The sequence below is a fragment of the Rhodoferax sp. genome, assembly GCF_023701345.1.
In the GTDB taxonomy this organism is placed as follows: Bacteria; Pseudomonadota; Gammaproteobacteria; order Burkholderiales; family Burkholderiaceae_C; genus Rhodoferax.
Genome location: NZ_JAMPXE010000005.1, coordinates 1 through 47,449, shown reverse-complemented (window position 1 = coordinate 47,449; position 47,449 = coordinate 1). Strand labels below are relative to the sequence as shown.

The following is a 47,449-nucleotide window of genomic DNA, read 5'->3' as shown; positions in this document are numbered from 1 at the left end:
TTTTCCAGACAGCCAGGTCATCGGTGGCCAGCGCGCGGTCGGGGCGGAAGCTGGGCACCATCACGGGTTCACCCGCTTGACGCACTGCGGCGTAGGCGATATGGTGCGCAAGCGTATCAGCCGGGTCGTCGGTGGTGCCGACAGCGCGCACGTTCATGCGCATCAGCAGCGAGCGGGCACCGAATTCTGGTGTGACGATCTGGGTGTTGCAGGCCTCCCAGATGGCCGGGGCGGTTCTTTCCGACAGGGCGTCGTGAATGCCGAAGTAGCGCTGCAGCTCCAGGTGCGTCCAGTGGTAGAGCGGGTTACCGACCAGGCGCGGCACGGTTCTGGCCCAGGCCAGAAAGGTGTCGTAGTCGGGTTCGTGGCCGGTGATGTCGGCCTCGGGCACGCCATTGGAGCGCATGGCGCGCCATTTGTAGTGGTCGCCACCCAGCCAGGCATGGGCCATGTTGCTGAAGGTGGCGTTGCTGGCGATGTCTGCAGGTGGCAGGTGGCAGTGGTAGTCAAGGATCGGCATCTGGGCCGCGTACTCGTGGAACAACCGCCTGGAGCAGTCGTCCGGCAAGAGGAAATCGGCGTTCATAAATGGCTTCATGGGGGGCTGCTCCGTCTCTTTTGTGTGGCTGTCACCGGGATGAGCGACAGTCGATGTGATCGATAGGTGCGGACTCTACACCAATTTGAAACTGATTTCAATAAAAATTAAAACAATGTTTTGATTATTTGGAATGCAGCATTCACAACGCAACTCGATAGGTCAGGTCGTGACCAAACTTGTAGAGTGCGCCGTCGGTTGTTTCGTCAAAGCCGGGCACATCGGTTTTCTGTTCCTGCACCGCCTTCTGGGTCTTGGGTAACGCAAACGGCATCTTTTGAATTTGCCCGAGAGCACGTCCATCATGGCCACATCGGTGACACCGACGGTCACCAGGATCGCGCCGGCCTTCTTCAGACCGCTGGCGTCGTCCATGACAAACGGTGCGCGGAAGTAGACGCGCGGGACCACCTTCTTCGGGTCGCCGCCGAAGAGGGTGCCGGGGCCAGTGACACCGTTGTCGAATCAGCAGACCGACCCCAATTGCTACCGGTCTGGCCAAGAAAAAATATCACGATGTGCGTTCATGCATGTCTCCTTTTGAACGCGGTTATAAAAGCTAAAACTCAATCAGGTTGTAGGTTGCAGGCGGAAGACTATTGCCAGCATCGCGGCAATGGCCCGGGCTTGGCGACCGCTCGGCACACCAGTTTTCGCCGGTGCGTCGAGCCAGCCAGATCACCTTTTAGTAGCTCAAACCGAAGCCGAACGGATACAGCGTGTCCTTCGCCGGATAGCCCGGAACGTCAGGCTGGTTGTCGACAATGGCCTTCGAGTTGTTGGCCAGGGCGAACGGCAACTTGCCTTGCGGTTTGAACGCCGCGCCCGTGGCCAGCACCTTGCCGCTCAGCACGTCCAACAGTGCGGTGTTGCTCACGCCGAAGCCGGCCACGATGGCGCCGGCATTCTTCAGCCCGCTGGCATCGTCAAGAACATAGGGCTGGCGGAAGTAGATGCTGAGCACGACCTTTTTCGGGTCACCCACTTCCTGCATGACCTTCTGGATGTCGGCCAGCGATGGCGAGATTTTCCACGACTGCGCAGCGGCCATCTCGGTGAACGACATCATGCCGTTTTCCCATGGGAAGGAGCCGCCGAATCCGAGACCGTTATCCAGACAGGCCTTGGTGGAATCCTCGACCGAGTAATCAGCTTTGGCAACGCAACGGTCTTCGGAACCCCAGGACTTGCCGGTGGCCGGGTTGATGCGGCCGCCGGTCGCAGGATCATCACTCTTGTAGGTGCTGGTGTACCTGGTGTTGGTGCCCGGCACTAGCTTGTTGTTCGACACTTCCACCCGGATCACCGCATAGTCGCTGCCGACGGCGCTCGGGCGTCCGACGACGTCACCGGTGGTGGCATCCGTAGGCAAGGACGCTCCGGTGGCGGCATTCTTTTCCCCGTCGGTCACGGTGTAGCCGTACTTCTCGACATCGGCTTTGGCCAGGCCCATGGTGTAGACCTTGGCGCCGGCTTGCAGTGGCAGGGTCTTGCCGCCGGCAGCCTGATCCTGGTTCTGCAGCAACGCGATCGATTTACGCTGAATGTCCATGCCCACGACGCGGTTCGCATCGCTGCCGATGATGCCGGCCGCCTTGCTTGAATCGACGTACGCGTTCTCGAACAGGCCCAGTTGGAACTGCTCTTTCAGCAGGCGCTTTGCGGCTTCGGTGACCCGGGCTTCAGTGACCAAACCGGCCGTGACCAGATCCATGATGGTCTTGTTCGTGCTGAACCCCGACAGTGTTTCCGTACCGCCATTGAGTGCTGCAGCAACGCGTTCCGCAACGGTATTCTTTTCCAGACCCCAGGCACGGTCGTTGATGATGCCGGTGTCGGAATTCACATAGCCCTTGAAGCCGAGTTTGCCGCGCAGCAGGTCGGTGACAATTTGCTTCGAAAAAGCCATGCCGGTCTGGTCGTAGGTGACGCCTTCATAGGTCACGTTGATTGGCACGCCGTAGTACGGCATGACTGCCGAGACGCCGGCTTCCATGGCTGCCATGAACGGCTTGAGGTGATAACCGAAATTGCCGCCTGGATAAACCTGATTCTTGCCGTGAGCGTAGTGCGGATCGAAGCCGCCCTCTTGCGGGCCGCCACCGGGGAAATGCTTCAATGTCAGCGCGACGGCAGAGTTCGGATTGACCGAGGTGCCATCCTTGACCGTGGGGCCCTGCAGGGTTTGCACCAGCGTCTTCATGATGCTGGCGTTCAGGTCGGCATCCTCGGTGAAGGTTTCGTGGACGCGGTACCAGCGCGGCTCGGTCGAGAGGTCGGCCATGTAGCCGTACATGCCGCGCAGGCCAATGGATTTCCACTCATCGCCCATGACCGTGGCAAAGTTTTTCATCAGTGACATGTCGCCCGCGCCCAGCGACGCCGAGGCCAGGCCCGCTTCCTTCGGGAATTCGGTGAAGGCGCCCGCCGCCTCGCTGATGCCGAAGCGCGGGTCTTTCTCGTAATGGTTGCGGGCGTTCGACTTGAACACCGCCGGAATGCCCAGGCGCGTGGCTTCGGTCATCGCCTGGACGGCGTTCGTGAACTTTGCCGCCTGCTCAGGGGTGACCTGTCCCGCTGTGGGCGTCGCCGTCACCACGTTGCGAAACACAAAGCGGCTCATCTTTTGCTTGTTGATGTAGTCGAACGCCGTTTGGGAAACCGCGCCGCCCGCATCAGAGTTCAGCGTGTTGATCAGCATCAGGCCGACTTTTTCCTCAAGCGTCATTTTGCCCACCAGGTCGTCAACGCGCTGGTCGACGCTGCGGCGCCAATCTTCATATTTGTCCAGCTGGCCATTGCCGTTCGAGTCCTTGAACTGCTTGCCTTCAACCGTCAGAACGCTCTTGACCTGCACATTGATCACCGGTTGGGCAATGCTGTTGTCGATCCCCGTGTCGACCACCTCACCGCCGCCGCCGCAGGCGCCAAGTATCAAGGTCGCGCCAACCGCAATGGCCACTGCCGTTTTTCTGGTTCTTAACATCTGATGCATTTCTCGTCTCCAAATTTTGTAATAGATTGGTCGTCTTGCGCACCGGGTTGGCTTGTGCCACCTGGCTCGCCTGACGGGGTTTTGACAAGAGGGAAGAGGCCCGACCGTTGAGGTCAGGCTGGTTTTCACCGCTATGTCGAAAAAAATTCTAGGTGGCGGTGCTTGCTGCAGTCCAATGTTGTTAGGGCATGTGTCGATACCCTGAAGGTATCGGATGCTGGCACTTGAAGTCACGGATACACGCCAGCAAGGCCGCCAGCAGCGGCGATTTTTCGTCCTTGCGGTAAACGCAGTGCAGGTCCACCGTGGATGCGATGTCAGGCGCCAGGGGCCGAAACACCACCTCGGGCAACTTCAGGTTGAGCACCGACTCCGGCACCAGCGCACTGCCAAACCCCCCTGACACCATGACCACGGCCGAAATCATGTCGGCCGCCTTGTGAACGATCAAGGGGCTGAAGTTTTGCAGCCGGAACAACTCCTGACTGGCAAAGAAGACACTTTGGTCCTGCTCGCCGATGAGTGGCTCGGCTTTCAGGTCCGCCAAAGTGATGCTGGCCTTTTGCACCAGAGGATTGCGCTGGTTCAATGCAATCCACAACGGCTCCTGGCTGATCAGCTCCGACTGCAGTTCTGGCATCGGGCGGAAATAGCGGTCAAAGGCAATCATGATCCGCCCTTGCTGCAAGGCTTCGAGTTGACGGTTTTTGGGCGCGTTATGCAGCACCACGTTGACATGCGGGCATGCCAGAGAAAATGAACTCAGGATTCGGGGGATGACATCGAGCATGGCCGAGCCAAAAATGCCGATGTCGATCCGCCCTTCCTTGCCCGCTGCCACGCGCTTGATCTGCTCGATTGCCAGTTCGACGTGGGCGCTGATGTTTTGGGCGTGCGTCAGCAGCGCCATGCCGGCCTGGGTGAGTTCCACTCCTGAGCTCGTGCGTCTGAACAACTGCACCCCAAGCTCATCTTCGAGCGACTGGATGTGCCGGGTCAGGGGGGGCTGCGTGATGTGAAGGCGCTCTGCCGCCCGGCCGATATTGCGCTCTTCAGCGGTCACGATAAAAAACTTGAGTCGACGAATATCCACGCTGCACCTCTGCTTGAAATAATTTGTCGCAATGAACTGTGGCGGCCATCGTATGCGGATCGGCACCTGGATTTTTTACCGACATGGTAACCAACACGGGCTGGACCGAAGTTGTCAGAATAACGTCCATACTCAAAAAATGAAAATATGTTTCAAAAAATATTGAGTGCTGTTCACTTTTGTCGTATATTCGCCCAACTTGCTGCTGACCTGCCTGGGTTCGTGCCCACCGCTTTGAGGAAAATGACATGGCCCAATCTCCTTTCATCCGTTTACACGCCAACGACGACGTGCTGATCGCCACCCAACAATTGTTGCCTGGCACGACGCTTGGCGCTGAAAACCTGGTGGTGGCGGACATGGTGCCGCCGGGCCACAAGCTGGCGGCGCATCAGATCAAGTCGGGTGATGCCGTGCGCCGCTACAACCAGATCATCGGCTTCGCCACGACTGACATCGGCGCAGGTCAACACGTCCATTCCCACAACCTGGGCATGGGCGAGTTCGAGCGCGACTACGGTATTGGGCAAGGGGTTTGCGAGTTGCCCAAGGTGGAACACCCGGCCACTTTCATGGGCTACAAACGCCCGAACGGCAAGGTCGGCACGCGTAACTACATCGCGGTGATTGCCTCGGTCAACTGCTCGGCCACCGTGGTGCGCGCCATTGCCAACCACTTCAATCCGGAACGGTTGGCGGCCTATCCCAACATCGACGGGGTCGTTGCGTTGCCACACCCGTTGGGCTGCGGCATGGGTGTGGTCAGTGAAGGCATGGACATTTTGCGTCGCACGCTGGTGGGCTATGCCCGCCACCCGAACTTTGCCGGCGTGTTGTTTGTGGGCCTGGGCTGCGAGCAAAACCAGATTGCGCCCTTGGTGGAACGGGTCGGCGCCCACGAGCCCGGCATGTTGCAACAGGTGGTGATGCAGGCCGAAGGCGGGACTGCGGCGGCGATCAAAAAAGGCATCGCCCAGATCACCGCCATGCTGGCGCGCGCCAACACCTACCAGCGCGAGCCGGTGTCAGTCAGCCACCTCATTGTGGGCATGAACTGCGGCGGCTCCGATGGTTATTCCGGCATCACCGCCAACCCGGCACTGGGCGGCGCGTCCGACCTGCTGGTGGCGCAGGGAGGTACCACCATCCTGTCAGAAACGCCAGAGATCTACGGCGCCGAACACCTGCTGACACGCCGAGCGGCGAGCGCCGACATTGCACACAAATTGATCAGCCGCATCGCGTGGTGGAAGGACTACACCGCGCGCAATGGCAATCAGATGGACAACAACCCCTCGGTGGGCAACAAGGCGGGCGGCTTGACCACCATCCTGGAGAAATCCCTGGGCGCCGTGGCCAAAGGCGGCACCAGCACCCTCAATGGCGTCTATCTGTATGCCGAGCAGGTGGATGCCAAAGGCTTTGTCTACATGGACACGCCAGGCTACGACCCGGTGTCGGCCACCGGCCAGGCGGCCGGTGGTGCCCAGATCATCTGTTTCACCACCGGGCGCGGCTCGGCCTTTGGCTGTGCCGGTGTGCCCACCATCAAGCTGGCCACCAACAACGCCCTGTTCGAGCGCATGGGTGACGACATGGACGTGAACTGTGGCGACCTCATCACCGGCACCGCCATGCCCGTCATCAGCCAGCGCATCTTCGACGCGATCATCCGCCACGCCTCTGGCGAGAAAGTGCGCAGCGAAGTGCTGGGTTATGGCAATGACGAGTTTTTGCCGTGGCAAGTGGGCGCGGTGATGTGAGCTTGCGGGGCGGCGTGAGTGGCACCGGGTAGAGCCACACCGCAAGCGGTTTGATCCGGTCCGTCGGGGTCAGCGCACCAGGCTTGGGCGCTTGTTGTCAAACTTCCAGCCGGGAATCAAATATTGCATGGCGATGGCATCGTCGCGCGCACCCAGGCCGTGCTGCAGGTACAGCTGGTGCGCCTTTTCAACCTCGGCCATGTCCAGCTCCACCCCCAGGCCGGGCGTGGTCGGCACGGTGATGCTGCCGTCCACAATCTGCAGCGGCGCCTTGGTCAGGCGCTGGCCGTCCTGCCAGATCCAGTGGGTGTCGATGGCCGTCACCTTGCCGGGTGCCGCCGCTGCCACATGGGTGAACATGGCCAGCGAGATGTCAAAGTGGTTGTTGGAATGGGAGCCCCAGGTCAGCCCGTTCATCTGGCACAACTGCGCCACACGCACCGAGCCCTGCATGGTCCAGAAATGTGGGTCGGCCAGCGGAATGTCCACGCTGTGCAGGGCGACCGAGTGCGCCATTTCGCGCCAGTCGGTGGCAATCATGTTGGTGGCGGTCAGCAGGCCGGTTTCGCGGCGGAACTCGGCCATCACCTCGCGGCCCGAGAACACACCTTCGGCACCACAGGGGTCTTCGGCGTAAGCCAAAGCATCGCGGTGGTCGCGGCACAGGCGGATCGCGTCTTTCAGCAGCCAGCCACCATTCGGGTCCAACGTGATGCGGGCCTCGGGAAAGCGCGCGTGCAAAGCTTCAACGGCTTCCATTTCGTCCTCACCGCGCAACACGCCGCCCTTGAGCTTGAAGTCCTTGAAGCCATAACGGGAGTAAGCGGCTTCGGCCAGTTTCACCACCGCTGCTGCGTCCATGGCTTTTTCGTGGCGCAGGCGCAGCCAATCGTCAGCCTGATCTGGCTCGCTGACATAGGGCAGGTCCGTCTGGGTGCGGTCGCCCACGTAAAACAGGTAGCCCAGCACCGCCACGCTGGCGCGTTGCTGGCCTTCACCCAACAGCGCTGCGACTGGCACGCCCAAGTGCTGGCCCAGCAAATCCAGCAGGGCACTTTCCACCGCGGTCACCGCGTGGATGGCAATGCGCAGGTCAAAGGTTTGCAAGCCACGGCCACCACTGTCGCGGTCGGCAAAAGCCACGCGCAGGCTGTTGAGCACGCTATTCCAGTTGCCCAGCGACTGGCCGACGATCAGGTTTTGCGCGGCTTCCAGCGTTTGCCGGATTTTTTCGCCACCCGGCACCTCCCCCACGCCGGTGTTGCCCGCGCTGTCCGTCAATATGACGAGGTTACGGGTGAAAAACGGCCCGTGTGCGCCGCTCAGGTTGAGCAACATGCCGTCATGCCCGGCAACCGGGACAACGCGCATGTGGGTGATGGTGGGGGTGTGCTTGGGTGCAGAAACGGTCATGGCAAGACTCTTTCAAGTTGAAGTGGTTGACGCAGTAGCTTACTTAACAGACATCGTACAACTATATAATAACTTTTGCAATGGGGGAAATTCTGACTGAAGCCATCCGCACCTAGCGGCTGGCTTCTTTGCGTCAGCGGGAAGCCTCAAGTTGCAACTACTGCACTTGACTGAGCTGCGCACGGCGCAGCCGCTCTCGGCTGTTGCTCAGGTGGGTGCGCATGGCGGCGCGTGCGCCGTCCGAGTCGTGGTTGCGGATGGCGTTAAAAATGTTCTCATGATCACCGTGTGCCTGCAACAGGTATTTCAGCCGACCCTCCGGCGCGCTATTGGACGTATCAATCCGGGTGCGCGGGATGATCACGGTGCCCAGGTAGGTCATCAGATCGGCAAAATGCCGGTTGCCGGTTGCGCGCGACACCTCCATATGAAAGGCATAGTCCGACGATACAGCTTCAGAATCTAGCTCAATCGCATCAGCAAACCCCTTCAGCGCGGCCTCCATGGCGGCCAGATTGGCGTCGGTGCGGCGTTGTGCGGCCAAGCCGGCGGCCTCGGTTTCCAGGCTGATGCGCAGTTCCAGCAAGGCAATCACATCGGCCAGGGTCGAGAAGTCGCAGCCCGAAATCTTGAAGTTGCTGGTGTCAGGCAGGCTCAAAGCAAAGGTGCCAATGCCGTGGCGTGTCTCCACCAAGCCGCTGGCTTGCAGCTTGGACAGGGCCTCGCGCACCACGGTGCGGCTGACCTCAAAGCGGGCCATGATTTCCGACTCGGTGGGCAACTTGTCGCCGGGCTTGATCACACCGTCCCGAATGCTGGCCGTCAGGCTGTTGACGATTTCCTGCACCAGCCCACGCGGCCGCCGCTGACGGGTTGCTGGTGCACTAGGGGTTTTCCATGATTCCATAAAAAAACTGTTGACTCGCTGATTGAAGAGGATCACAATTTAACTCATCAGACAACATACAACTGATAAGTTAAAGTTGAATGAACTGTAAAGCGTCAGAACTATTTAGTCCAGTGATCGGAAAAATATCCTTAAATGAGCGAGACATGACTCTAAAAGTGCAACACATCCTGCTCTTCATCGCCGCCGCCTGGGTGGCTGAGGGTTTCTAATCTCGCTACACCTGGCTGCTGTCTGACGCGCTGTTTTCCCCTGTACCTTCCCCTTTCTTTCCCCTGCTATCAATCCGTTTTATCAAGGAGATCATCATGAAGTTTCGTAGAACATTCCTCGCCGCTGCCGTGGCTGCTGTCGGTCTGACCACCGCTCTCACCAGCGCATTTGCTACTGAAGCGACCAAATGGCCCACCCGGCCGGTGCAAGTGTTCGTGCCTGCCGGCGCAGGGGGCGACACCGACTTCAACGCCCGCCAGATGGCACGTTATTTTGAAAAGGTCACTGGAAAACCGATGGTGGTGACCAACGTTAATGGCGGCGGCGGCACCATAGGCATGGCTCAGGTCAGGGACGCAAAACCCGATGGCAATACGATCCTGTTTGCCCATACCGGTATCATGATCGCCACTGAGGTTTCGGGACTAACGGATTCAAGCTACGATTCATTCGACATCTCGTGCATCCCTGCAGTGGATAAGGGCACGGTCCTCGTGTCCGGCAAAGCATCCGGCCTGAAGTCGGTCGCAGATGTCGTGGCCAAGGCCAAGGCCAGCCCTGGCAAAGTCATCTACGGGACCGAGATGGGCAACTTCTCGCATCTGCAGGGTCTAATCTTTGCCAAGAAAACAGGCATCGACCTAAAGTTTGTCGACTCCGGGACGGTCTCAGACAAGATTCCAGCGTTGCTGGGTGGCCGGATGGACTTTTCGTCGATCTCGTACGGTTCGGTACAGGACTACGGCAAAACTGGTGACATGAACATGATCGCGCAGTACAGCGGTGTGGCGAACCCGCTGATTCCCGGTGTCAAAACCTTTAAGGAACAGGGCGTGAGCTTCGACATGGACAAGCCCTACATCTTCGCGTTCCCCAAGGGCACTGACCCGGCCATCGTCCAGAAAATGGCGGAAATCGCCAAGAAGATCACCGAGATGCCCGAATACGCCAAGGCGTTGCAAGACGGCTTCAAGCAGCCCGTGAGCTTTTATGACACCAACGCAGCCAAGGTGTTGCTGCAACAGACCCGTACTGAATACATGCAGTACAAAGATCTGCTGCGTCAGAAGAAGTAAGCAAGGTCAATTGTTGCTATCGAAAAGGCGTGCCTTGGCACGCCTTTTCCGAAGGCCTCCATCACTTGTCAAAAGGATTCACCATGGGTAATAGAAAGAAGCAGGAGTACGCCGTTGGCGCGTTCTTCCTCCTGGTTGGTCTCGGGTACCTGTACCTGACCACGGCCATACCACGCAAGCAGTTCATCGACGCGGCTTTTGTACCGTACGTGCTGGCCAGCGTGATGTGCCTGCTGGGCGTGCTGCAACTGCGCGGTGCCGCCAAACTGGCTGACAGTGCCACGCAAATTTCTGACAGTGCTGACTACCGCACAGTCTGGAAAACGCTGGGGCTGATCGTCGCTTATGCAGCGTTTCTGCAACCGGTGGGTTTCCCGATCATGACGGTGGTTTATCTGATTGCCCAGTTCGTTGTACTCACGCCACCAGACCAGAAGGTCAGCCTCCCCAAGTACGCGGCCATTGCCGTGGTGACCTCGGTGGTGGTTTATGCCACCTTCCGCTATGCGTTTGACATGATTTTGCCGGTCGGACCGCTGTCTAGCTTCATCGAATAAGAGGAGTCATCTCATGTTGCCTTTATTCCAGCAGGGGATGGAAGCCATCTTCACCTTCCAGATTCTCGGGCTGATCTTTTTCGGCACCGTGGTGGGCATTATTTTTGGTGCCATCCCCGGGTTGACTGCCACCATGGCAGTGGCCCTTTTTCTACCCATCACCTACACGTTGGGCGCCACTGCAGGCATTGCACTGCTCGTGGCCTTGTACATTGGTGGCGTTTCGGGCGGGTTGATTTCAGCCATCTTGCTCAAGATTCCAGGCACACCGGCCTCTGTTGCCACCGTTTTTGACGGTGGCCCCATGATGGAAAAGGGCGAAGGGGCCAAGGCGCTCGGTGTTGGCATTTTTTACTCGTTTGTCGGCACCATGCTGAGCATCGTTGCGCTGATCTTCATCGCACCCACTCTGGCCAAAATCGCACTGGCGTTTGGCCCGCACGAGTACTTTGCGATCGCCATTTTTTCGCTGACGCTGATCGTGTCGCTGGCCACCGGCTCAATGGTCAAAGGCCTGTTTTCCGGCTTGCTGGGGTTCGCGTTTTCAACGGTGGGTATTGCACCGGTGGATGCGGTTCAACGCTTTACCTTGGGCCTGACCGAGCTCAATGGCGGATTTGACATCCTGCCGGTGTTGATTGGCCTGTTTGCCATTTCCGAGATCATCAAGGTGGCTGAAGAGGTCAAGACTGAAACGCATGTCAGCATCAGCATCGTCAAGCTCAAGGGCTTCGGGTTTTCCATCAAGGAGTTTTTCGAGCAGGGCTGGAACATGATCCGCTCCGCCTTGATCGGCACCGGCATCGGCATTCTGCCGGGCATCGGTTCTGGCACCTCCAACATCGTGTCCTACATGGTGGCCAAGAAGCAGTCCAAGCATCCAGAGAAGTTTGGTACTGGCGTCATTGACGGCATCGTCGCGTCGGAGACTGCGGCGTGTTCCTCAGTAGGTGGTGCCATGATTCCGCTGTTGACACTCGGCATCCCGGGCGACACCGTCACGGCGATGCTGCTGGGCGGCTTCATGATCCACGGCATCCAGCCCGGGCCGTTGCTGTTTATCTCGCAAGGGCCGTTGGTGTACTCCATCTTCATCGCCATGGTGGTGTCGGCGTTCATCATGCTTTTTGCCGAGCTCTACGGCGTGCGTGTCTTCGTCAAGTTGCTGGATATTCCCAAACACATCCTGTTGCCGATCATCCTGGTGCTTTGCTTCGTGGGCGCCTTCGGTCTGGGCAACCGTATTTTTGACGTGGGTGTGATCGTGTTCTTCGGCTTGCTGGGCTACGGTTTTGTGAAGTTTGGTGTCCCGCAGACCCCCTTCATCATCGGCCTGATCCTGGGACCCATGGCGGAGACCAACCTGCGCCGCGGCCTGATGCTGTCAGACAACAACTTTATGGACTTTTTGACGAAACCGATTGCGGGCACCTTTCTCGGCTTGGCCGCGGCCTCGGTTGTCTGGCATGTGGTTCAGGCGCATCGTGCGAAGCCTGCGGCAAAGGTTTGAACCCTTTCTGCTTTTGAACAACCCGCTGCACCCAACAGTCGGGTTTGACCTTCAGCCAATGTGATGCCCACTAACTAAATACATTTTACATTGGCCATGCCACTCAACGATTTTCTTTTCTTCAAATCAACTTCAACACGATCATGACTTCAACAGTTGCACCGCGTATCGTTCACATAGATGTTTCGTCCACCTATCTTCCTTTGGCCCAGCCCATCAGCGATGCCAAAGTGCTCACTGGTCGTCAAAAGCCGATGACTGAAGTGGTCATGCTCTTCGTCGAAGTAACAACCGAAGACGGCCAGCAAGGGCTGGGCATGAGTTACTCGAAACGGGCTGGTGGCCCGGGACAATTCGCCCATGCCCGGGAAATCGCACCCACGCTGCTTGGCGAGGATGCAAGTGATATCGGCCGACTGTGGGACAAACTTTGCTGGGCTGGTGCCTCAGTCGGACGCAGTGGTATGTCTACTCAGGCAATCGGTGCATTTGATGTTGCATTGTGGGACCTCAAAGCGCGGCGGGCTAGCCTGCCATTGGCCAAACTGCTTGGCGCTTATAGGGACTCTGTCCCTTGTTACAACACGTCCGGCGGGTTTTTGCACACCCCCACGGAGCAACTCCTGATCAATGCGTCAGCATCGTTGGCGCGTGGAATTGGCGGCATCAAACTGAAGGTGGGCCAGCCCGATCGGGCGCTGGACGTGCGGCGTTTGGAAGCGGTGAGGAAACATTTAGGTGATGCGGCATCAATCATGGTTGATGCCAACCAGCAATGGGATCGGCCTACAGCTCAGCGTATGTGCCGCATTTTCGAGCAGTTCAATTTGGTGTGGATCGAGGAACCATTGGATGCCTACGATCACGAAGGTCACGCCGCGCTTGCCCTCCAGTTCGACACACCCATTGCCACCGGAGAAATGCTCACCAGTGCTGCCGAGCACGGCGAACTGATACGCCATCGCGCTGCCGACTACCTTATGCCGGATGCGCCCCGTGTTGGTGGCATTACCCCATACCTCAAGGTGGCGGCCCAAGCCGACCAAGCTGGCCTGTTGGTTGCACCGCATTTTGCTATGGAGCTGCACATCCACTTGGCTGCCGCCTATCCCCGTGAAGGCTGGGTAGAGCATTTCGATTGGCTGGAGCCGTTGTTTAACGAACGCATCGAAATTGCCGGTGGTCGGATGCTTGTACCCAATCGACCCGGGCTGGGTCTGAGCTTAAGCGAACAGGCACGCAAATGGACGCGCGAGCATGTCAGTTTTGATGTCAAGGTTTAAACACATGTACGTGACTGCTTGTCAGTTCATTGACCCATCATGAAAATCACCGCTGTCCGTGTGACCCCGATTGCCATCAAAGACCCTGCCCTGCTCAACGCTGCAGGTGTGCACGAGCCCTTTGGCCTGCGTTCCATCATTGAGGTCGTCGGCGCCAACGGCCTGGTGGGCCTGGGCGAAACCTATGGCGACGCGCCGGTGCTCGACCTGCTGACGCGCACCGCGCCGAGTCTGGTCGGCCTGTCGGCTTTCGATGTCAACGGCATGCTGGCGCGTGTGGCGGCCCATGCACCGAAGATTTCCACCGGCCATGTCGAAATGGAACTGGCCCCAGGTTCCCTGGCCAGCAACCTGGTGACCAGCGCGTTCTCGGCGTTTGAGGTGGCGTTCATGGACCTGCAGGCGCGCACCATCGGCATCCCGCTGGTGGAGTTGCTCGGCGGTGCGGTGCGCAACAAGGTGTCGTATTCGGCCTACCTGTTCTACAAGTGGGACGCCTCGGTGGACCCCGAATACGCGCCTGACGTCTATGGCGAGGCGGTGAATGCCGAGCAGATCGTGAAACAGGCCAAACAGATGATCGACCAGTACGGTTTTGAGAGCATCAAGCTCAAGGCCGGTGTGTTCGAGCCCGACGAAGAAGCCGATGCGGTGCTGGCCCTGCGCGTCGCCTTCCCGAAGCACCAGTTGCGCATCGACCCGAACAGCAACTGGTCGATGGCAACCAGCTTGCGCATTGCCAAAAAGCTCGACGGGGTGCTGGAGTATTACGAAGACCCGACCCCCACGCTGGAGGGCATGGCCGAGCTGCACAAGGCCACTGGCCTGCCGCTGGCCACCAACATGGTGGTGACCAACTGGGCTGAGCTGAAACGCGCGATTGAACTCAACTCGGTGCAGATCTTGCTGTCAGACCACCATTTCTGGGGCGGCCTGCGCGCCACCCAGGCGCTGGCGCGCACCTGCCAGACCTTTGGCCTGGGCCTGTCGATGCACTCCAATTCCCACCTGGGCATCAGCCTGATGGCGATGACCCATCTGGCCGCCTCGGTGCACCACCTGAGCTACGCCTGTGACACGCATTACCCCTGGCAGCAGGACGAGGTGCTGGTGGGTGGCCGCGTGCCGATAGTGGGTGGCTGTGTGCACCTGACTGACAAACCCGGCCTGGGTGTCGAGCTGGACCAGGACAAGCTGGCCGAGTTACATGAAGCCTTCAAGGTGTGCCGCATCCGCACCCGCAACGACGTGGTGCAGATGCAGCGTTTCCGGCCCGACTGGACACAAATCAAACCGAGGTTCTGAGCCATGAGCAGCGCGAATTTTTTCATCAAAATGCACTCGGCAGATAACGTGGCCATCGTGGTCAACGATGGCGGCTTGCCTACGGGCGCGGTGTTTGCCAACGGTTTGAAGCTGGTGCAGGCGGTACCGCAGGGCCACAAGGTTGCCCTCGTCGATTTGCCCCAGGGCAGCGTGGTGCGCCGCTATAACGTGACCATTGGCACGGCGCTGAAAAATTTGCCCGCCGGCAGCTGGGTCAATGAGGCGGTGCTGGACATGCCGGCCGCGCGTTCACTCGATGATTTGCCGCAAGCCACCCAAGCGGCGCCGGAATTGCCCACTTTGGACGGCTACACCTTTGAGGGCTACCGCAACGCCGACGGCTCGGTTGGCACACGCAATATCCTGGCCATCACCACCACCGTGCAATGTGTCTCGGGTGTGGTTGAGATGGCGGTGAAACGTATCAAGACCGAACTGCTTCCCAAGTATCCGAACGTGGACGACGTGGTGGGGCTGGAGCATGCATATGGCTGCGGCGTGGCGATTGACGCGCCCGACGCCATCATCCCGATCCGCACCCTGCGCAACATCAGCCTGAACCCCAACTTTGGTGGTGAGCTCATGGTAGTCAGCCTGGGCTGCGAAAAGCTGCAGCCCGAGCGCTTGTTGCCACCGGGTTCGCTCGCCATCCGGGACGAACGCAGCGCGGGCAATGCACCCGCTGAACTCGACGTGGTCTGTCTCCAGTCCGACAAGCATGTCGGCTTCATGTCGATGATTGATTCGATCATGCAAACCGCCGTGCGTCATCTGGAGCGGCTCAACGCGAGAAAGCGTGAAACCGTCCCCGCCAGTGCCCTGGTCGTGGGCGTGCAGTGCGGCGGCAGCGACGCGTTTTCGGGTGTCACCGCCAACCCGGCCGTTGGTTTCTGTGCCGACCTGCTGGTGCGCGCCGGCGCCACCGTGATGTTTTCCGAAGTGACCGAAGTGCGTGACGGCATTGACCAGCTCACCGCCCGCGCCAGCAGCCCGGCGGTGGCGCAGGCCATGATCCGCGAGATGGCCTGGTATGACGCCTACCTGGCCAAGGGCAGCGCCGACCGCAGCGCCAACACCACGCCCGGCAACAAAAAGGGCGGCTTGTCCAATATTGTCGAAAAAGCCATGGGCTCGATCGTCAAGTCAGGCAGCGCCGCCATTTCCGGCGTGTTGTCCCCCGGGGAGAGCCTGCGGCAAAAAGGCATCCGCAGCGGCCTGGTCTATGCCGCGACCCCCGCCAGCGACTTTGTTTGTGGCACGCTGCAACTGGCTGCCGGCATGAACCTGCATGTGTTCACCACCGGCCGCGGCACACCATACGGGCTGGCCGAATGCCCTGTCATCAAGGTCGCCACGCGCAGTGACCTGGCACGGCGCTGGCACGACCTGATGGACGTCAACGCCGGCCGTATTGCCGACGGCAGCGCCAGCATCGAAGAGCTGGGCTGGGAACTGTTCCAACTGATGCTCGATGTCGCCAGCGGCCGCAAAAAGACCTGGGCCGAGCACTGGCAGCTGCACAACGCGCTGGTGCTGTTCAACCCGGCGCCGATCACCTGATGGCCATGACCTCCAACTCCAACCACTCCATATCACCATGACAAACCCGACTCCTTACCAATCCTTCCCCAACAGTTTCAAGCGTGACCTGCAGGCGGGCAAAAAGCTCATCGGCTGCTGGTCGTCGCTGTCCAACGCCATTACCACCGAGGTGCTGGGCGTGGCCGGTTTTGACTGGATCCTGCTCGACGGCGAGCATTCGCCCAACGACATGAGCACCTACATTCCGCAACTGATGGCGCTCAAGGACAGCGCCAGTGCGCCGGTGGTGCGACCGTCGACTAATAACGCAGTGGAAATCAAGCGCCTGCTCGACGCCGGCTTCTACAACTTTCTGGTGCCCTTTGTCGAAAGCGTCGATGAGGCACAAAGGGCCGTGGCTGCCACCCGTTACCCGCCGCAGGGCATGCGTGGCGTGTCGGTGTCGCAGCGCAGCAACCGCTACGGCACGGTGGCCGACTACTTCAAGGGCGCCAACGAGCAGATGTGTGTGATGGTGCAGATCGAGAGCATCGCCGGGGTTGCTGCGGCCCGGGACATCGCGGCGCTGGACGGCGTGGATTGCCTGTTTGTCGGTCCTTCCGATCTCGCCGCCGGCCTGGGTCATCTGGGCAACGCCAGCCACCCCGACGTGCAGGCGGCCATTGCGTCCGTCTTTGTGGCAGCACAAGCCGTTGGCAAACCGGCCGGCATCCTGGCGCCGGTGGAGGCTGACGCACGCCGCTACATGGCCATGGGCGCGAGCTTGGTGGCGGTGGGCAGCGACCTGGGCGTGTTTCGCGCCGGCACGCAAGCCCTGTGCGACAAATACCGCGTTTGATTTTTTAAACAACAGGAGTAAACAATGAGTAAATTAGGATTTATCGGCCTGGGCATCATGGGCAAACCGATGGCCGACCACCTGATCAAGGCCGGCCATGAGCTTTTTATGACAACCTTGGGCGCGGTTCCCGCCGAGTTGACTGCTGCGGGCGGCGTGGCCTGCGCCTCGGCCCAGGAGGTAACGCAGCGCGCCGACATCATTTTCCTGATGTTGCCTGATACACCCGACGTGGCCAAGGTACTGTTTGGCGACCACGGCGTGGCCAGTGGTTTGACTGCGGGCAAGACCGTGGTCGACATGAGCTCGATCTCGCCGATGGACACCAAGGTCTTTGCCCAAAAGGTCAATGCGTTGGGTTGCGATTACCTGGATGCACCGGTGTCCGGTGGCGAGGTTGGCGCCAAGGCGGCCAGCCTGACCATCATGGTTGGCGGTCCGCAGGCCGCGTTTGACCTGGTCAAGCCCCTGTTTGAACTGATGGGCAAGAACATCACCCTGGTCGGTGGCAATGGCGACGGCCAGACCTGCAAGGTGGCGAACCAGATCATCGTGGCGCTGAACATTGCCGCCGTCGGCGAAGCCCTGCTGTTTGCCAGCAAGGCCGGGGCTGACCCGGCCAAGGTGCGCCAGGCGCTGATGGGTGGTTTTGCCTCCAGCCGCATTCTTGAAGTACATGGCGAGCGCATGATCAAACGCACCTTCGATCCGGGTTTTCGCATCAAGCTGCACCAGAAAGACCTCGGCCTGGCGCTGCAGGGCGCGCGTGAACTGGGTCTGGCATTGCCACAAACCGCCGGCGCCGCGCAGTTGATGCAGGTTTGCGCTGCCAACGGCATGGCGGAGCTGGACCATTCGGCGCTGGTGCGAGCCCTTGAGCTGATGGGCAACCATGAGGTGGCGAGCGCCAAGTAAGAAAGCCGGACTTTCCCGATCCCGTCATCGCGCTGCGCTTTCCATGAACACCGAGTTTTGGTTTGTTGTGGGGTCGAATTTATTCGACCATGGCGGACTGAAGTCCGCCCCACAGGGTTCAAGGTCCGTGTGCGGTGTCGGGCCGGGTACGGCAGGCTCGCAATGACAAGCTGCACAATCCGGCTATCTGCTTTTTTGAAAATTGCTCATGACCGATCTCAACGCCAACCTCCCTGATCCCCGCGCCTTGCTGCGCAGCCTGTTTGATGCGGCCGTCGCAGCCGCCCAGCCTGCGCTGTGCCTGACGCCGCATTTGCCAGCGCCGCCCAAGGGCCGCACCATTGTGATCGGTGCCGGCAAGGCGTCGGCGGCCATGGCGCTGGCGCTCGAAGCCCATTGGCCGGGGCCGCTCGAAGGCCTGGTGGTGACGCGCTACGGCTACCAGCAACCCTGTCAGCGCATCGAAATTGTGCAGGCGGCGCACCCGGTGCCCGACGCCGCCGGCCTGGCGGCCTCACAGCGAATCGCCGCATTGGTGACAGGTTTGACGGCGGATGACCTGGTGATTGCACTGATCTCCGGCGGCGGTTCCTCGCTGCTGGTGGCACCAGGCGTTGGCCTGACGCTGGCCGACAAGCAGGCGGTGAACACCGCGCTGCTGGCCAGTGGCGCCACCATTTCCGAGATGAACTGCGTGCGCCGCCACCTGTCCAGCCTCAAGGGCGGCCGCCTGGGCGCCCTGTGCCACCCGGCGCAGTTGCTCACGCTGCTGATTTCCGATGTGCCGGGTGATGCCCCGATGGACATTGCCTCGGGCCCCACCGTGACCGATGCCACCACCTGCGCCGAGGCGCTGGACATCATTGCGCGCTACCGTATTGAGGTTCCGGCAGCGGTGCGGGCGCTGCTGGAAAGTGGTCGTGGCGAAACCGTCAAGCCCGGTGATGCGCGCCTGCAAAATAGTGAGGTGCGCATGATCACGGCACCGCAAATCGCGCTGGAAGCGGCCGCCCAAGTGGCCCGCGCGGCCGGCATCACACCCTGCATTCTGGGCGACAGCCTGGAGGGCGAGGCGCGCGACGTGGCCAAGGTACTGGCCGGCATCACCCGCCAGGTGGCACTGCACGGCCAGCCGTTCCAGCGGCCGTGTGTGCTGCTCAGCGGCGGCGAAACCACGGTCACGATGCGGGGCACCGGCCGGGGCGGCCGCAACGTGGAATTTCTGCTGGCCCTGGCGGTGGCGCTGGGCGACCTCGACGGCGTGCACGCGCTGGCGGGAGACACTGACGGTGTGGACGGTATTGAAGAAATTGCCGGCGCCCTGCTCACCCCGGACACCATCGCCCGGGCCTGGGCACAAGGCATGAATCCGCGCAGTTTTCTGGACAACAATGACGCCCACAGCTTTTTCCAGGCGCTGGGCGACTCGGTGCTGACCGGCCCGACGCTGACCAATGTCAACGATTTTCGGGCGATTATGATCACCTGATGAAATTCATTATCAGAAGCTTTTTCAGAACCCTGCGCATCGTGCTTGGCCCCTTCATGCGTTTGTGGGAGTTTGCCTCCCGGCCCAAAGGGGTGGTGCGTGCGCCCGAGCTGCAGCAGGCCGTCAACCAGCAGTGTCAGAGCCTGGTGCTGTACCAGTTCACCACCTGCCCGTTTTGCATCAAGGTGCGCCAGGAAATGCGGCGCCTGTCCTTGCCCATTGAACGCCGCGACGCGCAGCACCATCAGCACAACCGTGACGCGCTGCTCCAGGGCGCTGGCACCGTCAAGGTGCCCTGCCTCAGGATCACCGACGCCAGCGGTCAAAGCCGGTGGCTGGTCGAGTCAGGGGCCATCATCAGCTACCTGCAGGGGCGTTTTGCCGCGGCTTGAGCCAGCAGGGCAGGCATTGCCGAGGCATCAATCCCGCAACAACTGCAACAGGCTGTCCATGGCGTTGTTCACGATGTCCGTGACCGGGTTGTCCGGCAGCAATGGTTCTGGCGGCGGGGCTGGCCGGGGGCGCGGGATGTCGAATTCGACTTGTCGATCAAGCCAGCGGTTGCGAAACGCCTGCTGAAACACCTCGCCCACCATCGGCAAGGCGCTGCGCGCGCCCTGGCCCCATGATCCCATCGTGACGCTGTTGTCGTTGAAGCCGACGCGGGCCCCCGCCACCAGTTGGGGGTTCATCATGATGAACCAGCCGTCGGTGTTGTCTTGCGTGGTGCCGGTTTTGCCGGCCACGTCGGCCTGGATGCCATAGCGGTAGCGAATCGCCGATCCGGTGCCTTCATCGATCACGCCGCGCATCACATTCACCAGGGTCAGCGCCTGCGCGCGTGGCATGGCCGGTTCGCGTTCGGCAACAGAAGCAAACTGTTCCAGCAGTTGGCCATTGCGGTCCTCCACGCGCAGCACCAGATTGGGCGCAAAGTAGTTGCCACCGTTGGCAATGGTGCCGTAGGCGGCGACCATCTCGAGCAGCGTGACCGGGCTGGTGCCCAGGGCCAGCGAGGGCACCAGGTCCAGCTTGCTCTGGCGCACGCCCATGGCTTGTGCCAACTGGCCAACGCGCTCCGGCCCCACTTGTTGCATCAACTGGGCGGTGATGGTGTTTTTGGAATAAACCAGTCCGTTGCGCAGACTGGTGGGCTGGTAGCTGGGCGGTGTGGCATCGCTGGGGGTCCACACTTCGCTGCCCGGCGACGAGATCGCCACCGGCTGGTCCATGAACGTGTCCGACGGGTTGAAGCCCTGCATGAAGGCCGCGCCATACACAAAGGGCTTGAAGGTCGAGCCGGGCTGGCGCCGCGCCTGGCTCACATGGTCAAACTGCTCCTGGGCAAAGTCGCGGCTGCCGACCCACGCCCGTACCGCGCCATTGCGCGGGTCCAGCGCCAGAAAGCCGGCCTGCAGCACGACGGGCTCCTGCCCGGCCTTGCGCCGACTGTCAGCCAGGGTCTGCAGGTAGGTCAACTGGCGTGTCAACGCCTGGTTGGCTGCTTTCTGCAGCCTGGCGTCCAGCGTGGTGTAGACCTTCAGGCCGTCGGCCTGAAGGTCGAAATCACGGCGATCAGCCCAGTCGATCAGCCACTTGCGCAGGTGCTGGGCCATGTGCGGTGCCGGCCCCGGGGCTTCAACCTGGCGCTCGAAATCGAGCCGTAGCGGCCGTTTGGACAAGGTCTTGACCTGGGCAGGTTCCAGCTTGCCGTTTTTGGCCATCTGCTCCAGCACCAGGTTGCGGCGTTGTTTGGCGCGCTCGGGGTTTTGCACCGGGTTGTAATAACTCGTGCCCTTGAGCATGCCGATCAGCGTGGCACTTTCCAGCACGTCGAGCTGGTCGGCCGAGGTGTCAAAGTAGGTGCGCGCCGCCATCTCGATGCCGAAGGCGTTGTAGAGAAAAGGCACGGTGTTGAGGTAGGTCTCAAGGATTTCGTCCTTGGAATACACCGACTCGATCTTCAGCGCCGTGATGGCTTCCTTGAGCTTGCGCGTGAGGGTGGCTGCGCGGCCGATTTCTTCGGGGAAGAGGTTGCGCGCCAGCTGCTGGGTGATGGTTGAGCCGCCTTGCAGTTCGCCTGACAGGGTGCTGAGCGCCGCGCCCGCCAGCCGGCGCAAGTCAATGCCGTGGTGTTCGTAAAAGCGGCGGTCTTCGGTGGCGATCAGGGCGTTCACCACGTTGGGTGAGATATTGTCGAGCGTGACCCACTGGCGGTTGATGCGCTTGTACTCGGCCAGCACGCTGCCGTCGGTTGCCAGCAGCACCGAGGGGGCTTCTGATTTGGCCTTGCGCAGGTCGCCAATGCCGGGCGTGAACGGAACCAGCAGCAACACATAAAGCAGCAGCAGCGCAGGCAATGCCAAAGCCGCCCGCACGGGGTATCGCCTGATGGCAGCCGTGAGGCGATGAAATTGCGCAAGGGTAAACGTGGTGACGCGTTGCAGGTCCGGAATCATGCGCGGAGTTTAAGGCCCGGACCGGCGCTTGAGGCCTTTGCGAGCAGCCTTTAAACTGCAGACCGTAGCAAAACCAATCTGGAGTCTTTATGCCACACCGTACCGCCACCCTGTTTGACCCCGTGCATGCCGGGGATCTGGCGCTGGCCAACCGCATCGTGATGGCCCCCCTGACGCGCAACCGCGCCCCCGATGCCACCCCCAACGCCCTGATGGTGCAGTATTACACCCAGCGCGCCAGCGCCGGGCTCCTCATCACCGAGGCCACCGCCATCAGCCAGCAAGGCCAGGGTTACGCCGATGTGCCCGGTTTGTATGCCGAGGAACAGGTTGAGGCCTGGAAAGACGTGACGCGCAGCGTGCATGCGGCCGGCGGCAAAATCGTCTGCCAGCTCTGGCATGTGGGCCGTGTCTCGCACACCAGCTTGCAGCCGCATGGCGGCCAGCCGGTGGCGCCGTCGGCGATCACCGCCAAAACCAAAACCGTGCTGCTCCAGGATGGCGTGCCGGTTTTTGTCGAAACCTCGGCGCCGCGTGCGCTGCAAGCCTACGAATTGCCCGACATCGTGCACACCTACGTGGCTGCCGCGCGCAATGCGATCCATACCGCCGGTTTTGACGGGGTTGAAATCCACGCCGCCAATGGCTACCTGCTGGACCAGTTCCTCAAAAGCGGCTCCAACCAGCGCCGCGACGACTTTGGTGGCAGCATCGAAAACCGTGCCCGTTTCCTGCTCGAAGTGATGCAGGCCGTGACCAGCGCCGTGGGCGCCGGCCGCGTCGGCATTCGCCTGTCGCCGGTGACGCCGGCCAACGACGCGTTCGATCCCGACCCGCAACCCCTGTTTGACTACGTGGTGCGCGAACTGGCCGCGTTTGGGCTGGCTTATGTGCACATCATTGAAGGCGCCACCGGCGGCCCGCGCGAGCTGGCTGACCGCCCGTTTGACTACACCGGCCTGCGCCGTGCCTACCGCGCCGCCGCTGGCAAAGGCGCCTGGATGGTCAACAACGGTCTGGACAAAGGCATGGCGCAACAAGTCATCGCGGATGGGGCTGATCTGGTGGCTTTTGGCCGTCCCTTCATCGCCAACCCCGACCTGGTCGAGCGCCTGCGCAAAGGCAAGCCCCTGGCTGAGAGCGACCGCGGCACCTGGTACGGCGGTGGTGCCAAGGGTTATACCGATTACCCCACGCTCAAAAACGCCTGAACCCGGGGGCCGTATCAGTCAACGGCGAAGCGGGCGCTCAAAGCATGCGACTGGCCAGGTGCCAGGGTGACCTGGTCCGGCCCGGCGTTGCAGGTTTCCACGCACAGCATCTGCTGGTACTCACCCGCTGCCATGTCGGTAAATACTTTGTCGCGCCAGGGATTCCACACCACCGTGGAACTGCTGCCGCTTTTGCTGACCCGAATGTTGCGCTGTGTTGCCCGGTCTTCGATCACACAGTCGGCTGTGGTGTCGACATAAATGCGGTCGGTCTCGCCGGTGAAGTCGACCGCCCCTGCTTGCCTGGCCTGGGCAAAGTTTTGCACCTTGTCGAGGTAATCACAGCCGTCGAGCCCCTGCACCACAGTCTGCTGGATGTCTGCCACGCAAAAGTAGGTGTGCAGTGCATCGGTCAGGGTGATGGGCTGGTCGCCGGTGTTGCGGCTGATGAGGCTCATGCTCAGGGTGGTGCCGATGGTCAACACCAGTTCCACATCGAAGGCATGGTCCCACAACGCGCGGGTGTCGGCGTCGTCCTGCAGGCCCAGGCGCAACACCACCTGCCCGGCCGCATCCGTGGAGGCCGCACGCACCTGCCACGGCCGGGTGCGCACAAAACCATGCATCGGCAGGCCCTCACGCGCGCCAAACCAGGGCCAGCACACCGGCACGCCGCCGCGCACCGGCTGGCCGGGCTCAAACACCGCGGCTTGTGATACCCAGATGACCGGCTGCGCCCCCGCCGGTTGCCACGCCAACAATTGCGCACCGTGCAGAGCCACGCGTGCACTGGCCAGGGGGGTCTGTATTTCAGCCTCGGGCAAACCGGCGCGGCCCTGCACAAAATGCAGCGCGCCAGTCAGGCCGAAGCGGCGGTTGAGGGTGTCGATGGGCTGGTTCAAGGTGAAATCTCCTGAGGTGTCGATTGGTGATTGTCTCCGAGTTGCAGCGATGCCTTGCATAGGGGACAGGTCGGGACCTGGTTTGGTCGACGCGAATTCTCCAACCGGCCGGAACCTCAGGATCTAGACGATCTTGCGCTGCAAGGTGGATGCCACGGCCTCGGCGGTACCACCATTGATCACTTTCACGTACCGCTGAAGCTTCAAGAATTGCGAGGCGTGCACTGATCGCACCCCTGAATGGCAATAAACAATCACTTGCCGTCCCCTGTCAGGCACCAGCTTGGCGTAGTTTTTGCCAAACTTGTCCATGGGAAGGTTCAAGGCACCGTCGACGTGACCCGAGGCAAATTCGCCAGGCGTTCGAACGTCGATGATCAAAGCGTTATCGTCATAGGCGGGCGCTTGCTGCTGCGCCGCTTTGTCAGTAAAAAACTTGCTTAGCCAATTCATGGTGAACTTGCGCGTTAAACGGGAGCTAAAACTGATCCCATGACTTCAGCCAGCTGCGCTTGGTCAGGCAAGCCGTCGCAATCGCCGGGAAACTGCACCACCCGTGCGCCGATGGCGTTGCCACGCCGGGCCGCCTCATGCAGTGACAGGCCCTCCAGCAAGCCACTGATCACGCCGACCGCAAAGCCGTCGCCGGCACCCACGGTGTCGACGATTTTTTCCACCGGCAAGCCGGGGACGGTGGCGCAGCCGTCCCGGCTGGCGATGTAGGCGCCGTCGGCCCCCAGTTTGACGACCACCTGGGAGGCCCCTTGCGTGAGATAAAAATCAGCAATGCCTTGGGCTGTTTTTTCACCTGTCAACAATTGCCCCTCGACCAAACCAGGCAAGACCAGATCTGAACAGGCCGCCAGATGGTTCATGCATGCGATCATCTCCTTTTGCGAAGCCCACAAGCGCGGTCTCAGGTTGGGATCAAAAGAAACGCTTCGTTTTTCATGGCGCGCCTGGATGGCCATTTCGGTCACCAGTTCCTTGACGCCGCCAGACAAGGCCGGGCTGATGCCCGTGAGGTGGAGGTGCCGTGAAGCCGCGCAGTAGGCTTCAGGGTGATCTGCCGCACACAAATGGCTGGCGGCGGAATTGCTGCGAAAGTATTCGATGCGCGGGTCACTGCCGTCCAGTTCGAGCGACTTCAGCATGAACCCTGTCGGATGTTCAAGGTCAATACGCACGTGACTCCGGTCAATGCCTTGCGCGTCCATGAACTCCAGCAGGTGTTCACCAAAGCTGTCGGCGCCGACACGGCTGACGTAGCCAACGCGCAAACCCAGCCGACTCAGACCGACGGCCACATTGAGTTCTGCGCCCGCTGTGGCGCGGCTGAAGTCATGCACCTGGGACAAGGCGCCGGGCTGTCGGGCCATGAACAAGGCCATGGCCTCGCCCACGGTCACGACATCGAGAACGGAAGGGTTTTTCATGAGGCGCTTCCGGTGGCTGTCAGTCAGCGAAACTCAACTGCACTTTCATTTGCGTTGAGCGGTCGCGGGCAATTGTCAAGGCTTCGGCCACCTGCTCCATCGGCAGGGTCTTGGTGATCACTGGCTTGACGTCGATGCGTTGCTCACGGATCATGCTGGCTGCCACCGCGTACTCGTGGTGGAAACGGTGCGAGCCGACCAGCCGGATTTCCTTGCCCACCAGCGCATTGACCGGGATGTCAGCACTGCCAGTCACACCCACCTGGACAATCGTGCCACGCGGACGGACCACCGGGAAGGCCTGCTTGAGGACCGCGCCCACACCCGTGCACTCAAACACCACGTCGAAATAACCCTTGTTGGCCGAGTAGTCCGCCATCAGGCGATCGGGCTCCAGCGCGGCATTGATGGCCACCTGGGCGCCCATGGCCAGCGCGGTCTTGAGCGGGGCTTCCGAGATGTCCAGGGCGACAATTTCACTGGCACCGGCCACGCGGACGGCGCCAATCAGCAAGGCTCCAATCGGCCCGGCGCCGGTCACCAGCACGCGCTTGCCCACCAGGTTGCCGGCCTGATTGACCGCGTGTACACCAACTGCCAGCGGTTCGGTGCAGGCGGCTTCACCCAGCGACACCTTGTCACCCATGGGCTCGCACTGGTATTCCTCGGCAATCAGCCGGTCGCGAAAACCACCGTGGGTGTGGGGCGTGCGCATGGCGCTGCCAAAAAACTGCATCTCCAGGCAGTGTTGCTGCTCACCGTCCAGGCAGAACTTGCACTTGCCGCAGGGGCGACTCGGGCAGACCGCAATGCGGTCACCAGGGCGCACCCGGGTGACGTTGGCGCCAACCGCCTCGACCACGCCGGCCACCTCGTGGCCCATGGTGATGGGCTCGGTGACGCGGATGGTGCCGATGCCACCTTCCCAGTAATAGTGGATGTCGGAGCCGCAGATGCCCCCGGCGCCGATACGCACCAGAACCTGTTGCGGGCCCATCTCGCCGATCTCATAAGTTTCAATTCGGACATCTTCCTGGGCGTGAAGAACACAAGCGCGTGTTTGCATATCAATTCCTTTGGTTCAAAGTTGGCTGGATCTTGGCCCACACCCTGTCATCGACGGCAATGCCGGTGGGCTGGCTGGCATCACCAATTCCACATGGCGCCATCGGTTAGTCGGGCGACTGGCAGGTAGGCGCGCTCGTAGGGGTACTTGGCAGCCAGTTCTTCATCGATATCGACGCCGAGCCCGGGGACTTCGTCCATCACCAGGTAGCCGTCTTCAAAGCGGTAGTTATGCGGAAACACCTCGTCGGTCAGTGGCGTGTGCGGCATCAGTTCCTGAATGCCGAAGTTGGGTGCCCACAGGCCGAAATTGACGGCCGCCGCCATGCAAACCGGCGACAGATCGGTGGCACCATGAAAACCGGTGCGCACCTGGTACATGGCGGCAAAATCGGCAATGCGTCGCACATGGGTGATGCCGCCGGCATGTACGATGGTGGCGCGGATATAGTCAATCAGCTGCTCTTCGATTAGCGCCTTGCAGTCCCAGATCGAGTTAAAAACCTCGCCCACCGCCAGTGGTGTGGTGGTGTGTTGGCGGATCAGCCGGAAGGCTTCCTGATTTTCTGCGGGCGTGGCATCTTCCAGCCAGAACAACTTGTATGGCTCCAACTCCTTGCCAAGGCGGGCGGCTTCGATCGGGGTGAGCCGGTGGTGGGCATCGTGCAGCAAATGGGGCTCAAAACCGACGGCTTCGCGCACTTTGCGAAACAGCTCCGGTGTATGGTGCAGGTAAAGCGAGGTGTCCCAGGGTTCTTCCGGTGGCAGCCCCTTTTCTGCGGGTTCGTAAAAACCCTTGGTCTTGCCGACGCCGTAGGTTTTAGCCAGGCCCGGCACGCCCGATTGGACGCGTATCGCCTTGAAACCTTCTTCGATGTGCTTTTGCACCGCCTCCACCGACTCGCTGTGGTCGCGCCCGTTGGCATGTCCGTAGACCATCAGGCCATTGCGGCTTTTGCCCCCCAATAGCTGGTAGACCGGCATGCCGGCCAGCTTGCCCTTGATGTCCCACAGCGCCATGTCGATACCGGCTATGGCCGTCATCGTCACCGGTCCCCGGCGCCAGTAGGCACCGCGATACAGGTATTGCCAGATGTCTTCAATGTTGCGGGGATCGCGTCCGATCAGGCAGGGGACGACATGCTCCTCAAGATAGGCCTTGACTGCCAGCTCACGCCCGTTGAGTGTGGCGTCGCCCAATCCGTACAAGCCTTCGTCCGTGAAAACCTTGACCGTGATGAAATTTCTGCCAGGGCAGGTGACGATGATTTGAATGCGTTCGATTTTCAAGATGCAGTCCTTGGATGTCGTTAATCGACAAAGTAGCTTTCAGGGGCTTGTTGTCTTAGCGCGGCCAGATGCTCGCTGATATGGTTGATATGCATGGAGACGCTGGCGCCCAGGCCTGCCACGTCGCGCGCCGCCATCTGGGCCAGCATTTGTTCGTGTTCACGCAGGGCACGTTCAGCGTGACCACTGACCTGACCCGCCAGCAACCAGCGCACGCGGTCAAACTGACGCTTCATGGGCTCCAGCATGGGCCAGACATGGTCACGCCCGGCAAATTCGAACAGGCGCCGGTGCATGAGCTCATCGAGTTCACAAAAAAGATCCATTTGACCGTCGGCGACAGCGCGGCGCTGTTGCTCCAAAAGGCGGCCAAATTCGGCAATTTGCTCCGGCGTGATGGTTTGAGCCAGATGGACATGGTTCGCGCACTCGAGGGTGCTGCGAACAAAGCGCCCCTCTTCAATCAGCGACAAACGCACGGGCGCCACGATGGTGCCAACCTGCCGGTAAATCAACACCAATTGCTCTTCGGCGAGTTGCGCCAGCGCCTCTCTCACGGGGGTGCGACTGACGTTGATGATCGACGCAATGGTGGCTTCTGAAAGCGCCGTGCGCGGCGGAATTTTGCCCCGCAGGATGGCCTGCTGCAGGGCATCATGAACCTGCGCCGTGTACGAACGCTGCGTATCGAGCTTGAACCCGTCAAGCGCGTCGACCAGCACGCTGTCAGGCGCAACGGGGTCGCTTTTGCTTTTGCGGGTCGAATTTCGGGTCAGCATGTCAGAGGGTTGAGTTGAATTTTCCAGCATGTTACACCATGGTAGTGTGTTAATAAATAGAGAAAATATAGGGGTAAACCCCGATGCATTGCGTATTTTTTGCCGATTAACATCCGTTCGTCACAAATAACACACCATGGCACCATGGTAGTTGTAGAAAAAAGGATCGAATCTCGGAGTTGGTGGTTCCAGCTTACCTTGAAATCGGCTGCAACGGATGAGGCAAGGCGCTGGTGATCAGCCATTCCGGCTGACTTCGCTGCGGAATTATTTTGAGCATGTTGGATGCGCTGGATGTGTTTGTACGGCCACAGAAAAACCGTTGTTTCATTAACTTTTAATCAGGAGAAAAAATGTTTTCATTGAACAAAAATTTGGTTCGCGCCGTCACACTGAGCGCTGCGGCCTTGGCCTGTTCCAGCGTGCTGCACGCGGCTGACGTCACGCTGAAGCTGGGGCATATTGCCAACGAAGAGAATTCCTGGCACAAGGCGGCGCTCAAGTTCGCCGACGAAGTCAAGACGCTGACAAACGGCAAAGTGGAAGTCAAGGTCTTCCCCAATGACTCGCTGGGCAAGGAAATGGACTTGATCAATGGCATGCAATTAGGCACTGCCGACATGACCATCACAGGTGAATCATTGCAAAACTGGGCACCCAAAGCCGCCCTGTTGGCCATCCCCTACGCTTTCAAGGACATGGCTGAAATGGACAAGGCCGTGAATGGCCCGCTGGGCGCAGAGATCAAGAAAGAAGTTGCCGAGCGCGCCAAGGTGATCGCCTTGGCCTACTTTGCGCGCGGCCCGCGCAACCTGACCTCGAAAACCCCCGTCAAGTCAGTGAATGACGTGAAGGGCCTGAAGATGCGGGTGCCCAATGTGCCGGTATTCATGCAATTCTGGCGCGGCGTGGGTGCACAACCGACACCCATGGCGTTCGGTGAAGTGTTTACCTCACTGCAAACCGGTGTCATTGACGCACAGGAAAACCCGCTGGCGCTGATCAAGTCGGCCAGCTTCTTTGAAGTCCAAAAATATGTCAATCGCACCGAGCACGTCCGTTCATGGATCTATCTGGCGATTGGTGAAAAGTCCTTCAACAAGCTCAACGCCGAGCAGAAGAAAGCCGTTCAGGAAGCGGCCCAGCGTGCCCAGGTTTATGAGCGCACCCTGATGCTGGCTGACGAACAGAAACTGGAAGCCGAGCTCAAGGCCAAAGGCATGACCTTTGTTGAAACCGACCAGACCGGCTTTGCCAAGAAGGCCAAAGAAGCCGTGCTGGCCGCGGCCAAGGAAGAAATCAAGCCAATTATCCAGCAGCTGTACGCCGACTAAGCGCTAGCGTGTCACTGGCCCGACATGCCGCTGGCAGGTCGGGCAGGTTGACATCGTTCTGCCTCAACTGAAAGAAATGAAATGCCCATAGCGATGAAAAAATTGGAGCAACTGATCAAGGCGGCCATCTTTGTGGTCTTTGCCTTCATGATCGTGGCCGTCATGGTTCAGGTGTTCGGCCGCACCTTCATGGCGCAACCCCCGCTTTGGACTGAAGAAGGGTCACGCGTCGCCTTGCTCTACATCGTGGGTTTGGGTGTGGGCGCCTCGGTGCTCACGGGCGACCTGGTCAATGTGGACCTGGCGTTGATGTTGATGCCCAAGTCGGTGCGCCGATTTTGCGAACTGGTCTCGGCGGCGCTGGTTTCCCTGTTTGGCTTCTTTCTGGTGCCTGGGGCCTGGGAGTTCACGGTGTCTGGCGCCATGCAAACCTCACCCACGCTTGAGACACCGATGCAATACATCTTTGGCGCCATGCTGCTGTTTGCGCTGCTGCTTGGCGTCTTTGGCCTGGTCAAATTTATTCAGATTCTTGTTGCCGTCCCTGGCCAAGAATTGACTTCCCCCACACACTGAGGTCTGACATGGGCATTGCTATTTTGTTTGGTACCTTCATCCTGTGTCTGGTCATCGGTGTGCCGGTGGCCATCTGCCTTGGGGTGTCGTCGGCCGCGTATCTGGTTTTTTATGCCGACATACCCCTGGTGGTTTTCTCACAAAAAATATTTTCCGGCGTGGATTCATTTGTCCTGCTGTGCATCCCGGGTTTCATCATGGCAGGCAGCCTGATGAACGGTGGCGGCATTACCGACCGCATCATCCGCTTCGCCAGTGCCGGCGTGGGCTGGGTCCGTGGTGGACTGGGCCTGACCAACGTGGCTGGGTCCATGTTGTTTGCCGGCATTTCCGGAACGGCCGTTGCTGAAGCGGCCTCCATTGGCGCCGTCATGATCCCGGGCATGAAGAAAGCAGGCTACCCGGTCAGCTTCGCCGCTGCCATTACGGCTGCCGCATCGACCGTCGGACCCATCATCCCGCCCAGTGTGCCGATGATCATTGTGGGTGCACTGAGCGGCGTCTCGGTGGGTCGCATGTTCATGGCGGGTGCGATCCCAGGCATCATGCTTGGTCTGGGCATGATGCTCGTCTGTTACATCATCGCGGTGAAAAAAAATTACCCGCGGCAGCCCTGGAAAGGCTGGAAGGAGTTGTGGCATTCGTTCCTGGGGGCGTTCTGGGCCCTGATGTTGACCGCCTTGATCATCGGTGGCCTGCTCAGTGGCGTGGTCACGCCGACTGAGACCGCCATCCTGGCTTGTGTTTATGCTTTTGTGATCGGGGTCTACATTTACAAGGGCATCACCTTGCGCGATGTGCCGAAAATCATGATCGACAGCGCCATCACGTCTGCCGCGCTGTTGGCACTGGTGGGCGTTGCGAATGTGTTTGGCTGGATCATGGCCAACGAGGAAATTCCGCAAACCATCGCCAAGACCATGCTCTCCATCAGCACCAACAAATATGTGATCATCCTGCTGATCAATATTCTGCTGTTGATCGTGGGCATGTTCATGGAAACCATCGCCGCGTTGATCATTCTGTTCCCACCCTTGCTCGCGGTCGCGGTTGGCGTCGGCATCGACCCGATCCATTTTGCAACCTTTGCCGTCTTGAACTTGATGATCGGCCTGACGACGCCGCCGGTCGGTATTTGTCTGTTTGTGTGTGCAAATATCGCCAAAACGCCACTTTCTTCCGTGATCAAGGAAATCATGCCGTTTTTGGCGGGCAACATTCTGGTACTTTTGCTGGTGTCGTTTATTCCGCAGTTATCGCTCTGGTTGCCCAATCTGCTGTTTGGTGCCCGATAAATGCGCGGCGTCGGTTCTTCAAAGCGTCGCCAGAAACCGTGAGCACAGCTTCATTGGGCATTCCACATCAATGCCCGGCGAGTCATGGCATGATCTGACTTTCGTTTCACGCAGAACGCAAGGACTCCCCAATGAACGCACGCATCGCACCCGCGCTTCTAAACTCCGTCCAAGCCCTGACCCAGGTCAGTCAGGCCTGGGACACCGACCTGGTGGCGCAGCTCACCAACTACATCGCGATTCCCGCCAAATCGCCCATGTTTGACGCCGACTGGGCCCAGCATGGCCTGATTGATACCGTGGTGCAGAACGCCTTTGCGTGGGTGCAGGCGCAAAAGGTGGCGGGCCTGACGCTGGAGATCATTCGCCTGCCGGGACGCACGCCGGTGCTGTTTTTTGAGGTGGCGGCCTCCACCGGCAACAACAACCAGGCGGTGTCTGATCAGACCGTTCTGATGTATGGCCACCTCGACAAACAGCCCGAATTCACCGGCTGGCGCTCTGACCTGGGGCCGTGGACGCCCAAATATGAAGACGGCAAACTGTATGGCCGCGGCGGTGCCGATGATGGTTACGCCATTTATGCTGCCATCACCGCCATTCAGGCACTCAAAACCCAGCAAGCTGCGCACCCGCGCATTGTCGGCCTGGTGGAAACCTGTGAAGAAAGCGGCTCTTATGACCTGCTGCCCTACATTGACGCGCTACGCCAGCGGCTGGGTGATGTGGGTCTGGTGATTTGCCTGGATTCGGGCGCCGGCAACTACGACCAGCTGTGGATGACCAACAGCCTGCGCGGCAATGTGACGGGCGTGCTGAAGGTCGAGGTGCTGACAGAGGGCGTGCATTCGGGTGACGCCAGCGGCCTGGTGCCTTCGAGTTTTCGCATCCTGCGCCATCTGCTGGACCGGCTAGAAGACAGCGCCAGCGGCCGTTTGTTGCCCGCCAGTTTCCATTGCGAGGTGCCCGCTGACCGTCTGAACCAGGCCAAAGCCACGGCGGCTATATTGGGCGAGGCGCTGTACAAGCGCTTCCCCTGGGCACACGCCGACTGCGGCGGCAGCAGCCAGACCATGCTACCCACCACCAGCGACCCGTTGCAAGCCCTGCTGGCGCGCACCTGGACACCCACTTTGAGCGTGACCGGGGCCGACGGCCTGCCCGAACTCAAGAACGCCGGCAATGTGCTGCGCCCTTACACCGCCTTCAAGCTGTCCTTGCGCCTGCCGCCCCTGGTGGATGCGGCCAGCGCCGTGGCCGAGCTCAAGACGCTGCTGGAAGACAACGCGCCCTACCAGGCCAAGGTCACGTTCGAAGGCGGCGCCGGCGCCACCGGCTGGAACGCACCCAGCACCGCGCCCTGGTTCGAGCAGGCGCTGCAACGCGCTTCACAAGACTATTTTGGCGCGCCCTGCGGCTATATTGGCCAGGGCGGCACCATCCCGCTCATGAACATGCTGTCGATTGGCTTTCCCAAGGCGCAGATGATGGTCTGCGGCGTGCTCGGTCCCAAGAGCAACGCCCACGGCCCCAATGAATTCCTGCATGTGCCCTATGCCAAAAAGCTCACTGCGGCGGTGGCGCAGGTGATTGCGGCAGCGGCGCTGGCATGATTAGGACAGCATCTGAGTAGAAGGCTGTCATTGCGAGCGAAGCGCGGCAATCCATGACTTTCTGACGGCATGGACTGCCGCGCTGCGCTCGCAGTGACGGGTTCACTTTCAGCGCGGCGCCAGCACCGCCATGGTGATGCGCGACACGCAGGTCAATTCACCGGCGTCGTTGACCATGTCAATTTGCCAGACCTGGGTGGTGCGGCCAATGTGCACGGCACGGGTGGTGCCTGTCACCCAGCCACTGGTGGCGCTGCGCAGGTGGTTGGCGTTGATGTCGAGCCCCACGGCACGATAACCCGCAGGACAGGCATAGTTGGCGGCCACCGAACCCAGCGTTTCGGCCAGCACCACGCTGACCCCGCCATGCAGCAGGCCAAACGGTTGCCGGGTGCGCGCATCGACCGGCACCCGGGCGCGGATGAAGTCGTCGCCCACTTCCAGAAATTCAATCCCCAAATGACTGACCGCCGTGTCCAGGCTGGTACGGGTCAGTTCGGCCACAGAAACAGGCTGTTGCCACACGCGCATACACCACTCCAAAAAAAGAAAACAAGCCTGCACTATAGCCATCGCCGCAAGCGTCCCTGCGCCTGCGGCTACCATGCAAGCCTGTATTGAATGCCTCAGGAGCACACGAATGATTGACGGATTGATTGCCGGCCGCTTGATCGGCGACCCGGAGCGACGCCAGGGCAAGGGCGACAGCAGCTTTGTGGTGGCGCGGGTGCGCGCGCAGAGCAGCGAGGGTGAGCACCTGATGGTGAACCTGATTGCCTTTGATGAGGCGCCCTGTGCCGTGCTGATGGCGCTGCGTGACGGCGACTCGCTGGCCGCCGCCGGCCACCTGAACCCCAAGGTCTGGACCGACAAGCAGGGCAACACCAAGCCCGCGCTGGACCTGGTGGCGCACCGGGTGCTCAGCACCGAGCCGGGGTTTTAACGTCAAAGAACGCGAAAATGGCACCAGCATTTAGGATGGTCATTCGTTGACGCCAACCAAAAAGCAGTTGTCATCTAATCTTTTTCCGCCCGTCTGAGTTCTTCGATCAACCAGTCTTCGACGGCGATTGTCTCGGGTCTGGCACTCTGATGGGCAGCGATCCACAACGAAACCTTGTTGGGTCCCTGCACAAACCCAAAGGGAGCGACAAGCGTCCCTGCGTTCAGGTCATCGCGTACCAGCATTCTTGGAACATTCGCGACCCCGAGTCCACACTTTGCGGCCTGAATCATGAGATAGAAATGTTCGAACGAATCGGCAATCTTTAGCCGATTGCTGACATGACCGCAGGTGCGGAACCATTCCGACCAAGCCAAGGGCCTTGTCCTGGTTGCAAGTAAACGTGTTCGACTTAAGTCCTCAACCGATTGAAGACGCGCTGACTGCATGTATTCGGCGGTGCAAACCGGCCCGATCCATTCTTCAACGACATCCACCTTCAATGCCTCCTTTGGGAGTTCTCTGGTCGAGAGACGAATCGCAACGCTGATGTTTTCACGTGCAAAGTCCTCCAGACTTGAACTCATGTTGACGCGAAGATCCACCATCGGATGCAGTTGCCGAAACCGAGAAATTCGTGGAATCAGCCAGTACATCATGATCGACTCTGAGCATGAAAGTGTCACTGGCCCGGACATCAATTGTTCGATGCTGTTCTGTATTTGTTTGAAGGCTGAAGTCAAGCCTTCGGCCAGTCGCAAGCCCTGCGGTGTTGTGTCGGTGGAATGCGCATTGCGTCGAAGCAACTGGATTCCGAGCGTCTCTTCCAGCGACCGCACATGTCGGCTCACCGCTCCGTGCGTGACTGACAGTTCGTCTGCCGCATCCGTGAAGCTGCGAAGGCGGGCAGTTGCCTCGAAGGCACGTAGCGCATTGAGTGATGGTTTGGGTATCTTCATGACTCGTTCTCCGGCTCAGTAGGTACTCATGTCAAAGGTGCCCCCTGAGGCTTAGGGTTTTCCCCATCATATTGTGAGTTTTCCGCACAAATCACAGAATTCATATCGATTGATTAATTGGATTGTGAATCATATTATTCGAGCCATAGAGCAGGTAGAAGACAAAAAAATTCATTTCTATAAAAAATTTTCTGTTCAAAAATATCACACACAGTAGCTCCAAAGAATGTCCAAGCAAAACTCTTGCCGCCCCGAATTCACGGCGCGGTACTTTATTGAAAGTTCCGTGCCGACAGAGAAGGCGGCCGACATCATTGCTGGCGAGCAATCAAGTGGCACCTTCATGTCCCTGCCTGGCGAAACTGATGCGCTCAAATCACGTTCTCGTGCCCGTGTCACACGCATCGATACCCTGCCTCCTGTGTTCGAACCGTCACTGCGCAGTGCCTTTGTCGAACGACGGGCGCACAAGGGTATGTACCATCGCGCTGAGGTCGAAATCGCATTCCCAATCGCGAACGTCGGGCCCAACATCTCCACGCTGTTGGCCACCGTTGCCGGCAACCTCTTTGAGTTAGGCGAAGTCACGGGTCTGAAGCTGCTCGATATCGACATGCCTTCGACCTACGCAAGCCAATTTCCTGGGCCAAAATTCGGGATTGAAGGCACAAGAAAAAAAGCGGGGATCCACGGCAGGCCATTCATTGGCACCATCATCAAGCCGAGCATCGGGCTATCAGCGGCGGAGACGGCCGAGATGGTCGAGGCCTTGTGCGCGGCCGATATTGACTTCATCAAGGATGACGAACTGCTCGCCGATCCGCCGTACGCCCCTTTTGACGAGCGGCTCCATGCTGTCATGCCTGTATTGAAGCGGCACGCTGACCGGCTTGGGCGCATGCCGATGTATGCCTTTAATATCTCGGGCAGCATCGACGAGATGTTGCGTCGTCATGATGCGGTGCTGGCTGCGGGGGGCACCTGTGTCATGGTGAGCGCGAATTGGGTTGGCTTTGCTGGTGTAGAACATCTGCGCAAGCATACTGAGCTGCCAATTCACGGCCATCGAAACGGCTGGGGCGCATTCTCGCGTCATCCGCATCTTGGATTTTCGTTCGCTGCCTATCAAAAACTTTGGCGTCTGGTGGGTGTGGACCATCTTCACGTCAACGGCATTCGCGGCAAATTCAGCGAATCAGACGATTCGGTCATCGCGTCTGCCAGGTCTTGTCTGGCACCTTTTGCGGGTGTCACACCCCTGATGCCGGTGTTCTCGTCGGGACAGTGGGCCTCGCAAGCGCCGGATCTTTATGCCAACCTCGGGTCGACGGATCTGATGCACCTCGCGGGTGGTGGGATCCTGGGGCACCTGGACGGCATTGCTGCCGGTGTTTTGAGCATGCGCGAGGGCTGGGAAGCTGCCGTGGCTGGCGTCAGCCTGGAAGTGTTCGCGAAGACGCACCCCGCCCTCCAAAAAGCGCTCATCAAGTTCAGTCACACCTGATCATGACGGAAAACTGTATGAACGCTTCACCTCGCCTCGCCTTCTATGGCGACGACTTCACCGGGTCCACCGATGCGCTGGAAGTTCTTGCTTTTGCGGGCCTTCGCTGCGCGCTGTTTCTGAGCGCCCCGACACCCGAAACGCGACAGGAATTCGCGGGTTTTGATGCCATTGGAATCGCTGGCGACAGCCGCGGCATGTCACCCTCGGAAATGGACGCAATGCTGCCGTCGATCTTCCAGTCACTGGCGGATCTCAAGGCACCCATCGTGCATTACAAGGTCTGTTCCACGTTTGACAGTTCGCCGACCATTGGCAGCATGGGTCGGGTCATGGAAATCGGGCGCAGGATTTTTGGCACAGCCCCTATACCGATCGTGGCCGGCACTCCTGCGCTTGCCAGGTACTGCCTTTTTGGAAACCTGTTCGCAAGATCGGGCACCGACGGGCTGACGTATCGCATTGACAAGCACCCCATCATGAGCGTGCATCCCGTCACGCCGATCGACGAGAGTGATCTGACGCAATTCCTGGGTCGTCAAACCAGTCTGGCCATCGACAAGTTTGTGGTGTCGAACTTCGCCAACGATCGCGCCGCAATGGACGATGCGTGGGCGGTACTGACCAGCGCACAAGCTGCCGCAGTGCTCTTGGACGGCTTGACCCATGCGCATATGACCGAAGTGGGCAGGCTGATTGACGCCCATGCGTATCGGCAGGGAACGGTTTTTGTCGTCGGTTCCTCCGGCGTCGAATACGCGCTGACACAGTGGTGGCGTGAAAGCGGCCCTCAAACTCCTCCCACGCCAAAGTACGAATCCTTTGCCGGGGTTGACCAAGTTCTCGCCATCTCGGGCAGCGCATCGTCGCTCAGTGCGCTTCAAATTGATGCGGCCATAGCTGCCGGCTTCATCGACATGCCGATAAATGCCTGTGCTCTCGTCGATGAGCAACATTGGGAGTTTGCGGCATCCACCTTGGTCGCGGATGTTCTTGAACAGCTTCAGCAAGGCAAAAGCGTCATGTTGCATACCGCGCGTGGTCCACAAGACCCTCGCATTGAAGCCATGATTGGATCACTGGTGTTACTCGGCAAGTCAAGAGACGAGGCAAAACACAGTGGTGGTCGCCTGCTTGGCCTGCGACTCGGTTTGATCGTCAAGGCCATCCTGCTCGCAACGCCATTGCGCCGCCTGTTGTTGTCCGGGGGCGACACGTCAAGCCAGATTACCCGCGTACTGGCGCCTGACGCCCTTGAGATTGAAGCCCGCCTTGCGCCTGGCGCACCACTATGCCGGGTCATCTCGAAACAAATGCACCTTAATACGTTGCAGATTGCCTTGAAGGGCGGACAAATGGGCGACGAGTCTTATTTTGTAAAAGCGCTCCATGGCAATACCTGACGTAGTTACCCGGCAATTAACTCTAGCAAGGATAGAAATCATGAAATCAAACCACGGCCGACCAAAAGACATGAATTGACCGGCGTTAACCACATGTCCAGTTCAAATATTCAAATTTAATTTATATAGGAAAAAATGCAATGAAAGCAGCACTCGTCACTGATCTTGAAAAGGTTTCCATTCAGCAGGTCGATCGACCCGTCATCAAAGATGATGAGGTTTTGATCAAAGTAAAAACCGTTGGGGTTTGCGGCTCGGATCTGCATCTTTTCAGAGGAACCCATGCCTTCCGTAAACCGCCGGCCATCCTGGGGCACGAGGTTGCAGGAGATGTCGTTGAAATTGGCAAGAATGTCAAAACAGTCAAGATCGGCGATCGTGTCACGGTTGAACCGCAATATGGTTGTGGCGTATGCGAATACTGCAAACAAGGCCTCGTGAATTTATGCAGTACCAAGGTTGTTCCCGGAACTGCCAAGTGGATCGGTGTTTTTGTGGAGTATTTCAATGCACCCGAGGTCACCATACACAAATTGAATGACGAGGTGAGCTACAAAATGGGCACCATGATAGAGCCGCTTGCCGTGGCCGTGCGTGCCTTGAGAAAATCGACCGTCCAGGAAAAGGACTGCCTGGTCATCCTGGGTTCTGGAACCATCGGTCTCCTGACCTTGGTTGTTGCCAAGCAAATGGGCTACAAACACGTTGTCTGTACCGACACGGCTGAATTCAACCGTGACATGGCACTCAAACATGGTGCAACCCTCGCTATCAATCCCCTTGAATCAGATGTGGTGGATGTCGTAAAAAAACTGACCAATGGCCGAGGGGCCGACCTCGCGCTGATTGCAGCCGGTGCCAACAATATCGTTGACCAGGCTACCGCATGCGTTAGAAAGCGTGGCGAGATCGGCATTATTGCCATGATTACCGAAAAAATACCCTTTTATTCGTATCAGATCGTCATCAACGAACTCACCATGTACGGTGCGATGACCTATGAAACGAAAGATTTCAAGGAAGCTGCAGACATGATCAATAACGGCCTCGATTTGACAGACTTCATTACGCAGACGATGGATCTTGAGCATACGCAGGAAGGCCTTGACGTCTTAAGTCAGAAAAAGGAGCACGTCGTCAAAGTAATGATTGAAATTTAATCTCATTCACCTTTTAATTCCATATCCGAATCGATGAATATTATTCACCATAAGGAGAATATAAAGATATTGTGATAATTTTGCGTTTGTTTGTGTTAAATAATTAATTTAATTGGAGAATTTATGAAAAAGTTTGCCTTGTCTTTAATTGTCGGTCTGGCTGTCGCTTGCACTGCATTTGCCGCTGAACCGGTCAAAAAACCAATCGTGATGAAACTGGGTCACGTTCAAAATGAGTCCGATTTGTGGCAACTCGGTGCCCTCAAGTTTGCTGAATTGGTTGATGCCAAAACAAAAGGTGAAGTACAAATCAAGGTATTTCCCAACTCAACAATCGGCAACGACCGGGACATGGCTGAAGGCATGCAAATTGGCTCCGTCGATTTTGCCCTGATTGCAGGTGTTCTTGGAAATTTTGAACCTTCAATTCAAATCATGGAACTGCCGTACCTGTTCAAAGACGAAACACATTTACGCAAGGTCATGTACGGTCCGATCGGTGAGCAACTCCTTGATAAATTGCTGAAAAGTTCCGATATACGAGGATTGGCTTTCTGGGAGCGTGGTCCTCGTCAATTGACGACCAACAAACCGGTTAATTCATTGAATGACATCAAAGGACTCAAGATTCGGGTTCCTGAAATTCCCCCCATCATTGCGGCCTGGAAAGCCATGGGCACCAATCCTACGCCCATGGCATGGGGTGAGGTCTATACAGGATTGCAGCAAAATGTGATTGAAGCACAAGAAAATCCAGTCCCATTTATTCATGCTGGCAAAATATATGAAGTGCAGAAATATATTGCCATGACAAATCACAAGTATGAGTATGTTCTCATTGCCATGAGCAATAAAGCCTGGTTGAAATTGAGTGCCGACCAACAGAAGGCGGTTAAAGAAGCTGCTGCCGAGGCGACTCAATATGAGAACAAGCTTGTCTTTGAAAAATCTGACAACTTGTTGAAAGACTTGCAGGCAAAAGGCATGAAAGTCACCAAACCAGATACCACAGAATGGGCAAAACTGGCTCGCACGGTTCACAAGCAGTTCGCCGAAAAATACGGCATTGATCTTTACAACAAAATTATCGAAGCCGGCAAGTAAATATAAATTTTTACAAATAAAAAATTGACATCATCTTGAACAGTTCCGATGGTGTCAATTTTATTTACTGGTCAAGGAGAAAAAATTGGAAAAAAGGTTCTACGTTATTTTAAGAACAGTGTGCTTCTTGTTGATGTTGGCCATGGTGGCAATAATTTTTACCCAAGTTGTTGCGAGGTACGCATTTTCAAATTCACTTTCCTGGTCTGAAGAGGCTGGGCGCTACATATTTGTTTGGATGACATTTCTAGGTGCAGCAATGGCTGTCAGAAACAGACAGCACGTCAGTTTGGATTTGATTCTGAAGAGCTTGCCTATTTTTCCACAAAAGATTTTGCTTTCGATAAGTTACTTATCAATGATGATTTTTACTTCTGTATTGATTTATGGCGGTTTTAAATTTGTTGCACGCGGCTCTCGACAGGCAAGTTCAGCCTTGGAAATACCAATGAATTATGTCTATGTGGTCTTGCCTCTTGCCGGCATGTTGATTTTTGCGTATTTAGTAAAGAATTTTTATGAGGACGTCTTAGCCAGACGCTGATGCCATGACTTTAGTTTTGTTCAGTGTGTTTGTCGTTCTTGTATTGGTTGGCGTTCCCATTTCCTTTGTTTTGGGTATATCTTCCCTGGCTGCAATGTTTTTTGTAGCAGATTACCCGATGCAGGTCGTTATTCAACGAATGTTTGCCGGAGTGGACTCTTTTCCATTGATGGCGATCCCGTTTTTCATGCTTGCTGGTTCAGTGATGGAGAAAGGCGGCATCACCAGCCGGATCATCAATTTCGCCCTCGCGCTGGTGGGTGGGCTCCGTGGCAGCTTGGCCCATGTGGTGTCCATATCTGGTGTGATCATGGGTGGCATATCCGGTTCCGGTGTTGCAGATACAGCGGCCATTGGCACACTGATGGTTCCTGAAATGAAAAAAAGAGGGTATGAACTTCCATTTTCAGCTGCGCTGGTTGCTGCGTCAGGAAGTATTGGCCTTATTATTCCCCCAAGTATTGCCATGATTCTTTATGGCGTCGCTTCAGGCACATCTATTGGCGACTTGTTCATGGCTGGATTTTTGCCAGGAATATTAATAGCTGCGGGCTTCATGGTCGTTTCTCACTTCCACGCAAAAAAACGAAACTATCCAGCTGAGTCAACAATGACCCGTGCTCAAAAATGGGTATGTGTCAAAGATTCAGTGTGGGCTTTGTTGCTTCCAATCATCATTATTGTTGGAATTCGCATGGGTGTCTTTACACCAACCGAAGGCGGTGTTGTTGCCGCTGTCTATGCGATTTTCATTGGCAAATTTGTTTACAAGGAACTGGCCTGGAGCGATTTCCCAGAGATCTTCAGTAGCTCGGTGAGCAACACGGCGGTCATCAGTTTTCTGATTGCCACGGCTTCCTTGTTTGGTTGGATTTTGGCAAGTGAGCAAATTCCACAGCAAATCAGTGAAACGATCTTGAGCATTTCTGATAATAAATATGCCATATTGCTCATGATCAATCTTCTCTTGCTGGCAGTTGGCGTATTCATGGACCTTGGTCCGGCAATTATTATTTTGGTTCCTGTTCTTGTGCCTGTTGCCGTCTCCTTGGATGTCAATCTTACCCAGTTTGGCCTCATGATGGTCATCAACCTGACGATCGGTTTATTGACGCCTCCTGTGGGGACGGCTCTCTATGTGGCCAGTAATATCTCAAAAGTTTCGTTGTCGCGCCTGAGTCTTGCCGCTCTGCCTTTTGTTGGTGTCATGTTATTCGTCTTGATGCTGGTTACTTTTATCCCCAGCATGACGACTTGGGTTATTAAGTAGAATAAATTTAGTTTCTTTTGTTCATTTGATATTGAACTAAATCAAAATTTAAAATTGCATGAGAAATGTTGAATCGAAGTTGGTGATTCTTTAATGATTTCGAAAGAAATTAATTCACTAACTTCACTATACTAATGTTTAACCCTGAATTTGCGGCGATAAAAAATGACTCGTATATGTTTTGTTCGCCACGGTGAGACGGACTGGAATATTGAGCTGCGTTTGCAAGGTCAAATGGACCTGGCACTTAACGCCAAAGGTGAGGCACAAGCGACGGCAGTGGGGCGCCATTTTGTTGGCTCGACCGCGACGGCGTTGTACAGCAGCGACTTGTTGCGTGCCCGCCAAACGGCGCAGCCCATTTCTGAGGTCTTGCATTTGCCGATCATCCTTTTGCAGGCATTGCGAGAGCGACATTTTGGACGCTGCGAAGGGATGACCCTTGAGGAGATATCCCTCCAATATGAAGAAGACGCCCGGGCAATTGAAAGCCACGATCCAGATTACGCATCACCGGGCGGTGGGGAAAGCCGTCGACAACACCAGGTGCGTGTATTGGACTGCATTGAACACTTGGTGCGTGAGCATGAGGGACAAACCATTGTGGTGGTGACCCATGGCGGGGCGCTGGATGTCATCTACCGACGGGCCCGTCAGCTGCCGCTTGAGGCCCCTCGTGACTATCCGATTCCGAATGCCGGAATCAACTGGATCGGTATTGATGGCGATCAGTGGTCAATCGAGAGCTGGGGCGACGACGCACATCTCGGATAGTCCTTCCCTGTCGGCCGGTGCTGGCCAGAACAACCCATTTTTTGGAACGTTTTAATGACGACAAAGATTGCTTTTATCCACACGGTCGGATTTCTCTCTGACACTTTTCGACAGCTGATGCGTACAGAGATGCCAGATGTCGAGTGCTTTCACATCTTGAACGAGAGTTTGCTCAAGGACCTGCTGCGCGGCGGACCGCAGGAGCCGGTATACCGCCGCGTTGTCGAACAAATCTTGCTCGCGTCGGACGCGCAGCCTGACTTGATCGTTGTGACCTGCTCCTCGACCTCGCCAGCAGTGGACATCGCGCGTCGACTGGTTCGTCAACCTGTGCTCAAAATCGATGACCCCATGGCGGCGCAAGCCGTGCGCGAAGGCCGACGAATTGGCTTGCTTTGCACCGCGAGCAGTACGGTTGAACCCAGCACTGCGCTGTTGCAGTCGCACGCTGCCGAGCAGGGCATGTCGGTGAGCGTTCACCCAATGGTCAATGCTGACGCGTACGCAGCGCTGATGGCGGGAGATCGTACACGCCATGACCAGCTGGTGCGACTGTCTGCGGCCGAGTTGGCACCCTCAGTTGACGTGATCGTTTTAGCTCAGGCGTCCTTGGCGCATTTGCGGGATCTGCTGCAGGAGGAGTTGCCATGCCCCGTGCTGGCCAGTCCGCCCCTGCTCATGCGCGATCTGGCACAGCGCGTGGATATTCAACAGCAGGTGCAGTCATGAAACTCGGCTGCATTGCGGATGACTTTACCGGCGCAACCGATCTGGCCAACAACTTGGTGCGCTCCGGTATGCGGGTGATGCAGGCGATGGGTACGCCAGCGCAGCCGCTGGACGCCGATACGGATGCCGTGGTGATCGCACTCAAGTCGCGCACGCTTCCCAAAGAGGAGGCCATTGCTCAGTCACTGGCAGCACTTCATTGGCTGCAGACCCAGGGTGCGGAGCAAATCTATTTCAAGTATTGCTCCACTTTTGACAGCACGGCGCACGGCAATATTGGCCCGGTGACCGAGGCCCTGATGGACGCACTGGCCGACCTGCCAGGCAGCGACTTCACCATCGCCACGCCGGCATTTCCGGACAACCAGCGCACTGTTTTCAAGGGTCATTTGTTTGTCGCTGACGTTCTGCTCAATGAAAGCGGAATGCAGAATCACCCGCTCACACCCATGACCGATGCCAACTTGGTGCGCGTGTTGCAGGGGCAATGCCGCCGCAAGGTCGGCTTGATTGACTACAAGGTCGTGGCACAGGGCGAGGCGGCCATTCGTGCGCGCATTGAGCAACTGCGTGCCCAAGGCGTGAATCTGGCAGTGGTTGATGCGATTTCCAACGACGACCTGATCCGCCTGGGACCAGCGCTTAAAGACATGCCGTTGGTGACGGCAGGCTCGGGCGTTGCGATTGGCCTGCCCGCCAATTTTGGCATTGTGCCCTCCAGCGCGGCCAGCGCCTTGCCCGCCGCCACTGGCCTGAAAGCTGTGGTGTCGGGTAGCTGTTCGCTGGTAACCAATCGGCAGGTGATGGCATTCATCCAGGCGGGTCTTCCCGCATTAGAGATTGATCCCTTGCAGATTGCCACCCAAGAATCTACCGGCGTCAATGTGGTGGCCGATGCGTTGGCCTGGGCTGAGCCCTTGTTAGCTCAAGGACCGGTGCTCATTTATTCGTCGGCCGACGCAACGGCCGTCAAGTCCGTGCAGGGGATGTTGGGTGTGGAAACGGCCGGCGCATTGGTAGAGCGCACGCTGGCTGCGATTGCGCGTGGCCTGGTGGATTTGGGTGTGCGCCAGTTGGTGCTGGCCGGCGGCGAAACCTCGGGGGCCTGCGTGCAAGCCCTGGCCATCACACAAATGAAGATCGGGCCGCAAATTGACCCCGGTGTCCCTTGGTGCCATGCCCAAACCGAGGTCACGTCACATGAGGGGCTGCACTTGACGCTCAAGTCCGGCAACTTTGGGACTGACGACTTTTTTAGCAAAGCCTTCACGATGCTGACATGACGGTGGCGGCTTCCTGATGACGGCGACTCGCTGGCCGCCGCCGGCCACCTGAACCCCAAGGTCTGGACCGACAAGCAGGGCAACACCAAGCCCGCGCTGGACCTGGTGGCGCACCGGGTGGTGAGCACCGAGTCGGGGGTTTAGTCCGTCGCCGAAAGCCGGTTGCCGTCCGGAACTTCAAACATCAACGGGCCGCCCCCATAACGAACCCGCGCGGCCTCGGTCAGTGCCTGGCCACAGTCACACCTTTGGATGCATGTCCGGGTGCACTTCATTGCACAGCAGGCCGCTATCTGTGATCATGAAATTTCCGTCGCGCATGGCTTTGTTCATGTCCGCCTGCACTTGATTGCGAGTAACACTCGCTTGCGCTTGTTTGGCTGGGAAGCGATCCGGGTACAACTCGTTGGGCTTCAGACCTTGATCGTTAAGCATCGGTATGTCGCCAGCACGGATGGCCTGGGCCAGCTCGGCCTGCACTTGTTCGCGCGTGACGCCGGCGAGGGCCTGGGTGCCTGCGAGTAGACCGGTGGCGAGGATCAAGGCGACGGATGTAAATTTGGTATTCATGATGATTCCTTTCAAGGTTGTCAAACAGTTCCGGGCAGGTCGGTCGTCATCGTGTACCGTCTTGTCCAGCTTCTATCGCCGTATTGCGATATGGATGAACTATAGAAAGTGAACCTCGTCGGATGCATGACCGTCAAGTTACAAACAGGTCAGCAATGGAGGGTATGACTTCGGCTACCAATGAGACGGCTTTGGGACACCACGTGATCGCCGCGAGCTGTCAGAAAATTTGTTATAAATCTTGATACTTTGATCACAACAAGTTTCAACCCCATGTTTCGTTACCTCACCGTGCCCGTTACCGCCTTTGCGCAAAATTGTTCCCTGGTCTGGTGTGACCAGACGCTGCAAGCGGCCGTCATCGACCCCGGTGGCGACCTCGACCTGCTGCTTGAACAAGTGGCGCGGCTGGGTTTGAAGCTGGAACAAATCTGGCTCACTCATGCCCACATCGACCATGCCGGGGGCGCCGGTGAACTGGCCGAGCGGCTGGGTTTGCCCATTGTTGGCCCGCATCCGGCCGACCAGTTCTGGATCGACGGCTTGCCCGGGCAAAGCAAGATGTTTGGTTTTCCGCCGGCCCAAGCGTTCACCCCGACACGCTGGCTCAAGGACGGCGATACCGTGACCGTGGGGCAATGCACGTTGGCGGTGCGCCACTGCCCGGGTCACACGCCGGGTCATGTGGTGTTTTACGCCAGTGAGGCCAAGCGGGCCTTTGTCGGTGATGTGCTGTTTGCCGGTTCGATTGGTCGCACCGATTTTCCGCAGGGCGACCATGACACGCTGATCGCCAGCATCAAACTACGCCTGTGGCCGATGGGTGACGACACGGTGTTCATCCCCCCCGAGTTCGACACCAAATGACGCAAGTTATTGATTCATATAGAACCGGGTTCAAACTTGCCACTACAAAAGGGGTAACTGGGCGTCTTGGGTCGGTTTTTTGATGTTCAACGTCTCCAGCACCTTGGTTTGGCTGTCGTTGATCGTTGAGATGCCCGCGATGGGTTCGGCATTGTTGATGCGCACCTGATGGCGCTGAATTTTTCTCAGTTCTGCCAAGGCCCGCTCCGGCGACAGATCACTCTTGGCCAGTTTCAATCTTTGGCGCATGACACGGTAAACAATCAAAGCCAGGAAACAAACAAACGCATGGGCCCGGATTCTCTCGGGCAGGCGGTGATACACCGGGGCAATTTCCATCTCGGATTTGAGCACCCTAAAGCCCCGCTCGATATCAGCCAGAGCCTTGTAACGCCGCACTACTTCTGGTGGTGTCAAGTCAGCCACATTGGTGACCAACAATAACTTGCCGTCCATCAATTCAGCCTGTTTGAGCGCGTCTTCGTCTACGGTGTAGCTAAACAGGTCACTTTTGAGATCAACTTTGACTATCTTCGCCAGATGCGCTTCTTTGACCTCGTGATACAGCCGCGCCTTGGCGCCACTGTCAGAGAGCTTGCGGCCCCTGGCGCTCACGCCGCCGTCTTGCTCATCGAGTTTGCCAGCCCAGGCTTGCGCTTGGGTCTTCAAGGCGGCGATGCGCTCCTGGCGCAATTGCGTTTGCTCCTTGGCCCGTTGCGGGTGGTGCGCCACCACCAACCGCAGATCGTGCCAGGACGCTTCCTCAATCAGCTCTTGCTCGGCCCTCGTTGCCCGGCCTTCGAAGGCCTGCAGCACATCAACAAATTCACCGTGGCGCCGCCCCGGCACCGCCAGAATGAA

45 protein-coding genes are annotated in these 47,449 nt (G+C 58.3%); 27 read left to right on the top strand and 18 right to left on the bottom strand.

What is annotated here, in order from left to right:
- The 5 genes from NDI87_RS01685 to NDI87_RS01665 form a co-directional block, all read right to left on the bottom strand.
- Nucleotides 1–598: glucuronate isomerase (locus tag NDI87_RS01685; protein WP_296273066.1), on the bottom strand; the 598-nt coding region annotated here is incomplete at its 3' end.
- Between the two features lie 142 nt (nt 599–740).
- On the bottom strand, nt 741–872 hold the full coding sequence (locus NDI87_RS01680; protein WP_296273065.1) for a hypothetical protein: 132 nt from the start codon (nt 870–872) through the stop codon (nt 741–743).
- 411 nt (nt 873–1,283) lie between these two features.
- Entirely contained in the window at nt 1,284–3,560 is a 2,277-nt protein-coding gene (locus NDI87_RS01675; RefSeq protein ID WP_296273064.1) for a glycoside hydrolase family 3 N-terminal domain-containing protein, read from the bottom strand.
- 214 nt (nt 3,561–3,774) lie between these two features.
- A complete protein-coding gene (locus tag NDI87_RS01670; RefSeq protein WP_296273063.1) occupies nt 3,775–4,686 on the bottom strand; it encodes a LysR family transcriptional regulator in 912 nt (303 codons plus the stop codon).
- Nucleotides 4,646–4,936: a hypothetical protein gene (locus NDI87_RS01665; protein WP_296273062.1), complete on the bottom strand. Its 291-nt coding sequence runs from the start codon at nt 4,934–4,936 to the stop codon at nt 4,646–4,648. The genes NDI87_RS01670 and NDI87_RS01665 overlap by 41 nt, the downstream gene beginning before the upstream one ends.
- Here NDI87_RS01665 and NDI87_RS01660 point away from each other — a divergent pair.
- Nucleotides 4,935–6,449, top strand: coding sequence for an altronate dehydratase family protein (locus NDI87_RS01660; protein ID WP_296273061.1), 1,515 nt, complete (start codon nt 4,935–4,937; stop codon nt 6,447–6,449). The two genes, NDI87_RS01665 and NDI87_RS01660, sit on opposite strands and share 2 nt — an antisense overlap.
- Before the next feature lie 69 nt (nt 6,450–6,518).
- Here NDI87_RS01660 and gudD read toward each other — a convergent pair whose 3' ends face one another.
- Nucleotides 6,519–7,862: a glucarate dehydratase gene (gudD, locus tag NDI87_RS01655; protein ID WP_296273060.1), complete on the bottom strand. Its 1,344-nt coding sequence runs from the start codon at nt 7,860–7,862 to the stop codon at nt 6,519–6,521.
- A 157-nt stretch (nt 7,863–8,019) separates the two neighbouring features.
- Entirely contained in the window at nt 8,020–8,769 is a 750-nt protein-coding gene (locus NDI87_RS01650) for a FadR/GntR family transcriptional regulator (protein WP_296273059.1), read from the bottom strand.
- 308 nt (nt 8,770–9,077) lie between these two features.
- Between NDI87_RS01650 and NDI87_RS01645 the strand changes: the two genes are divergently transcribed.
- The 10 genes from NDI87_RS01645 (at nt 9,078) to NDI87_RS01600 (ending at nt 19,910) form a co-directional block, all read left to right on the top strand.
- Nucleotides 9,078–10,058, top strand: coding sequence for a tripartite tricarboxylate transporter substrate binding protein (locus tag NDI87_RS01645; protein WP_296273058.1), 981 nt, complete (start codon nt 9,078–9,080; stop codon nt 10,056–10,058).
- 83 nt (nt 10,059–10,141) lie between these two features.
- A complete protein-coding gene (locus NDI87_RS01640; RefSeq protein WP_296273057.1) occupies nt 10,142–10,615 on the top strand; it encodes a tripartite tricarboxylate transporter TctB family protein in 474 nt (157 codons plus the stop codon).
- Nucleotides 10,616–10,628: 13 nt separating this feature from the next.
- On the top strand, nt 10,629–12,125 hold the full coding sequence (locus tag NDI87_RS01635; RefSeq protein WP_296273056.1) for a tripartite tricarboxylate transporter permease: 1,497 nt from the start codon (nt 10,629–10,631) through the stop codon (nt 12,123–12,125).
- 143 nt (nt 12,126–12,268) lie between these two features.
- Nucleotides 12,269–13,408, top strand: coding sequence for a mandelate racemase/muconate lactonizing enzyme family protein (locus tag NDI87_RS01630; RefSeq protein WP_296273055.1), 1,140 nt, complete (start codon nt 12,269–12,271; stop codon nt 13,406–13,408).
- Nucleotides 13,409–13,447: 39 nt separating this feature from the next.
- Nucleotides 13,448–14,713: a glucarate dehydratase family protein gene (locus NDI87_RS01625; RefSeq protein ID WP_296273054.1), complete on the top strand. Its 1,266-nt coding sequence runs from the start codon at nt 13,448–13,450 to the stop codon at nt 14,711–14,713.
- Nucleotides 14,714–14,716: 3 nt separating this feature from the next.
- Nucleotides 14,717–16,294: a galactarate dehydratase gene (garD, locus tag NDI87_RS01620; protein WP_296273053.1), complete on the top strand. Its 1,578-nt coding sequence runs from the start codon at nt 14,717–14,719 to the stop codon at nt 16,292–16,294.
- A 37-nt stretch (nt 16,295–16,331) separates the two neighbouring features.
- Nucleotides 16,332–17,114, top strand: coding sequence for a 2-dehydro-3-deoxyglucarate aldolase (gene garL, locus NDI87_RS01615; protein ID WP_296273052.1), 783 nt, complete (start codon nt 16,332–16,334; stop codon nt 17,112–17,114).
- A gap of 24 nt (nt 17,115–17,138) precedes the next feature.
- Entirely contained in the window at nt 17,139–18,029 is an 891-nt protein-coding gene (gene glxR / locus NDI87_RS01610; protein WP_296273051.1) for a 2-hydroxy-3-oxopropionate reductase, read from the top strand.
- Nucleotides 18,030–18,237: 208 nt separating this feature from the next.
- A complete protein-coding gene (locus NDI87_RS01605) occupies nt 18,238–19,518 on the top strand; it encodes a glycerate kinase (protein WP_296273050.1) in 1,281 nt (426 codons plus the stop codon).
- Nucleotides 19,518–19,910 carry a glutathione S-transferase N-terminal domain-containing protein gene (locus NDI87_RS01600; RefSeq protein ID WP_296273049.1) on the top strand — a complete coding sequence of 131 codons (393 nt, stop codon included), beginning with the start codon at nt 19,518–19,520 and terminating at the stop codon, nt 19,908–19,910. The genes NDI87_RS01605 and NDI87_RS01600 overlap by 1 nt, the downstream gene beginning before the upstream one ends.
- A gap of 27 nt (nt 19,911–19,937) precedes the next feature.
- Here NDI87_RS01600 and NDI87_RS01595 read toward each other — a convergent pair whose 3' ends face one another.
- Nucleotides 19,938–21,977 (bottom strand): transglycosylase domain-containing protein, encoded by a 2,040-nt coding sequence (locus NDI87_RS01595; RefSeq protein ID WP_296273048.1) that lies wholly within the window; start codon nt 21,975–21,977, stop codon nt 19,938–19,940.
- Nucleotides 21,978–22,066: 89 nt separating this feature from the next.
- Between NDI87_RS01595 and NDI87_RS01590 the strand changes: the two genes are divergently transcribed.
- Entirely contained in the window at nt 22,067–23,188 is a 1,122-nt protein-coding gene (locus tag NDI87_RS01590) for an alkene reductase (RefSeq protein WP_296273047.1), read from the top strand.
- 14 nt (nt 23,189–23,202) lie between these two features.
- Here NDI87_RS01590 and NDI87_RS01585 read toward each other — a convergent pair whose 3' ends face one another.
- The 6 genes from NDI87_RS01585 to NDI87_RS01560 all read right to left on the bottom strand — a co-directional run bounded on the left by NDI87_RS01585 (nt 23,203) and on the right by NDI87_RS01560 (nt 28,660).
- On the bottom strand, nt 23,203–24,090 hold the full coding sequence (locus NDI87_RS01585) for a D-hexose-6-phosphate mutarotase (RefSeq protein ID WP_296273046.1): 888 nt from the start codon (nt 24,088–24,090) through the stop codon (nt 23,203–23,205).
- 123 nt (nt 24,091–24,213) lie between these two features.
- Nucleotides 24,214–24,543, bottom strand: a complete 330-nt coding sequence (locus NDI87_RS01580; RefSeq protein ID WP_296273045.1) for a rhodanese-like domain-containing protein — start codon at nt 24,541–24,543, stop codon at nt 24,214–24,216.
- 14 nt (nt 24,544–24,557) lie between these two features.
- A complete protein-coding gene (locus NDI87_RS01575) occupies nt 24,558–25,526 on the bottom strand; it encodes a sugar kinase (protein ID WP_296273044.1) in 969 nt (322 codons plus the stop codon).
- A gap of 19 nt (nt 25,527–25,545) precedes the next feature.
- Nucleotides 25,546–26,592: an L-idonate 5-dehydrogenase gene (locus NDI87_RS01570; protein ID WP_296273043.1), complete on the bottom strand. Its 1,047-nt coding sequence runs from the start codon at nt 26,590–26,592 to the stop codon at nt 25,546–25,548.
- Nucleotides 26,593–26,672: 80 nt separating this feature from the next.
- Nucleotides 26,673–27,881 carry a D-mannonate dehydratase ManD gene (manD, locus tag NDI87_RS01565; RefSeq protein WP_296273042.1) on the bottom strand — a complete coding sequence of 403 codons (1,209 nt, stop codon included), beginning with the start codon at nt 27,879–27,881 and terminating at the stop codon, nt 26,673–26,675.
- A 20-nt stretch (nt 27,882–27,901) separates the two neighbouring features.
- Entirely contained in the window at nt 27,902–28,660 is a 759-nt protein-coding gene (locus tag NDI87_RS01560) for a GntR family transcriptional regulator (protein WP_296273041.1), read from the bottom strand.
- A gap of 353 nt (nt 28,661–29,013) precedes the next feature.
- Here NDI87_RS01560 and NDI87_RS01555 point away from each other — a divergent pair, with 353 nt between their 5' ends.
- From NDI87_RS01555 to NDI87_RS01540, 4 genes are all read left to right on the top strand, one after another.
- Nucleotides 29,014–29,994 (top strand): TRAP transporter substrate-binding protein, encoded by a 981-nt coding sequence (locus tag NDI87_RS01555; RefSeq protein ID WP_296273040.1) that lies wholly within the window; start codon nt 29,014–29,016, stop codon nt 29,992–29,994.
- Between the two features lie 81 nt (nt 29,995–30,075).
- Nucleotides 30,076–30,570 carry a TRAP transporter small permease gene (locus NDI87_RS01550; RefSeq protein WP_296273039.1) on the top strand — a complete coding sequence of 165 codons (495 nt, stop codon included), beginning with the start codon at nt 30,076–30,078 and terminating at the stop codon, nt 30,568–30,570.
- Between the two features lie 8 nt (nt 30,571–30,578).
- Complete coding sequence (locus NDI87_RS01545) at nt 30,579–31,865, top strand: TRAP transporter large permease (protein WP_296273038.1); 1,287 nt, start codon at nt 30,579–30,581, stop codon at nt 31,863–31,865.
- A gap of 131 nt (nt 31,866–31,996) precedes the next feature.
- Nucleotides 31,997–33,478 (top strand): M20 family metallopeptidase, encoded by a 1,482-nt coding sequence (locus NDI87_RS01540; RefSeq protein ID WP_296273037.1) that lies wholly within the window; start codon nt 31,997–31,999, stop codon nt 33,476–33,478.
- Between the two features lie 108 nt (nt 33,479–33,586).
- Here the strand turns inward: NDI87_RS01540 and NDI87_RS01535 are convergent, their stop codons facing one another.
- Nucleotides 33,587–34,009: a hotdog fold thioesterase gene (locus NDI87_RS01535; RefSeq protein ID WP_296273036.1), complete on the bottom strand. Its 423-nt coding sequence runs from the start codon at nt 34,007–34,009 to the stop codon at nt 33,587–33,589.
- A 109-nt stretch (nt 34,010–34,118) separates the two neighbouring features.
- On the opposite strand from NDI87_RS01535, the gene NDI87_RS01530 reads away from it, so the two are divergent.
- Nucleotides 34,119–34,421, top strand: coding sequence for a single-stranded DNA-binding protein (locus NDI87_RS01530; RefSeq protein ID WP_296273035.1), 303 nt, complete (start codon nt 34,119–34,121; stop codon nt 34,419–34,421).
- Between the two features lie 74 nt (nt 34,422–34,495).
- On the opposite strand, the gene NDI87_RS01525 is transcribed toward NDI87_RS01530, so the two are convergent.
- The gene (locus tag NDI87_RS01525; protein ID WP_296273034.1) at nt 34,496–35,380 is read right to left on the bottom strand and encodes a LysR substrate-binding domain-containing protein; all 885 of its coding nucleotides are present in this window, start codon (nt 35,378–35,380) and stop codon (nt 34,496–34,498) included.
- 226 nt (nt 35,381–35,606) lie between these two features.
- Here NDI87_RS01525 and NDI87_RS01520 point away from each other — a divergent pair, with 226 nt between their 5' ends.
- The 9 genes from NDI87_RS01520 to otnK all read left to right on the top strand — a co-directional run bounded on the left by NDI87_RS01520 (nt 35,607) and on the right by otnK (nt 45,151).
- Nucleotides 35,607–36,884, top strand: a complete 1,278-nt coding sequence (locus tag NDI87_RS01520; protein WP_296273033.1) for a ribulose-bisphosphate carboxylase large subunit family protein — start codon at nt 35,607–35,609, stop codon at nt 36,882–36,884.
- 17 nt (nt 36,885–36,901) lie between these two features.
- On the top strand, nt 36,902–38,287 hold the full coding sequence (locus tag NDI87_RS01515) for a four-carbon acid sugar kinase family protein (protein WP_296273032.1): 1,386 nt from the start codon (nt 36,902–36,904) through the stop codon (nt 38,285–38,287).
- 140 nt (nt 38,288–38,427) lie between these two features.
- On the top strand, nt 38,428–39,447 hold the full coding sequence (locus NDI87_RS01510) for an alcohol dehydrogenase catalytic domain-containing protein (protein WP_296273031.1): 1,020 nt from the start codon (nt 38,428–38,430) through the stop codon (nt 39,445–39,447).
- Between the two features lie 123 nt (nt 39,448–39,570).
- Nucleotides 39,571–40,551: a TRAP transporter substrate-binding protein gene (locus NDI87_RS01505; RefSeq protein ID WP_296273030.1), complete on the top strand. Its 981-nt coding sequence runs from the start codon at nt 39,571–39,573 to the stop codon at nt 40,549–40,551.
- A gap of 85 nt (nt 40,552–40,636) precedes the next feature.
- Nucleotides 40,637–41,095: a TRAP transporter small permease gene (locus NDI87_RS01500; RefSeq protein ID WP_296273029.1), complete on the top strand. Its 459-nt coding sequence runs from the start codon at nt 40,637–40,639 to the stop codon at nt 41,093–41,095.
- A gap of 4 nt (nt 41,096–41,099) precedes the next feature.
- The gene (locus tag NDI87_RS01495; RefSeq protein ID WP_296273028.1) at nt 41,100–42,365 is read left to right on the top strand and encodes a TRAP transporter large permease; all 1,266 of its coding nucleotides are present in this window, start codon (nt 41,100–41,102) and stop codon (nt 42,363–42,365) included.
- A 165-nt stretch (nt 42,366–42,530) separates the two neighbouring features.
- On the top strand, nt 42,531–43,139 hold the full coding sequence (locus NDI87_RS01490; RefSeq protein WP_296273027.1) for a histidine phosphatase family protein: 609 nt from the start codon (nt 42,531–42,533) through the stop codon (nt 43,137–43,139).
- A 117-nt stretch (nt 43,140–43,256) separates the two neighbouring features.
- The gene (locus NDI87_RS01485) at nt 43,257–43,868 is read left to right on the top strand and encodes an aspartate/glutamate racemase family protein (protein WP_296273026.1); all 612 of its coding nucleotides are present in this window, start codon (nt 43,257–43,259) and stop codon (nt 43,866–43,868) included.
- Nucleotides 43,865–45,151 carry a 3-oxo-tetronate kinase gene (gene otnK, locus NDI87_RS01480; RefSeq protein WP_296273025.1) on the top strand — a complete coding sequence of 429 codons (1,287 nt, stop codon included), beginning with the start codon at nt 43,865–43,867 and terminating at the stop codon, nt 45,149–45,151. The genes NDI87_RS01485 and otnK overlap by 4 nt, the downstream gene beginning before the upstream one ends.
- 240 nt (nt 45,152–45,391) lie before the next feature.
- Here otnK and NDI87_RS01475 read toward each other — a convergent pair whose 3' ends face one another.
- Nucleotides 45,392–45,721: a DUF4148 domain-containing protein gene (locus NDI87_RS01475; RefSeq protein ID WP_296273024.1), complete on the bottom strand. Its 330-nt coding sequence runs from the start codon at nt 45,719–45,721 to the stop codon at nt 45,392–45,394.
- Between the two features lie 273 nt (nt 45,722–45,994).
- Here NDI87_RS01475 and NDI87_RS01470 point away from each other — a divergent pair, with 273 nt between their 5' ends.
- Complete coding sequence (locus tag NDI87_RS01470) at nt 45,995–46,588, top strand: MBL fold metallo-hydrolase (RefSeq protein WP_296273023.1); 594 nt, start codon at nt 45,995–45,997, stop codon at nt 46,586–46,588.
- A 42-nt stretch (nt 46,589–46,630) separates the two neighbouring features.
- Here the strand turns inward: NDI87_RS01470 and NDI87_RS01465 are convergent.
- The coding region (locus tag NDI87_RS01465; protein WP_296273022.1) for an IS1634 family transposase at nt 46,631–47,449 on the bottom strand (819 nt) is incomplete at its 5' end.

What these genes read in the sequence shown, in the direction of transcription:
- NDI87_RS01680 (WP_296273065.1), bottom strand. Translation starts at nt 872, where the DNA reads ATGCCGTTTGCGTTACCCAAGACCCAGAAGGCGGTGCAGGAACAGAAA.
- NDI87_RS01660 (WP_296273061.1), top strand. Translation starts at nt 4,935, where the DNA reads ATGGCCCAATCTCCTTTCATCCGTTTACACGCCAACGACGACGTGCTG.
- NDI87_RS01665 (WP_296273062.1), bottom strand. Translation starts at nt 4,936, where the DNA reads ATGTCATTTTCCTCAAAGCGGTGGGCACGAACCCAGGCAGGTCAGCAG.
- gudD (WP_296273060.1), bottom strand. Translation starts at nt 7,862, where the DNA reads ATGACCGTTTCTGCACCCAAGCACACCCCCACCATCACCCACATGCGC.
- NDI87_RS01650 (WP_296273059.1), bottom strand. Translation starts at nt 8,769, where the DNA reads ATGGAATCATGGAAAACCCCTAGTGCACCAGCAACCCGTCAGCGGCGG.
- NDI87_RS01645 (WP_296273058.1), top strand. Translation starts at nt 9,078, where the DNA reads ATGAAGTTTCGTAGAACATTCCTCGCCGCTGCCGTGGCTGCTGTCGGT.
- NDI87_RS01640 (WP_296273057.1), top strand. Translation starts at nt 10,142, where the DNA reads ATGGGTAATAGAAAGAAGCAGGAGTACGCCGTTGGCGCGTTCTTCCTC.
- NDI87_RS01635 (WP_296273056.1), top strand. Translation starts at nt 10,629, where the DNA reads ATGTTGCCTTTATTCCAGCAGGGGATGGAAGCCATCTTCACCTTCCAG.
- NDI87_RS01630 (WP_296273055.1), top strand. Translation starts at nt 12,269, where the DNA reads ATGACTTCAACAGTTGCACCGCGTATCGTTCACATAGATGTTTCGTCC.
- NDI87_RS01625 (WP_296273054.1), top strand. Translation starts at nt 13,448, where the DNA reads ATGAAAATCACCGCTGTCCGTGTGACCCCGATTGCCATCAAAGACCCT.
- garD (WP_296273053.1), top strand. Translation starts at nt 14,717, where the DNA reads ATGAGCAGCGCGAATTTTTTCATCAAAATGCACTCGGCAGATAACGTG.
- garL (WP_296273052.1), top strand. Translation starts at nt 16,332, where the DNA reads ATGACAAACCCGACTCCTTACCAATCCTTCCCCAACAGTTTCAAGCGT.
- glxR (WP_296273051.1), top strand. Translation starts at nt 17,139, where the DNA reads ATGAGTAAATTAGGATTTATCGGCCTGGGCATCATGGGCAAACCGATG.
- NDI87_RS01605 (WP_296273050.1), top strand. Translation starts at nt 18,238, where the DNA reads ATGACCGATCTCAACGCCAACCTCCCTGATCCCCGCGCCTTGCTGCGC.
- NDI87_RS01600 (WP_296273049.1), top strand. Translation starts at nt 19,518, where the DNA reads ATGAAATTCATTATCAGAAGCTTTTTCAGAACCCTGCGCATCGTGCTT.
- NDI87_RS01595 (WP_296273048.1), bottom strand. Translation starts at nt 21,977, where the DNA reads ATGATTCCGGACCTGCAACGCGTCACCACGTTTACCCTTGCGCAATTT.
- NDI87_RS01590 (WP_296273047.1), top strand. Translation starts at nt 22,067, where the DNA reads ATGCCACACCGTACCGCCACCCTGTTTGACCCCGTGCATGCCGGGGAT.
- NDI87_RS01580 (WP_296273045.1), bottom strand. Translation starts at nt 24,543, where the DNA reads ATGAATTGGCTAAGCAAGTTTTTTACTGACAAAGCGGCGCAGCAGCAA.
- NDI87_RS01575 (WP_296273044.1), bottom strand. Translation starts at nt 25,526, where the DNA reads ATGAAAAACCCTTCCGTTCTCGATGTCGTGACCGTGGGCGAGGCCATG.
- NDI87_RS01570 (WP_296273043.1), bottom strand. Translation starts at nt 26,592, where the DNA reads ATGCAAACACGCGCTTGTGTTCTTCACGCCCAGGAAGATGTCCGAATT.
- NDI87_RS01560 (WP_296273041.1), bottom strand. Translation starts at nt 28,660, where the DNA reads ATGCTGACCCGAAATTCGACCCGCAAAAGCAAAAGCGACCCCGTTGCG.
- NDI87_RS01555 (WP_296273040.1), top strand. Translation starts at nt 29,014, where the DNA reads ATGTTTTCATTGAACAAAAATTTGGTTCGCGCCGTCACACTGAGCGCT.
- NDI87_RS01550 (WP_296273039.1), top strand. Translation starts at nt 30,076, where the DNA reads ATGCCCATAGCGATGAAAAAATTGGAGCAACTGATCAAGGCGGCCATC.
- NDI87_RS01545 (WP_296273038.1), top strand. Translation starts at nt 30,579, where the DNA reads ATGGGCATTGCTATTTTGTTTGGTACCTTCATCCTGTGTCTGGTCATC.
- NDI87_RS01540 (WP_296273037.1), top strand. Translation starts at nt 31,997, where the DNA reads ATGAACGCACGCATCGCACCCGCGCTTCTAAACTCCGTCCAAGCCCTG.
- NDI87_RS01535 (WP_296273036.1), bottom strand. Translation starts at nt 34,009, where the DNA reads ATGCGCGTGTGGCAACAGCCTGTTTCTGTGGCCGAACTGACCCGTACC.
- NDI87_RS01530 (WP_296273035.1), top strand. Translation starts at nt 34,119, where the DNA reads ATGATTGACGGATTGATTGCCGGCCGCTTGATCGGCGACCCGGAGCGA.
- NDI87_RS01525 (WP_296273034.1), bottom strand. Translation starts at nt 35,380, where the DNA reads ATGAAGATACCCAAACCATCACTCAATGCGCTACGTGCCTTCGAGGCA.
- NDI87_RS01520 (WP_296273033.1), top strand. Translation starts at nt 35,607, where the DNA reads ATGTCCAAGCAAAACTCTTGCCGCCCCGAATTCACGGCGCGGTACTTT.
- NDI87_RS01515 (WP_296273032.1), top strand. Translation starts at nt 36,902, where the DNA reads ATGAACGCTTCACCTCGCCTCGCCTTCTATGGCGACGACTTCACCGGG.
- NDI87_RS01510 (WP_296273031.1), top strand. Translation starts at nt 38,428, where the DNA reads ATGAAAGCAGCACTCGTCACTGATCTTGAAAAGGTTTCCATTCAGCAG.
- NDI87_RS01505 (WP_296273030.1), top strand. Translation starts at nt 39,571, where the DNA reads ATGAAAAAGTTTGCCTTGTCTTTAATTGTCGGTCTGGCTGTCGCTTGC.
- NDI87_RS01495 (WP_296273028.1), top strand. Translation starts at nt 41,100, where the DNA reads ATGACTTTAGTTTTGTTCAGTGTGTTTGTCGTTCTTGTATTGGTTGGC.
- NDI87_RS01490 (WP_296273027.1), top strand. Translation starts at nt 42,531, where the DNA reads ATGACTCGTATATGTTTTGTTCGCCACGGTGAGACGGACTGGAATATT.
- NDI87_RS01485 (WP_296273026.1), top strand. Translation starts at nt 43,257, where the DNA reads ATGCGTACAGAGATGCCAGATGTCGAGTGCTTTCACATCTTGAACGAG.
- otnK (WP_296273025.1), top strand. Translation starts at nt 43,865, where the DNA reads ATGAAACTCGGCTGCATTGCGGATGACTTTACCGGCGCAACCGATCTG.
- NDI87_RS01475 (WP_296273024.1), bottom strand. Translation starts at nt 45,721, where the DNA reads ATGAATACCAAATTTACATCCGTCGCCTTGATCCTCGCCACCGGTCTA.
- NDI87_RS01470 (WP_296273023.1), top strand. Translation starts at nt 45,995, where the DNA reads ATGTTTCGTTACCTCACCGTGCCCGTTACCGCCTTTGCGCAAAATTGT.